Raw genomic sequence first — 55,916 nt, 5'->3', positions numbered from 1 at the left:
GCACGAACACCGGAAAATCTACCGAGCGGTAGCGACCGGAGCGCGGACACGTGGACCGGTGACGACGCCGTGGGTTGCGCGGTCGCCCCAACTCCGGTGGACTACTGCCCACCTTGTGCGCCCGTACGAACGAGCGGGTGCCAGTGATGGATGGAGGAACCGTGAGCTCGACCGCGGGCAGCGATGCCTCGCAGACCCCGGCGGAGCAAGTGGGGCCGCCCGGACCGGCCGCCCGCCTGGGCCTGAGCAAGGGCATGGTGGTCCAGGAGCTCGGCTGGGACGCCGACACCGACGACGAGCTGCGGGTCGCCATCGAGGACGCCATCGACGCCGACATGGTCGACGGCGACTACGGCAACGTGGTCGACGCCGTGGTGCTGTGGTGGCGCGAGGAGGACGGCGACCTGGTCGACGGCCTCGTGGACTCCCTGACCGACCTGGTCGGGGGAGGGGTCATCTGGCTGCTCACCCCGAAGGTCGGCCGACCCAACTCCGTCGACGCCTCCGACATCGCCGAGGCCGCGCCCGTCGCCGGCCTCGCGCACACGACGACGGTCTCCGTCAGCAAGGACTGGTCGGCCACGCGGCTGGTCGCCCCTCGGACGCCGGCGTAACCCGGGATGTCGGTCGCGCGTTCGCGAGACATCATGCAGACACTCAGCAACGTCACCACGAGCCTGCGCGTCCTCGGCCGCTCCGGCATCATCCGCCCGTACGCCCCCAGCAAGCTGCTGGGCCTGGGCCTGACCCTGCGACGGTGGGGGACCGGCCCGGCCGGCGGCTTCGCCAGCCTCGCGATCCGCGAGCCCGACCGGATCGGCCTCGTGGACGAGCTCGGCGAGCTGACCTTCGGTGAGCTGCAGCGGCGGAGCAACGCGCTGGCGCGCGCGCTGGCCGAGCGCGGGGTCCGGGAGGGCGACTCGGTGGCGGTGATGTGTCGCAACCACCGCGGCTTCGTCGACGCCACGATCGGCGTCGCCAAGCTCGGGGCGGACCTGCTCTACCTCAACACGGCCTTCGCCGGGCCGCAGCTCGTCGACGTGCTGGAGCGTGAGAAGCCGTCCGTCGTGATCCACGACGAGGAGTTCACGGGGCTGCTGGAGAAGGCCGACGTGGCGCAGCGGATCCTCGCCTGGACCGACACCGACCCCACGTCGGAGACGCTCGAGCAGCTGATCGCCGCCCACGACGACCACGACGTCGACCCGCCCGAGCGGCACGCGCGGATCGTGATCCTGACCTCCGGCACCACCGGCACCCCCAAGGGCGCCCCGCGCAACGAGGCCGGCATCGACGCCGCCGTCTCGTTGATGTCGCGGCTGCCGCTCCGCCGGGGCTGGCGCACCCACATCGCGGCACCGCTCTTCCACACCTGGGGCTTCGCCCACCTCGCACTGGCGATGCTGCTCGGGTCGACGGTGGTCCTGCGCCGCAAGTTCGACCCCGAGGGAGCGTTGGCGACGACGCAGGACGAGCGCTGCGAGTCGATGGTGGTCATCCCCGTGATGCTGCAGCGGATCCTCGCGCTGCCGGAGGAGACGCTGGCGGCGTACGACCTCGGGCGGGTGCAGGTGGTGGCGGCCTCGGGCTCCGCCCTGCCCGGCAACCTGGCCCTGAGCTGGATGGACCACTTCGGTGACCACCTCTACAACATCTACGGCTCGACGGAGGTGGCCTACGCCAGCATCGCGACGCCCGAGGACCTGCGAGAGGCGCCGTCCTCGGCAGGCCGGCCGCCGCACGCCACCGTGGTGCGGATCCTCGACGAGGACGGGCGCCCGGTGCCCGACGGAGGGACCGGACGGATCTTCGTCGGCAACTCGATGCTGTTCGAGGGCTACACCGGCGGCGGCAGCAAGGACGTGGTCGACGGCCTGATGGCCACCGGCGACGTCGGGCGGATCGGCGAGGACGGCCGACTCTACGTCGACGGGCGGGACGACGAGATGATCGTCTCCGGCGGCGAGAACGTCTTCCCGAAGGAGGTCGAGGACTGCCTCGTCGGTCACGACGCGGTCGCCGAGGCGGCAGCGCTCGGGGTCGACGACGACGACTTCGGCAAGCGGCTGCGGGCCTTCGTGGTGCTGCGTGAGGAGGGGTCGGTCTCCGAGGACGACCTCAAGGAGCACGTGAAGGCCAACCTGGCCCGCTACAAGGTGCCCCGGGAGATCGTGTTCCTCGACGAGCTGCCGCGCAACGCAACCGGGAAGATCCTCAAGCGGGACCTCGCCGAGCACGAGCCGGACGAGGGTCCCACGGAGGAGTCCGCCGGGGCCTGATGCGAGGATGGGTCCACCATGACCGGACTCTCTCTCGGTGGCCCCGCGCCCGACTTCACGCTGCGCGACCAGTTCGGGCAGGACGTCACGCTGTCGTCGTACCGCGGCACCAAGGCGGTGGCGATCCTGTTCTTCCCGTACGCCTTCTCGGGCGTCTGCACGGGCGAGATGTCGGAGATCCGCGACCGGCTCGACGAGTTCATGACCTTCGACACCGAGGTCGTGGCCATCTCGTGCGACCCGGTCTACTCGCTGCGCGCGTTCGCCGACCAGGACGGGCTGAACTTCCCGCTGCTCTCCGACTTCTGGCCCCACGGCGAGGTGGCGCGCGCCTACGACGTCCTCGACGAGTCGAAGGGCTCCCCGCGGCGGTCGTCGTACGTCGTGGACCGCGACGGCATGGTCCGCTGGTCGGTCCACAACGCGATGCCGGAGGGGCGCGACCTCGACGAGCACCTCAAGCAGCTGCGCGCACTGGTGTAGACCAGTTCCGAGAAGATTCAAGGAAATCGTCGGATCCCGCGACAGCCCTTGAGCGGTCTGCCTATGCTTCTCCCTGTCGAGCCGCTGGTGACCCGAGACGCCAGCGGCTCGACCTTTTTCTTGTCCCGGGGCGGCTCCCGTAGTCTGTGCCGCGCCGGCAGGCCCGGCGTCGGTAGCTCAGCGGTAGAGCACTCGGTTTACACCCGAGCGGTCGGCGGTTCGATCCCGTCCCGACGCACCCTCGCCCTCATGAACGGGCACTCATCTCGCACTCACGGTGCGATCACCCCCGCTCGGCACGGTCCTTCCTGACAACTCACCTCAGGAAGGACGTCCATCATGCGCAGGACCATCATCCTCGGAGCGGTCGGCGTCGCCGGCGTCGTGACCGTCGGGCTGCTCGCCCTCCCGATCGCCTCGGCCGTCACCGACGACGCCCCGGCCGGCAAGCGCGACGACCGCGCCGAGATCCTCCCCGTCGAGGAGGACGAGGACCCCGACGACACCACCGACCCCACGGGACCGGGCACGCAGGACCGCACCGGTCCGGGCACGGTCGACCAGTCGTACGACGGTGACGACTCGGTGTCCGGCCTCGGCGACGACCACTCCGCCACCGGCACCGGCGACTGACCGGTGCCCTTCTCCGGTCGCCGCGGGCACCGGATGAGAGGGATCTCATCCGGTGCTCATGGGGGCCTCACCGCGCGGCACGACAGTGGTGCCACCACCCCACGAAAGGGACGACTCCCCATGAAGAAGACCATCACCTTCGGTTCCGTCGGCATCGCCGGCCTCGTCACCGTCGGCCTCCTCGCACTGCCCGTCACCTCCGCCGTCGCCGACGACGACGCGGCCATGAAGCGCGACGAGGACACCCCCGACGTCGTGCTCGTCGCGGACGAGGACGACGACGACACCAACGACCGCCTGGCCGGCACCAACACCGGCGGCGAGACCCGCTCGCGGGAGACCAGCGGCGACAACAGCAACGACGGCACCAACAGCAAGTCCTCGGCGGTCAGCCGCGACCGTGACCGCAGCCGCGGCGACAAGACCCGCGACTTCACCAGGGACGGAGCCGGGGACCGGACGCGCGACTGGTCGGCCAACAAGACCAACGACCGCTCCCGCAACGACACCCGTCGCTGATCCTCCGGCCCCCAGGAGTCACCCCGTGAACAGCCACGACAGCTGGCACCTCCGCGAGGGCGACGCCATCACCCCCGAGCTGACCGCGATGCGGCTGCTCGGGGGTGGTTCGGCGTACGAGGCCTACCTCGCCTTCGACGAGATCACCTACGGTCCCGTGGTCGTCAAGGTGGTCCGGCCCGACCAGGTCAGCGACGAGCACACCCTGCGGGGGCTCGGCCGCGAGGTCGAGACGCTGGCCCTGGTCAACCACCCCGTGGTGGTTCGCGGGCTGCGCCACGAGATCGGCGGTGAGCGGCCGCACGCGGTGCTCGAGCACATCGAGGGCCCTCGGCTCTCGAGCCTGATCCGGCGCCACGGCCGGCTGCAGGAGCAGCAGTACCTCCCGCTGGCGATCGAGGTCGCCGCGGCGCTGCACTACTTCCGTCGCGTGGACGTGGTCCACCTCGACATCAAGCCCAGCAACGTGATCATGGGCTCGCCGGCCCGGCTGATCGACCTCTCGGTCGCACGGTCCTGCGAGAGCGCCGGCCGCTCGCGCCGGATCGGCACCGACTACTACATGTCGCCCGAGCAGGCCGACCCGGACACCCACGGCGGCCCCGGCCACGCCAGCGACGTGTGGGGCCTCGGCGCCACCCTCTTCCACGCGATCGCCGGCTACCGCGCCTTCGACAAGGGCGACCCCGACGGCGACCTCCTGGTCGAGCGCTACCCCCAGCTGGTCGACACTCCGTACGAGCTGCCCCACGGCGTCCCCGGCCGCGTCGCGGAGGTGGTGTACGCCGCCCTCGACCGTGACCCCGCCAAGCGGCCGCTCCCCGCCGAGCTGGCCGACGCCCTCGAGCCGGTCGTCGCCGGGCTCCCGACGCCGAGGCTGACGTTCAAGGTGAGGCGCTGAGCAGGGTCCTCCGTGCTCGGCGCAGGAAGTCTGGGCGGCTACTCCGACGTGCGCCCGAAGACTCTCTTGGCGACGGAGCCGGTGCCGATGGCGGCGAACAGGGCTACGAGGACTCCCGAGGGGATGGTGCTGGAGCTCGAATCGACGCTCTGGAAGGTCGCATCACCTCCGTAGACGCCCACGAACAACACGGCCACCCACATGGCGATGATCGCGAGCGTGGCCCACATCTCGCGAACGAGTACCCGTGAGGCCCAGCCGTCACGACCGGACTGAGCTGAGGACTGATCGTGCATCGCTGTTGCCATCATGGCTGCCTCCCAGTGGTCCACTCCTAGTGTGATCCGGCTGCTGGACCCGGTGGCAGAGCCGAAAGGCAGGCGACGCGCAGGCAGAAGGGCCCACGCGCTGCTCGAAGACGACGAAGCCTTCGCACGACTGCGGTCCTCGCGCCGCGACGCCCGCTCGTTCCGCTGAGGGCCATGCCGCGACGATCTCGCCGTCACAGCCGCAGCCGAACGGGCACAACCAGGATCTACCGGGTGACGCCACGCTCAGGAGTCCGTGCCCGACCGCGTCGCGCCGTCCGACCACGAGTCCTCAGGCGTTGAACCGGTAGCCCATCCCTCGCACCGTGGTGATCGTCTCGGAGCCGAACTTGCGGCGCAGGTAGCCGACGTAGACGTCGACGACGTTGGACCCGGGGTCGAAGTCGAGGCCCCAGACGTGGTCGAGCAGCTGCTCGCGCGAGAGCACCTGGCCGGCGTTGAGCATGAAGATCTCGGCGAGGGTGAACTCGCGGGCCGACAGGTCGATCTCCTTGCCGCCGATGGTCGCGCGGCGGGTCCGGAGGTCGAGCCGGACGCCCCCGGCCTCGAGGGCGTCGCGGCCGGCGAGGCCGTCGCCGTTCTGCGACTGGCGCAGCCGCAGCTTGACCCGCGCGAGCAGCTCGGCGAAGCGGAACGGCTTGGGCATGTAGTCGTCGGCGCCGCCCTCCAGCGCGCTGACCGTGTCGGTCACCGAGTCGCGCGCGGTCAGCACGATGACCGGCATCCGCGACCCTTGCGAGCGCAGCTGGTCGAGCACGTCGAAGCCGTCGAGCCGGGGGAGCCCGATGTCGAGCACCATCAGGTCGAAGTCGCCGCTGAGGGCGTGGTCGAGGCCGTCGACGCCGTTGTCCGCGATGGTCGTCGCGTGGCCGTCGGCCCCGAGCCCCTTGGCCAGGAACGAGGCGATGCGGGTCTCGTCCTCGACGATCAGGATGCGGGCCATGGGACCTCCTGCTGGCTGGGAAGGGTGATGACGAACGTCGCCCCCGGGGGCGGGTCGTCCGCGAGGTCGACGCGACCCCGGTGTGCCCGCGCGATGGCATCGACGATGGCGAGGCCGAGCCCGAAGCCCTCGTCGTCGGCGCCCACGACGCTGCGGCCGAAGCGCTCGAAGATGTGCTGGCGGTCGGTCTCGGGCACGCCGGGGCCGGTGTCACGGACCCACAGCCGTGCGCCCTCCGCGTCCCACGCCGACCCCAGGGCGATCGTGTCGCCCGGGGCGGTGTGCTTGACGGCGTTGTCAGCGAGCTGCAGCACGGCCTGGGTGATCCGCTGCTCGTCCAGCTCGACGATGCCCTCGCCGACCTGGTCGAGGTCCCAGTCGCGGTCGGCCAGGCCGCGGGCCTTCGACAGCAGGGTGTGGGTGAGCCGTTCCAGGCTGACCGGCGCGGGCGAGACGAAGTCGGGGCGGTCGGACTTGGCGAGCAGGATCATGTCGCCGACCAGGCGCGACATCCGGTCGACCTCGTCCAGGAGCAGCAGCCGGGTCTCGGCGACCTCCTGCGGGTCGTCGGCGTCGAGCAGCTCGAGATGGCCCTGCAGCACGGTGAGCGGAGTCTTGAGCTCGTGGCCGGCGTCGTCGAGGAACTGGCGTTGCCCGACGAACGCGAGCTCCAGCCGGGCGAGCATGTCGTTGAGCGTACGGGTGAGGGCGGTCAGGTCGTCGTTGCCCTGTTCGGGGATGCGGAGCGACAGGTCGGTCTCGCCGATCGACTCGGCGGTCGTGCGCAGCGTGGTGAGGGGGGCGAGCAGCCGCCCCGAGCGCCAGAGCGCCAGCAGGGTGATCAGGCCGAGGAAGCAGAGCGTGACGATCCCGTACGTCTGGATGGTGCGGTTGAGCTCGCTGCGCTCGTCGTCGGCGAAGTTGACGATGGCCAGCGCCCCGGACGCGCGGGGGTCCCGTACGTCGTCCACCGGCACCACGGTCACCCAGACCTCGTCGAACCGTGGGCTGTCGATGACCTCGGTCCCACCGGTCTCGAGCAGCCGTGCGATGGCGTCGCGGAAGACGGGCTCGGTTCGGATCGAGTCGCCGAACTGGTTGGGCGTGCCCTGCCGGGCCTCGCCGTCGACGTAGGTCAGCAGCATCTCGTCGTCGTCGGTGACGTTGCGGTCGATGAAGAGCGAGAGCAGGCGACCGACGTCGGCGAAGGGCTCGCCCGTCGCGGGGTCGGTGCCGTCCTCCAGGGCACGGAACTCGGCGATCTCCTGGTCGATCTGCTGGTTGAGGGAGCTGTCGATGCGCGTGGACTCCAGGACGAAGACCAACAGGCCGGCCGCGGCCATGGCCATGGCCGTGACGACCGCGATCGTGGCCGCGATCCGGATCCGGACCGGGATCTGGGTCCGGGTACGACGGGGGCTCGGCCGGTCCGCCGTTGCGCGCTCAGTCGTCGCCCGACTCGTCGTCGGTGTCGTCGCCGCCCGCGTCTCCATCGTCGTCATCATCGTCCCCACCGTCGTCGTCGCCGTCCAGGTCCCGCGGTGCGGGCGTCACCACCGTGAAGGGTTCGGTGGCCGGGGCCTCGGGCGGGTCCTCCGAGCCGTCGTCGCCGGTCGGGCCGTCGTCATCGTCGTCGCGGCGGTCGTCGCGGTCCTCGCGCGCGGTCCGGTCGTCGCGGTCGTCGCGACCACCGTCCGGTCCGGGGGACCGGACGCCGGAGTCGTCGCTCACCCGGCCGATGATGACCGGTCGGCTGCGGTCGTCCTCGACCTCGGCGGGGGAGGCGAGCACGCCGGCGACGAACGCCACCAGCGGCAGCGTCAGCGCCGCCGCCAGGAGCGTCTTGGTCGTCGCGGACATGGGAGGAGTCTCCACAGCCAGCGTGGGGCGGGCATGAGCCGACGATGAGAGGGCTCTCATCTCGGCCAACCCCGAGCCAACGGCTCGCCCCTATCGTGGGCCTGCCGCTCGGAAACGGAGGAACCCATGATCGTGCCCTTCAGCGTGTCCGACTTCCTCGACCGCGCCCGCGTCGTCTACGGCGACCGGGTCGGCGTCGTCGACGAGCCCGACCAGCCGGCAGCCTCGCTGGGCGAGCTGACGTACGCCGAGCTCGATGCGCGCGCCCGTCGGATGGCCGCGCGCCTCGACGAGCTCGGGATCGGCGTCGGCGAGCGGGTCGCGATCGTCTCCCACAACAGCGCCCGGCTGCTGGCTGCGTTCTTCGGCGTCGCCGGCTACGGACGGGTGCTGGTGCCGGTGAACTTCCGGCTCCGTCCCGACGAGGTGCGCTACATCGTCGGGCACTCCGGGGCCCGGGTGCTCTACGTCGACCCGGAGCTGGACGAGGCCCTGGCCTCGGTGGAGGCCGAGCACCGGTTCGTGCTGGGCGACGACGACCGCCTCTTCGCGCCCGAGGGGGCGGAGCCGGTGGCGTGGGAGCCGGACGAGAACGCGACCGCCTGCATCAACTACACCTCCGGCACGACCGCCCGCCCCAAGGGCGTCCAGATCACCCATCGCAACGTGTGGGTCAACGCCGTGACCTTCGGCCTGCACGCCGGGGTGACCGACCGTGACGTCTACCTCCACACCTTGCCCATGTTCCACGCCAACGGTTGGGGGATGCCGTTCGCGATGACCGGCCTCGGCGTGCCCCAGGTGGTGCTGCGCAAGGTCGACGGAGCCGAGATCCTGCGCCGGGTCGAGCGGCACGGCGTCACCGTCATGTGCGCGGCGCCCGCGGTCGCGGCCGCGGTGCTCGAGGCGGCGCAGGACTGGGAGGGCGAGATCCCGGGCCGGGACCGGGTACGGATCATCATGGCGGGAGCACCGCCACCCACGAAGACCGTGGTGAGGGTCGAGGAGGAGCTCGGGTGGGAGTTCGTCCAGATCTACGGCCTCACCGAGACCTCCCCGCTGCTGACGATCAACCGGACCCGCTCCGAGTGGGACGACCTCGACGCCGAGCAGCGCGCCGCCCGGCTGGTGCGCGCCGGCGCGCCGGCCCTCGGCGTACGGCTGGAGGTGGACGGGCAGGGAGAGGTCCTCGCCCGCTCCAACGTGGTGCTGGAGGGCTACTGGGAGCAGCCCGAGGAGAGCGCCCGCGCGCTGGCGGACGGCTGGTTCCACACCGGCGACGGCGGTGTGGTCGGGGACGACGGCTACCTCACGATCTCGGACCGCAAGAAGGACGTCATCATCACCGGCGGCGAGAACGTCTCCTCGATCGAGGTGGAGGACGTGCTCTTCTCCCACCCGGCCGTTGCGGAGGTGGCGGTGATCGGGGTGCCGAGCGAGAAGTGGGGCGAGACGATCAAGGCGCTGGTCGTGCTCGCCGAGGGGGAGCAGGCGACCGAGGCCGACCTGATCGCGTGGTGCAAGGAGCGGGCGGCGGGCTACAAGGCGCCGACCTCGGTGGAGTTCCGGGACCAGCTCGCCCGGACCGCGACTGGCAAGCTGCAGAAGTTCAAGCTGCGCGAGCAGTACTGGGAGGGGTACGACAGGAAGGTCAACTGACCGGTCACCGGTACGGTCGCCCCATGCCGACACTGGCCGAGGTCGTCGACCTGATCCACTCCTGGTACCCACCCGCCACCGCCGACTCCTGGGACGCGGTCGGGCTGGTCGCCGGCGACCCGGCGGCTCCGGTCGCCAAGGTGCTGCTGGCGGTCGACCCCGCCCCCGAGGTCGCGCAGGAGGCGGCGGAGTGGGGTGCCGACCTGCTGCTGGTGCACCACCCCTTGCTGCTCAAGCCTGTCCACAGCGTCGCGGCGACGACCCCCAAGGGCCGGACGCTGACCACCCTGCAGCGCTCCGGGTGCGCCCTGCTCACCGCCCACACCAACGCCGACCAGGCCGTCGGCGGCGTCTCCGAGGCGATGGCCCACGTGCTCGGCCTGCGCGACGTGGAGCCGCTGCTCCCGGCGCCCGCCGCCCCGGTCGACAAGCTGACGGTCCTGGTGCCCGTGGCGGGGGCCGGGGCGGTCCGTGCCGCCCTCGCGGCGGCGGGAGCCGGCCGGCTGGGCGACTACGACCACGCCTCGTTCTCCTCGCCCGGTGAGGGCCGCTTCCGCCCGCTCGACGGCGCCAGCCCGACGATCGGGCAGGTCGGTCGGGTCGAGACCGTGGAGGAGGTCCGGGTCGAGGTGGTCCTCCCGCGGCAGGACCGGGCGGCCGTGGTCCGGTCGATGCTGGCGGTCCACCCCTACGAGGAGCCGGCGTACGACGTCGTCGAGCTGGCCGACCCCGGCCTCGCTCCCACCGGCACCGGCCGGATCGGGTCGATCGAGCCGGTGACGCTGCGGGGGTTCGCCGCGACCGTCGCGAAGGCGTTGCCGCCCACCGCCCACGGCGTACGGGTCGCCGGTGATCCCGAGCAGCTCGTCGGTCGCGTGGCACTGTGCGGCGGCGCCGGGGACTTCCTGCTCGACCACGTCCGCGGGACCGATGCCGACGTCTACGTCACCAGCGACCTGCGCCACCACCCGGCCTCGGAGTTCCGCGAGCACGACGGCCCCGCCCTGGTCGACGTCGCCCACTGGGCGGCCGAGTGGACCTGGCTGCCGGTGGTGGCGGCCGCGCTGACCGGGGCGCTGGGCGATACGGTGGAGACCCGCGTGAGCACCCTCGCGACGGACCCCTGGAAGTTCCGGATCTAGGAGCCACCCTGAAAGCCGACCCGTTCGCCCAGCTGAAGCTCCTCGACGTCCAGGAGCTCGACTCCCGCGCCGACCAGCTGCGGCACCAGCTCAGCCACCTGCCCGAGCACGAGGCGATCGCGACGCTGAAGGCGGCCCGCGCCGACCTCGACGACCGTGCCCGTGACGCCGCGATCGTGGTGGAGGACCTCGCCACCGAGCAGGCCAAGGTCGACGCCGACGTCGAGCAGGTCAAGACGCGCCGAACGCGCGACCGCGACCGGATGGACCAGGGGCTGATCACCAACCCCAAGGACCTGCAGCGGATGCAGCACGAGCTGGAGTCGCTCGAACGTCGGATCACCTCGCTGGAGGACCAGGAGCTCGAGGTGATGGAGAAGGTCGAGGACGCCCAGCGCGAGCTCGACACCCTCACCCGGCAGGTGGCGGAGGCCGACGAGGAGCTCGCGACACTGACCGCGGCCCGCGACGAGAAGTCCTCGGTCATCGACGCCCAGCTCGCCGAGGTCGAGGCCCAGCGCGGGCCGGCGGTGGAGGGCATGCCCGAGCCGCTGCTCACCCTCTACGACCGGTTGCGGGAGCAGAAGGGCGGTGTGGGCGCGGCGGCGCTCCGGGCGCGTGAGTGCGGCGGCTGCCGCCTCTCGCTCGATGCCGCGGAGCTCGCGACGATCCGCGCGGCCACCTCCGACGAGGTGATCCGCTGCGAGGAGTGCCAGCGGATCCTGGTCCGCACGTCCGAGAGCGGCCTGTAGGTGCCCGAGGGCCCCACCACGCTCGTGCTGGTGCGGCACGGCGTCACCGCCCACACGACCGAGCGGCGCTTCTCGGGCGGCCTGACCAGCAGCAACCCCGGTCTCTCCGAGGAGGGGCGGGCCCAGGTCCGGTCGGTCGGGGAGTGGCTGGCCCCGGTGGTCGACCGGATCGACACGATCGTCAGCTCCCCCGTACGGCGCACCCGTGAGTCCGCCGACATCATCGGCGAGCTGCTGGGCCGGGAGGTCGTGGAGGAGCCCGGGTTCGCGGAGATGGAGTTCGGCGCCTGGGACGGGCGGACGTTCGACGAGGTCGCCGAGCTGCACGGCGAGGACCTCGAGCAGTGGCTGGGCTCCCTGGACGTCGCTCCCGGCGGCCACGGCGAGTCGTTCCGGGCCGTGGAGGAACGGGTCCTCGCCGGTCTGGAACGGGTGCTCGAGGAGCACGCCGGACGCACCGTCGTCGTCGTCAGCCACGTCACGCCCATCAAGACGCTGGTGGCCCACGTCGTGGAGGCCCCGCTGCTCGCGATCTATCGGATGGAGCTGCTGCCGGCGTCGGTGACGGTGCTGTCCTTCCACCCCGGCGAGGATCACGGTCCGTTCGCCACGCTGCGGCTCTTCAACGCGGTCCCGCCCGACCGCGCACTGCTCGGCGACCCGCAGCGCTGGTGAGGACCAGCCATCAGCAGATGTGCTGATGGCGCAGCGCGCCGCGGCGCGCGACCCTCGGAGAGAGCCCGGAGGGGGAGATTCCGATGAGGTCCACGACCCGCACCCGCACCGCTGCCTTCGCCGCCGCAACAGCGTGCGCGCTGCCGGCAGTGCTGCTCGCCGCACCCGCGGAGGCCGCACCGCCGCCGAACGACCTGGTCGCAGGCGCAACCGTGATCACGGCTCCCACGACGGTCACCGTCGACACGACCGAAGCGACCGCCGATCCCGGAGACGGGGCCTGCGTGGGCGACAAGAGCGTCTGGTTCAGGTTCAGGGCCCCGGACACGGGACGGCTCCGGATGACGACCGCCGGGTCCTCGTACGACACCCGGCTCGCGGTCTTCGTCGGTGGCGGCGGCCATCGTCAGCTCGTCGACTGCGACGACGACAGAGGCCCCGGTCGCAGTGCCGCCGAAGGCGTGAGGATCCTGGAGGGCCGGCGATACTGGATCGCCGTGAGCTCGTGCTGTGAGCGAGGTCCGGGGGGAACCGCGGTGCTGACGGTCGGAAACCTCGGTCTGGCGGGTACCGAGGTCGTCGTCGACAGGGCGACGTCGGGCAGTGTCTCCGGCCGGTTGGTGGTCCACGGCACCGTGACCTGCGGGACGCCGTCGGAGGTGCGGATGTATGGGGAGGCCAGCCAGCGCGTCGATGACAACGTCGCTCGAGGTCAGTCGTACCGGTCCCGGCCCTGCGGGACCGCGCCGACGAGGTGGCAGATGGGCTTCGACTCGCAAACCGGATGGGCGTTCCGGCCCGGGGCCGTCTCGATCACCATCCGGGGCCGGGCCTGGGACGGCATCGTTCACCGGCGGCTGGGTCTGGGCAGCTCAGTCGTGACCGCGGTCGACGACCCCGACGGCAGGGTGCTGCCATGACCGGGGCGCCGGCACGAGGACAGGCCTGACGAAGACGAGTACCGTCTTCCGGTAGAGCGGCCCCTCGGCCGCGGGCACCCAGGCCCCGGCCGTGACGGCGTCGTGCACGGGCCGCCGGGGGGCGGTGACGCAGGTGCCGACGCAGCACGCGGTCCTCGCCGACTGGGTCGACCACGTCGTGGAGCTCAGCCGGAGCGCCACCGGGACCTTCCCGCGCGTCACGATCGCCGACCACCTCGCCGAGACCTTCGGGTGTCACGTCTCGTGGAACTGGGCCGACACGGACGGACGGTTCGGCTTCGAGCTGCAGAGCGCCATCCCGGGGTACGCCGACACCGCGGACTTCGGCACGTGGGTCGTGGAGGCCATGCGTGCCCACCCCCTGCTGGTGTGGTTCGCCCGCACCCAGGACCCTGCCCCGATGACGGTGGGCCGGGTCCCCGGCGAGCTGGCGCCGCCCCGAGGCGGGAACTACCTGAAGGAACTGCTGGAGCCGCACGGCCACGAGCAACAGCTGTCGATCCCCAGCCACCTCGGATCGCGGTCCTACCGCGCCTTCGTCCTGGCCCAGGGCAGGGACGACTTCTCCGACGAGCAGCTCGACCTCGCCCGACGCCTCCAGCCGCTGCTGGCACTGCTCGACCGGCAGGCAGAGGTCACGTCCCGGGTCCGGCTGGCGACGTGCTCGCCGCCGGCGGACCTGACCGCACGAGAGGTCGCCGTGCTCGGTCTGCTCGCCGAGGGACTCACCGCGGCCGCGATCGGCCGCCGGCTGCAGGTGTCGCCCCGAACGGTGCACTGCCACCTGGGCCACGTCTACCGCAAGCTCGGCGTGGTCGACCGGATGATGGCGGTGACGGTCGCCCGGGAGCTGGGGCTGGTCCCAGCGGCTGCAGCCGACCCACGAGCCGACGGACCGGGGCTGTCCGGCCCGTCCTTCGAGTGGCCAGGGCCGCCCGTGTACGGCCCCGAGGAGGCTCCGGCGGACACCTGACGTCGGAACGCCTCAGCGGCTCAGCAGCGCCGGGGCGTCGATCCGGGTCAGCTTGTGCGGGTTCCAGATCGCGTACATCCGGCTGATCCGGCCGTCCTCGACCACGATGCTGACCGCGCCGGCCACCTCGCCCTCGAGCTCCACCCGCGCGGCGGGTCCGCCGTTGATCCAGACGGTGGTGACGCTCGCGCCGCGCGACTGCTTCGGGAACGTCGCGAGCAGCCGCGACACCTTGTCCGCGCCGACGATCGGGTGCCGGGCCGCGCCGACCACGCCGCCGCCGTCGTTGCGCAGCACCACGTCGGGTGCCAGCACCTCGAGCAGCCCCGCCAGGTCGCCCGTCCGCAGGGACGAGAGGAAGCGCTCGACGACCGCCTGCTGCTCGGCCCGGTCCACCTGCATCCGGGGACGCCGCGCGGCTACGTGCTCGCGGGCCCGGCGGGCGACCTGGCGGGCCGCCGCCGGGGTCTTGCCGACCGCCTCCGCGATCTCGTCGTAGGGCACCTCGAACACCTCGCGCAGCACGAAGACGGCGCGCTCGGCCGGGCCCAGGGTCTCCAGGACGGTGAGCATCGCGATCGAGACGCTCTCCGCGAGCTCGACGTCCTCGGCCACGTCGGCCGAGGTCAGCAGCGGCTCGGGGAGCCACTCGCCGACGTAGTCCTCGCGGCGGCGGGCCAGGGTGCGCAGCCGGTTGAGCGCCTGCCGGGTCACGATCCGGACGAGGTACGCCCGGGGGTCGCGCACCTCGGCCCGGGCGGCGGCGTCGAGGTCCGCCCACCGCAGCCAGGCCTCCTGCACGACGTCCTCGGCGTCGGCGGCCGAGCCGAGCATCTCGTAGGCGACCGTGAAGAGCAGGCTGCGGTGGGTGACGAACGGGTCGTCGGTCATGCCGGGGACGCTACGCCGCTCGGCTGCGCCAGGGGCGCCAGGCCGCAGGAGGCCGCGAACCCCTCGGCCTCGATGCCCAGGGCGACGTTGCCCCGCGCCATCTGGTTCGCCACGGCGATCCAGACCGTGAGCTCGACCAGGCCCGGTGCGCCCAGCGCGTCGAGCAGCCGGGCGGAGAGCTCGTCGGTGACCGTGGGCGGGGTCTGCGACATCGCCTCGGCGTACTCGAGGACGTCGCGCTCCAGGGGCGTGAACACGTCCGACTCGCGCCACCGCGGCACCTCGCGCGCCTTGGCGACGTCGAGCCCCTCGTGGCGGGCCTGGAAGTAGCCGAGGTCGAGGCAGAAGGAGCAGCCGACGAGCGAGGCCACCGCCATGTGCGCATACCCCTTGAGCTCGCGGGGGCACTCGTTCCAGGACGCCGCCTTGCGGCCCATCCCCATCCCGGCCTTGAGCGAGGCGGGGTGGTGCCACATCACGCCGAGCGACTCGGGTGTGCGGCCGAACATCCTCTTGCTGAACCGCTTCAGGACGGCGCCGTAGACGCCGGTGATCTCTGCCGCGGGGACGCGGGTGGTGCCGGTCATGTCTCCTCCTGGACGACGATTGCTGTGTCGCCATGGAGACACCGCTCGCGGCCCGGGTGTGACATCCGGTCCGGTCAGACCTCGTCGACCACGACGTCGAGCTGGGCGCCCCTCGGGGTCGGAGCGCCGTCCTCCACCTTCCAGCCGAGGTCGCGCAGCACGTCGGCCAGCGCGGCCGGGGTGCGCGGGTCACGCCCGTCCTCGAGCAGCGCCCGGACGATCCTGCCCTTGGTGGCCTTGTTGAAGTGGCTCACCACCTTGCGCACCCCCCCCGCCTCGTGCAGCACCCGCACGGTGGCCACCCGGCGAGCCAGCGTCGCCGGTGGGCGCCAGAAGCCGGCGTACGTCCCGGACCGCAGGTCCACCAGCAGCCCGCGGCCCAGGGACTCCTCGATCGCCTCGCCGAGCACCGCGCGCCAGGCGCCCGCGACGGGGCCGAGGCCGGGCAGGGAGGTGTCGCCCGAGAGCCGGTACGCCGGGATCCGGTCGGTGGGACGGACCAGTCCGAAGACCGAGGACGTCACCGCGACCCGGCCGGTCGCGCGTCGCCGTGCGGCGGGGGAGAGCGTCGCGAAGCCGAGCGCGTCGAAGAGCACCCCGGTGTAGACCCGGTCGGCGCGCGCCGTCGGGGCGGTCTCGAGGCGGCGGTTGCGCTCGAGCAGGTCGGTCTGGGTGTGGCCGAGCCCGAGCAGCTCTGCGGCGTCCTCGCGGTGGCTGACCTCGACCAGCGTGTCGAGCACGCGACGGCGTACGTCGGTCAGGCCGGGGTGGGCCAGCGAGGCGAGGTCGAGCGGCTTGCCGCGGGCGGGGGCGGTCTTGCCCTCGCTCGGAGGGAGCAGGATCAGCACGCCCGTCAGACTAGGGTGCGGGTCATGGCGAGCAGTCGAGTGGTCAGGCTCCGGTCCAGGAAGGACGGGGGCGCGGCGCGGACCCTGCGTGACGGGCTGGTGCAGATCCAGGAGGAGCTGCAGGTCAGTCCCGACTTCCCGGCGGTGGTCCAGGAGGCGGCGGCCCGGGCCGCCGACGCGCCGAGGTTGCCCGACCTCGACCGCACCGACCTCGCGCTGGTGACGATCGATCCCGACTCGGCGATGGACCTCGACCAGGCCCTGCACATCGAGCGCGACGGCGACGGCTACGTCGTCCACTACGCGATCGCCGACGTGGCGGCCTTCGTCGCCGCCGGCGACCCGGTCGACACCGAGGCCCACCGCCGCGGCGAGACGCTCTACGGCGCGGACTCGAAGGTCCCGCTGCACCCCAAGGTGCTCTCCGAGGACGCCGCCTCGCTGCTGCCCGACCAGGACCGCCCGGCCCTGCTCTGGACGATCCGGGTCGACGAGGTGGGGGAGGGGACGGACGTGGTCGTCGAGCGCGCCCTGGTCCGCTCCCGCGCCAAGCTCGACTACGAGGGCGTCCAGCGCCAGATCGACGAGGGCACCGCGGCGGAGTCGCTGATGCTGCTCCGCGAGGTCGGAGAGCTGAGGCTCGAGCGCGAGGCCGCCCGTGGCGGGGTCTCCCTCCCGCTGCCCGAGCAGGAGGTCGACCTCGACGGCGACACGGTGCGGCTGGAGTTCCGCGAGATGCTGCCGGTCGAGAAGTGGAACGCGCAGATCTCCCTGCTGACCGGCTTCGCCGCCGCCTCGCTCATGGTCTACGCGCGCGTCGGGCTGCTCCGGACGCTGCCGCCGGCCGACCCGCGCGACGTGAAGCGGCTGCACCGGACCGCCCGCGCCCTCGGGATCGAGTGGCCGGCCGAGGTCCTCTACCCCGACTTCATCCGCGCGCTCGACCCCTCCCGGCCCGCCCACGCCGCGATGGTGGTCGCGTGCACGCGGCTGCTGCGCGGGAGCGGCTACGTCGCCTTCGACGGCGAGGTGCCCGCCGACCCGCAGCACGCTGCGCTCGCCTCCGAGTACGCCCACGTGACCGCCCCGCTGCGCCGCCTCGGCGACCGCTACGCCGGCGAGGTCTGCGTCGCGCTGTGCGCGGGCGAGGACGTGCCCGGGTGGGTGACCGAGAAGCTCCACGACCTGCCGGCGACCCTCCAGGAGTCCGGCCGCCGCGCCAACCGTTACGAGGGCGCGGTGCTCGACCTGGTCGAGGCCGAGCTGCTCCAGCACCGCGTCGGGCAGTCCTTCCCCGGGGTGGTCGTCGAGCGGGACGAGGAGCGGCGTACCCGCGGTGTGGTGACCGTCCAGGACCCCGCCGTCGAGGCACGGGTGTCAGCCGACCGAGAGCTGCCGCTGGGCGAGGACGTGACCGTCACGCTGGTGGTGGCCGACCCCTCGTCCCGCAAGGTCGAGTTCGCGCTCGAGGGATGACGGGCGTACGGGAGCCGCTCAGCCCTGGGTGATGGTGATGTCGGCAGCGGGCAGCGTCGCCGACCTGCCCTGGTCCGCGCTGCCGGCAGTGGCGGCGGGCAGCTCGTAGGTCACGACCGCCGTGAACGTGATGCTCCCGAACGGCTCGTGGAACGTGAACTGGTTGGAGCCTGGTGAGGTCTCGTAGACCGTCGCGCCGTTCGCGACGACCTCGACCGAGTGGGCGAGGCCGGCCGAGAAGCTGCTGGCGAGCGAGGGCTGCTGGTAGGCGATGGTCCCCTCGAGGTTCTTGCCCTCGGCCGTGACGGTGAAGGTCTGCGAGTAGGTGACCTTGTCGCCGGGGACCAGCTTGTCGGTCGCGGCCCAGTCGTCGGCGGCGGCCGTGTTCGCGTCGTCGTACACCCCGGGGGTCGACGCGATGTCGAGCCGGCCGGACTGGACGCCGTGGGTGGCCAGGCCCTCGCTGTCGGTCCACAGCGCGTAGGTGCCGAAGCCGCCCACCAGCAGTGCGACGCCGGAAGCACCGGCGACCGCGCCCTTGACCGTCTTCTGCATGTCAGATCCCGTTCCGTGTCCGAGGCCCCCTCGATGGGGACGGAGCTGCTGGCGACGAACCTAGGAGCCGCGGCGGAACCGGGCAGGCGAATGCCGGGACCGTGGCACGCCGGTGGAGGTCCTGTTACCCGGGTGAGGGGCGGACGGGCTGACCTGTAGGCCGGGTCCTGTCCCGTCGTACGGGAGTCCCGTACGACGGGGGCGACCATCCATCTAGGACGACCGTTGCCGGCCGCCTCCAGCGGTCTACCCGCGTGCTCGGGCGGGCCGCCCTCAGACGCACGCGCGTCCGGGGCCGTGGCCCCGGACTTCTTGACCTTGCTCCAGGTGGGGTTTGCCTAGCCGGCCCGGTCACCCGGACCGCTGGTGGTCTCTTGCACCACCGTTTCACCCTTGCCCCTTCCCCTGACCAGCAGCGGAAGTGGCGGTCTGTTCTCTGTGGCACTGTCCCGCAGGTTGCCCCGGGTGGGAGTTACCCACCACCTTGCCCTGTGGAGCCCGGACCTTCCTCGGCGCGCTCCCGGAGGAGCGCGACGCGGTCGCCCGGTCAGCCCGTCCGCGGGGACAGCCTAGTGCCTGGCGGAGGTGGTCGGCACCGCCAGCCCCGGGTGGTGGGCGGCTCGTGCAGCAGCGCTCATCCCCGACGACCCGCCGGCGTCAGGGGTGCGTGAGCACCTCGGCGCCGGTCGGCGTCACGAGCAGGGTGTGCTCGAACTGCGCGCTACGGCGGCGGTCGCGGGTGACGACGGTCCAGTCGTCCGGCCACATCTCCCACTCGTGGGTGCCGAGGTTGAGCATCGGCTCGATCGTGAAGGTCATCCCGACCTCGATCACGTCGTCGAACCGCGGGTCGTCGTAGTGGGGGACGATCAGGCCGCTGTGGAAGGCGGTCCCGATGCCGTGGCCGGTGAACTCGCGGACCACGCCGTAGCCGAAGCGGCGGGCGTAGCTCTCGATCACGCGACCGATCACGTTCAGCCGGCGACCGGGCCGCACGGCCTTGATGCCCCGCTCGAGGGCGGCGTGGGTGCGCTCGACGAGCAGCCGCGACTCCTCGTCGACGTCGCCGGCGAGGAAGGTCGCGTTGGTGTCGCCGTGGACGCCGTCGAGGAAGGCGGTGATGTCGATGTTGACGATGTCGCCGTCCTCGACGACCCGGCTGTCGGGGATGCCGTGGCAGATCACCTCGTTGACGCTGGAGCAGAGCGACTTGGGGAAGCCCCGGTAGCCGAGCGTCGAGGGGTAGGCGCCGTGGTCGCACAGGAACTCGTGGCCGATCCGGTCGAGCTCGTCGGTCGTGATGCCGGGGGTGACGTGGGAGCCGACCAGCTCGCGGGCCTGGGCGGCCAGGCGGCCGGCGACGCGCATCTTCGCGATCGTCTCGGCGTCCTTGACCTCGCTGCCGGTGAAGCGCTCGGGCGAGGTGCGGTCGACGTACTCGGGGCGGGCGATCCGCTCGGGCACCGCGCGGCGGGGCGACACGGTGCCGGGAGCGACGGGGGCTGCGACAGGCATGCGGCGAGTGTAGTTTCCGTGGCATGAGTGATTCGGCCACGGAGTACTGGTTCTGCCTCACCCACCACCGCGTCGAGGGACCCGAGGGCTGCCGCAACGCCGAGCGGCTCGGCCCCTACGCCACCGAGGCCGAGGCCGCGCGGGCGCTCGACAAGGTCGAGGAGCGCAACGAGCAGTGGGACAACGACCCGAGGTGGAACGACGACCTCGAGGACTGAGGCGTGACCGGGATCCCCGGTCCCCGCGAGCGCCGGCAGGCGTCGCCGTGGCCGTTCGTCGGCATGATCGGGATGGCCTGCGTCGCCTTCCTCATCGGCGCCAGCGTGCTCGTGGTGCCGTGGTACGTCGTCGCGCTGCTGCTGGCCCTCTGGGCGATGGTGCTCTTCGTCGCCACCGCCTGGTGGTCGCTGCACCCGTCGTGGGTGCCGTGGCTGCCGGTCGCTGTCGCCGTCGTGTGGTTCGTGACGGTGGTCGCCGGGACGGTGGCCTTCGGGTGGGGATAGGGCCTAGCCCTGGGGCGTGATGCGCAGGACCCGGTCGCGGCTTCCGTTGCTGGTGGTGACCAGCAGGTTGTTGCGGGGCGTGAGGGTCACCGAGCGGAGCCGGTCACCTCGCAGCGAGCGTGGCGTGCGGGTCCACTGCAGCCGCCCGCGCCGGTCGAACTTCATGAAGACCATCCGCTCGCCGCCGAGCGCCGCCACCGCGAGCGTGCCGTTGAGCCGTCCCCACTTCTTCCCCCGCACCCACGCGGCGCCCGAGGTGGCGATGGTGGGGTTGCCCGAGCGCCACCGCGCCGCGACCTGCCGCCCCGGCAGCGACTGGTCGGTCATGGGGACGCTCTCGTCGTAGCCCGGCACCGGGTGCCAGCCGTAGTCGCCGCCGCCCCGGAGCCTGTTGACCTCGTCGTCGCGGTAGGAGCCGTGCTCGACCGACCAGAGCGACCCGTCGCGACGCTGCGCCAGCCCCTGCACGTTGCGGTGGCCGTAGGTCAGCACGTAGCGCTTGCGGGTGTTGGTGGCCCTGATGAAGGGGTTGGACCGCCACGGTGCGCCGGTGAGCCGGTTGAGGCGGAGCGTCTTGCCTCCCAGCGACCTGAGGTTGCGCGGGTTGGTGCCACGGGCGGCGTCGCCCGTGCCGACGACCAGGGCGCCGTTGCCGGCGATCAGGAGCCGGCAGCCGCCGTGGCGGCCGGTCCGGCTCGGGAGCCCGCGCACCAGGGTCTCGACGAGGGTCGCGGTGTCGCCGTCGTCGCTGAGTCGCCACGCGTTGACACGGACGTCGTGGCCGCCGCCGGGCTTCTGCCAGCCCGAGCAGGTGTAGAAGCGGCGGTTGCTCGCGAAGCGGGGGTCGACCTCGAGCGACATCAGGCCGGTCTCGCCGGAGACCCAGACGCTGCTGCTCGGGAAGGTGACGGTGCTGCGCTGGCCGTCGGCGTACGTCGAGAGCCGCGCGCGGTCGCGCTCGGTGACCAGCAGCGTGCCACCGGGCAGCACCTTCACGTCCCAGGGGTTCTGGAGCGCCCGGACGACGGGGCGCACCCGCAGCCGTGGCACCGCGGCCGCGCGGGCCTCGGCCGCCGGAGCCGCGCCGGCGGCGGTCGGGACCGGGGAGGTGGGGGCGGGGGCCGCGGGGGCGACCAGCGCGAGGGACAGGGCCAGGGGGAGAGCGGTCACGAGAAGGCGCACGGGATCACGGTAACCGCCCGCCGGACGTGGCTGTCAGAACGTGTGCTCCGGACCCGGGAACGTTCCCGCGCGGACGTCGTCGGCGTAGGCACGGGCGGCGTCGAGCATGACGCCGTGCACGTCGGCGTACTGCTTCACGAAGCGGGCCATCCGACCGGTGCGCAGCCCGAACGCGTCCTGCCACACCAGCACCTGGCCGTCGCAGTCGGGGCCGGCGCCGATGCCGATGGTGGGGATCGCGAGCTCCTTGGTGACCTGGCCGGCGAGGTCGCCGGGCACCATCTCCATCACCACGGCGAAGGCCCCGGCCTCCTGGACCGCGTGGGCGTCGTGCAGCAGCTGGTCGGCCGCGTCGCCGCGTCCCTGGACGCGGTACCCACCGAGCGCGTGCTCGCTCTGCGGGGTGAAGCCGATGTGGGCCATGACGGGAATCCCGCCGCGGCTGAGGAGCTCGATCTGAGGCGCCAGGTCCGCTCCGCCCTCGAGCTTCACGCAGTGCGCCTCGCCCTCCTTCATGAACCGGGCGGCGGTGAGGTACGCCTGCTCGGGCGAGGCCTGGTAGGAGCCGAACGGCAGGTCGCCCACGACGAGGCTGCGGCGCACGGAGCGGGCCACGGCCCGGGTCAGCGGCAGCAGCATGTCGACCGTCACCGGGACGGTCGTCTCGTTGCCGAAGACGTTGTTGCTCGCGCTGTCGCCGACCAGCAGCACCTCGATGCCGGCCTCGTCGAAGGTCGACGCGGCGTACTGCTCGTAGGCGGTGAGCATCGTGAACTTCTCGCCGCGCTCCTTGAAGTCGCGCAGGGTGTGGGTGCGGATCCGCTTCGCAGGCGTGGCGGAGGGCGTCTGCTGCTGGCCGCTGCCGTACGGCGCCGGCTGCTCGTCGGTCATGCCGTCAAGGCTAGACCTGTCAGGCGCAGCGGGCGGTGTTGCGTGGCTCACGCAGCAGCTCGTGACGCAGCCCCGCGAGGGCGACCCGGTCACTCTCTGACCCGCTGTGCTCGGCCTCGAACCACGCGGCGTACTGGGCGATCTCGTCGAGCCGCCACTCCAGGTCGAACATCGCCAGCAGGGCCGGGTCGGCCGCCGGGACCAGGTCGCCCCAGCCGTGCTCGACCAGCGTGGCCAGGTCGCGCTCGCGCGGCGCCAGCTTCAGCGACTCCCAGTCGACGAGGTACGTGCCGGCCTGAGTCATCACCTGGTTGCGGGTGTGGGGCTCGCCGTGGGTCGGCACCCACGACGCGGGGTCGGTCGCGGCCGCGAGCCGGTGGTAGTCGGCGGTCCACTGCCGGATCTCGGAGAGCCGCTGCCGCAGCGCGCTCCGCGCCTCCTCCGCGTAGGGGCCGGACCGCCACGGCTGGGCGGTGCGCTCGTCGAGTCGGGACGCGAAGGACGGGTGGACCAGCGGACGCCAGCGGGGGAGGGCGGGCGTGCCGGTCTCGGCGTGCAGCCGCTCGAGCAGGTCGAGGGTGGCGCGGGCGTGCGCCTCGTCGCGGAAGGAACCGTCACCGCTGGTCCCCTCCAGCCACGGGGTGGCGCTGAGCCGGTCGTCGCCGAGGGCGACGGTGCACTGGCCGAGCACGGTACGGCGTTGCGGGAGGACGAACTCCAGGCCCCGGGCGGCCAGCGCGCTGGCGGCGCCGTACGCCCCCTCGAGCGACTTGTGGGTGTGGCGCTCCCCGAGCTGGTCGAGGGTGACGAAGAGGACCGGCCGGCCGCCGGCCCAGGCCTGCCAGTGCCACGCACCGAAGCCCACGGGCAGGTGGGTCACCTGCTCCACGTCCGGGAGCCAGTGGGCCCACAGCAGGCTTCGCACGTCGTCATCGCTGACGTGCGGGGGGTGTTCGCGCACGAGACTGCCTTCCAGGCGGTGGGTGGGTGAGGGGATGCCACCGTCGTATGTCCGGTCTACCAGTCTCCGCCGGCGGCGGGGGCCGATCCACACCCAGCGTTGCCGTGCCGCGACAAACCGTGGTCGGACGCGCCGTCCCCTCCACCCGATCGGGTCATGCCCGATGGCCCGACCGGGGAGACCTCACGCGGCATCGGTCCCGTCGGCCGCCGCCTCGAGGTCGGCCACCACGATCCGCTGCATCGTCATCATCGCCTCGGCCGCCGCCCGAGCGCGGGTCGGGTCGGGGTCCGACAGCAGCTCGTAGAGGCGGACCGGCACCACCTGCCACGAGAGCCCGAAGCGGTCCCGCAGCCAGCCGCACATCGACTCCTCGCCCCCGTCTGCGGTGAGCGCCTCCCAGTAGTGGTCGACCTCGGCCTGGTCGACGCAGTCGATGGCGAAGGAGATGGTCTCGGTGAAGCCGGCGTGGGCAGGCCCGCCGTTGATCCCCTTGAAGGTCGTGCCGTTGATCGAGAACTCCGCCGCCAGGACGGCGCCGGGCTCGCCCGGGGTGCGGGTCACGTGGCCGACCGAGGAGTCGGGGAAGACCGCGGTGTAGAAGTCGACGGCCTTCTCGAGGTCGCTGTCGAACCAGAGGCAAGGAGTGATCGGTGGCATGGCGGGCTCCAGGGGCAGGGTGCGGGACGGCGTACGACGGAGCAGACCGGCCCGTGCCCGGGAACTCATCGCCGCGGAATGACGAGGGGCCCACGACCGGTGCGGTCGTGGGCCCCTCGCGCTCAGTCGGCCAGCCTCAGCACCCCGTCTTCCGGAGGTTGAAGTCAGCACGCTCGGTCGCGCCGCGCGTGAGCCGCACCTGCCTGAACTGCGGCTGGTAGCCGTCCTTCGCGGCGATCAGCTGCAGCGGGTTCGCCTTGCTGTTGAACCACGAGGCGTAGCTGCCGTCGGACTCCGTCTCGAAGGTCAACGAGCCGGCCCACGAGTCCACCTGCACGGTGGCTCCCGGGATCGGCGCCGTCGCCCCGGCGCAGGAGCGCCCGCTGACGGTCCCCTCGAGCTTGCCCCACGCCCTGGGAGGCGTGACCGTCATGGTGACGGAGACGGGCTCGACGGTGCCCGGGGTGTCCTCGAGGATCCCGATGCCCGCCGTGTAGGTCCCGGGCTGGGCCACGGCCGGGTCCATCGTGACGCGGACGGTCATCGACTCGCCGGGAGCCAGCGTCGCCGTGGTGGGCGCCACCGTCAGCCACTCGACGTCGGCTGCGGAGGATCCGCAGTCGTCGAAGCCCGGCAGGACCTCGCTGTCGACCGTGGGCGTGAAGCCACCCGAGGAGCCACCGACCTTGGAGATGCCGCACGCCATGCCGCCGCGGTAGCGGGCGGTGTTGGAGTTCGGCATGTCCACCCAGGCCTCACCGGCCGGGTCGTAGGCGAAGGTGCGGTTGGTGACGACGCCACCCTGCACGCCGCCGTTGACCACCAGCTGGCCGTTGGCCACGGCGTAGCCCGAGGCCCACGAGTCGGCGGGGGCGTCGGGGATCGCGGTCCACGTGTCCGCACCGGTGTCGTAGACGTAGCTGTCGGCCGTGCCGTTGGCCCCGCCGTTGCCACCCGTGCAGTAGACCTTGTCGTCGATCCCACCGCAGGACGCGAACGCCACCGCGGCCGGGTACGGCGCCAGGGTCTCCCAGCTGTCGCTCGCCGGGTCGTACGCCGAGACGGCGGCCGACATCGGCGTGCAGGCGCTGGTCGTGCACCCGCCGACCGTGTAGAGCTTGCCGCCAGCGACGGCCTGCCCGGACGCGGACAGCGCCACCGGTGCGTCTGCCCCGGCCGACCACGCGTCGGACGCGGGGTCGTACACCCAGGTCGACGGCGACGGTGCCGAGGCAGCCCAGCCGCCCGTGACGACGACCTGCCCTTCGACCGCCCCTGCCGCGACCGCGTTGCGCGCTGCCGGCAGGCTCGCCCTCGGCTCCCAGGCCAGGGTGGCCGGGTCGTAGGCGTGCACGGCTGCGGACGAGGCCGAGCCGTTGCCGCCGGCGATGGAGTAGGCCACGCCGTCGACCTGCACGACCCGGTTGTCCATCACCACCGACGGGTAGTCGGCGATGTCGGTCCACGGGTCGGCGTGGGGGCCGGCCGCGGGGACGTCACCGGTGGCCATCTTGTTGCTGCCGGAGCGCGAGAACGACACGTCGGCCTTGATCTCCTGCAACGGAGCACCATCGGCGGCCGCGATCCGCTTGGCGCTGGTCCGCGATCCGTCCGCGCCCAGCATGGTGAAGCCGCCGGCGCGTTCGACGAGCTCCACCTCGGCCGCCCGCGACCCGGTGTTGGTGACCTCGAAGGTCTTGCGGATCGGGTTGCCTCCCAGCTGCCGCGTCCCCGAGAGCTCCGTGGGCTCGACCACGATGTTGCCGGAGCCGAGCTCGAAGTCCTGCGGGTTGGTGAGGTCGGCGATGACGCGGACCGTGGCCGTCTCGGACTCGTACTGGTTGGCCGACGCCTCGAACGGGTGACGACCCGTCAGGTCCGAGAACATCCAGTAGTAGCCGTCGTCGAGGTTCTCGTCGGCCGGGGTGGCGCGCGTCGTGGCCGTCGTCTCCGGTGCGTCGAGGCTGGTCACGGTGGCGCCGTTGATGCCGTCACCGGAAGCGGTGCTGCGCACGTTGCCCAGCACCAGGCCACCCGGGATGGGGTCGCAGGTGCGGTTCCCGAGGAAGACGTCGTCGACCTCCCACCACCAGTCGTAGCTGGCGTCGTAGTGGTGGAACCGGAGCTGGACCTCGGACTGGCCGGCGGCCATCGGCAGCTGGACGACGTCCTCGCGCGGGCCACGGACGTCCGTGGTCTGGCTCAGGACGGTCTCCCAGGTCTCCCCGCCGTCGATGCTCACCTCGACGTCGGCGGTGTCACCGAGGTTGTTGTAGTCCTGCTTGAAGCCGACCACCGGTGCGGTGAGGTCCGACATGTCGACCACGGGCGTCACCAGCGAGGTGTCCTGCTGGCCGCCGGAGCCCCACTCGTCGGAGTCCATGATCGCGAAGCCACCGGCACCGCCGGTGAGGTTGCCGCGACCACCGGGGTCGTCGAACGTCCACACCTGGCCGTTGCCGAGGTTGTCCTCGACGGTCCAGCCCTCGGGGAGGGCGAGCTCGTCGAAGCCCTCGGTCACGCCGGCCACGTTGAACTCGTAGCCGGGCGCGTTGCAGGTGGCCGTGTCCACCGTCAGCGCGGCGTCGTGCGTGGTGTCGCCGTCCCCGATCGCGACAGACTCGGTCGACGCGGTGTAGCCCGGGTAGTCGGCGGTGATCGTCACGTCGTACGTCGCGTTGCTCGGGACCGTCACGGAGTACTCGCCGGTCTCCGGGTCGGTCCACGTGTCGTCGGCGGGCCCGCCGACGTCGACCTTGGCGTAGAGCGGCCACTCGTGCCCGGAACCGTCGGTGACGGTGCCGTTCAGGGTGACCGACGGGGCCGCGACCAGCGCGTGGTCGGACGTCGTCGTCTGGTCGGCGGTCACGGTGACCTCGGTGGTCTCGGTGACGTAGCCGAACATCGACACCGTGGCGGTGTAGTCGCCGGCGGAGAGCCGGACGGAGTACGTGCCGTCGTCCTCGGTCGTGACGGAGCGGCTCAGCGCGCCCTCGAAGTCGATGGTCGCGCCGTCCAGCGGTGCGCCCGTCTCCTCGTCGGTCACGGTGCCGGCGACGGTCCCGGTGTCACCCACGGGTGCCGCGCCCACCAGGGCCAGGGCGTCGAGCCTGCCCTCCCCGAAGACGTTGTTGTCGTCGGCAGTGCCGCCGCAGGTCGCGTTGGCCGAGTCGATGGCGGTGCCGTCGAGCAGGTCCCAGGTGCCCTCGATGTCACCGGCCAGCGCGGGTGCGGCCGACCACAGCAGCGCGACGGCGCCCGCCACGTGGGGCGAGGCCATCGAGGTGCCGTTGTAGGAGGCGTACGAGCTGCCGGGGACCGCGGACCGGACGTTCACGCCCGGCGCCGAGATGTTGGGCTTGGTCTCGCCGTCCTGGCCCGCACCGCGTGCGGAGAAGCTCGCGATCGCGTTGTTCACGTCGTAGGCACCCGCGGAGTAGTTGATGATCCGGCTGCCGGGCGACCCGGAGGTCTGGCAGGCCGGTCCGCTGTTGCCGTTGGACCACTGGCCCCAGATGCCGGACGCGGCCCAGGCGAGCTGCACGTCCTCCATGAAGGGGTCGTTGGTCGGGACGGTGGTGCCCCACGAGTTGTTGACGATGTGGGGCCGCTTGGACACGTCGGGGTTGTCCCCGGCGAGGTCGGTCGGGGCGAGCATCCACTCGCCCGAGGCGATCAGGGCCGCGTCGGAGGGGCAGCAGCCGTTGGCAGCGATCCAGGTGGCGCCGGGGGCGACGCCGATCTGGTTGGCGCCGCCGTCGCCGCCGAGCATCGTGCCCATGGTGTGGGTGCCGTGCCCGTTGGTGTCGCAGGGCGCGGTGGCGCAGCTGCCGGCCGCGTCGAACCAGTTGTAGTCGTGGCTGAAGGTGCCGTCACCGTTGTTGCCCCGGTACTGGTCGACCAGCGCCGGGTGGTCGAACTGGACCCCGGTGTCGATGTTGGCGATCACCATGCCCTCGCCCTGGACGCCGTACTCGTTCCAGACGTCGTCCGCGTTGATGTTGGCGATGCCCCACTCGACGGCGTTGACCTGCTTCTGCTGGTCACCCTTGGTGGGCTCCTCGACCGTGTACTCGCGCGTCGGGTAGAGCGCGACGACCTGGTCCGCGGAGGCAACCGATTCCGCCAGCGAGGCGTCGCCCGCGTCCACGCGGATCGCGTTGGAGGCCCAGTAGGACTGGTACGTCGCGCCCGCGCTGTCGAGCAGCGCCCGGGCCTCCTTCTGGCGGCTCTCGGCGGCGGTCGTCAGGGCGTCGTAGACGGCCTGGCCCCGCTCGGTGCGGTCCTCCAGCTGTGCGGCGGCGGTCAGGTCCGCCTGCTCGAAGCGGACCCAGAAGCTGGCCTCGCCCTTGCTCTCGAGCTGCTGGGCGAGCTTCGGCTGGATCTTGGCGGTGGGGTCGGCGGCCGGGGCCGCGCCCGCCTGCGGACCGGTGAGGGCTAGGGCGGAGCTGACGACCACGAGGGCCAGCAGCCGGACCAGGAGCCTGCGAAGCGGTGGTGCACCTCGAGGCCGTGACGGCATGGATGACATGGGTGATTCCTCCCGAGAGAGCCTCTCGAGCGTGTGTCCCCACGCCCGAGAGGCGGTTGGTCGAACCGGAGTTCTGCCGGATGGTCGATCCGGTGTCGTCACGCTAGGAACGGCCGACCCGTGCGAACAACGACCCCGGAGGGGCAACTGGTGGTCGTCCCGGGCGACTCGGGGGCACTCTGCGGGCAACGCGTCCGGATTCCGACCACCGGGCGGCCCTCCTTGACTTCCGGTGTCACGACCGAGAGGTTGTGGGGTTCAAGGGAAGGATGAGACATGTCTCTCGCTCGGGGAGAGGATCTCGTCCAGGGAGGACCGGTTGGCGCGCCGGGAGTTTCCGACGTTCCGACCGTGGTGATCGCGATCGCCGCCTCCATGGAGGAGCGCCTGCGTGTGGCGTCACTGGTCAGCGAGCACGTGCCCGTGCTCCTCGTCGCCACGAGGGAGGAGGCGCTCGCCCTGCTCGCCGGTGAACCGCCGCCAGCGGCGGCCTCGGTGAGCGTGGTCCCGGACCCGCCGCCGACCGGGGAGGTGGCCGAGACGCTCGTCGTCGACTCGGACTGGCGCCTCGCCCGGTGGGGGGAGGCGAGCATCCCGCTCTCACCGCTGGAGCACGACCTGCTCGTGTGCCTGCTCGACGAGCCGGACCGCACCTGGACGTTCGAGCGGATCCACCGTCGGGTCTGGGGCAACGACCACCTCGGCGGTCGCGACGACGTGCAGTCGGTGGTGAAACGGCTGCGACGCAAGCTGCGCGACCTCGGCAGCCCGTACGCCATCCGCGCCGTCCGCGGCGTGGGCCTGCGGGTGGTCGACCAGCGGGTGGTCGGTCCGCACGCGACGGTCGACGTGAGTGACGCGCCCTAGACTCGCGACGTGGACTTCTTCTCCGCCTACGACCAGGGATTCGCCCGGGTGGCCGCCTGCACGGTGCCGGTGTCGATCGCCGACCCGACGGCCAACGCGCGGACGATCCTCGAGCAGGCGCGGGCCTGCCACGACGACGGCGTGGCGGTCGCGGTCTTCCCCGAGCTGGCGCTCTGCGGGTACGCCGTCGACGACCTGCTGCTGCAGGACACGCTGCTCGACGCCGTGCTGGACGCGGTCTCGGAGCTGGTCGCCGCTTCTCAGGACCTGACCCCGGTGCTGGTCGTGGGTGCTCCGCTGGTCCACGGGACGCGCGTCCTGAACTGCGCGGTCGTCGTCCACGGCGGCCGGGTGCTCGGCGTCGCGCCGAAGTCCTACCTGCCGACGTACCGCGAGTTCTACGAGCGGCGTTGGTTCGCGCCGGGTGACGACCGGCGCGGCTCGACGATCTCGCTGCTCGGCGAGCAGGTCCCCTTCGGGCCCGACCTGGTCTTCCGGGCCAGCGACGTGACCGGGCTGGCGCTGCACGTCGAGGTCTGCGAGGACATGTGGGTCCCTGTCCCGCCCAGCGCCGAGGCGGCGCTCGCGGGTGCCACGGTGCTCGCCAACCTGTCCGGCAGCCCGATCACGGTGGCTCGCGCGGAGGACCGCCGGCTGCTGGTCCGGTCGGCGAGCGCACGCTGCCTGGCGGCGTACGTCTACGCGGCCGCGGGGCAGGGGGAGTCGACGACCGACCTGTCCTGGGACGGGCAGACGATGGTCTACGAGTGCGGTGAGCTGCTGGCGGAGGGTGAGCGGTTCCCGGAGGGGCCGCGCCGCAGCGTGGTCGACGTCGACCTCGACCGGATCCGGCAGGAGCGGCTGCGGCAGGGGACCTTCGACGACAACCGCCGGGGGCTCGAGGCCCGGCTGGCCCGGACCTCGACGCCGGGGGCGGGGTTCCGCACGGTGTCGTTCGAGCTGCGGCCGCCCACGGGTGACATCGGGCTGCGCCGCAAGGTCGACCGCTTCCCGTTCGTGCCCGACGACCCCGAGCGGCTGGCCCTGGACTGCTACGAGGCCTACAACATCCAGGTCTCCGGGCTCGAGCAGCGGCTGCACGCGATCGGTCACCCCAAGGTGGTCATCGGGGTCAGCGGCGGGCTGGACTCCACCCACGCGCTGATCGTCGCGGCCAAGGCGATGGACCGGCTCGGCCGCCCGCGCGAGGACATCCACGCCTTCACGATGCCGGGCTTCGCGACCGGCGACACCACGCGTTCCTACGCCACCCGGCTCGCGAAGAGCCTGGGCGTGACCTTCGAGGAGCTCGACATCACCGCGGCGGCGCGGCAGATGCTGGCCGACATCGACCACCCGAACTCCTGGGGCGAGGAGGTCTACGACGTCACCTTCGAGAACGTCCAGGCCGGGCTGCGCACCGACTACCTCTTCCGGCTCGCCAACCACCGCGGCGGCATCGTGCTCGGGACCGGCGACCTCTCCGAGCTCGCGCTGGGCTGGTGCACCTACGGCGTGGGCGACCAGATGTCCCACTACGGCGTCAACGCCGGCGTCCCGAAGACCCTGATCCAGCACCTGATCCGTTGGGTGATCGACTCCCACCAGTTCGCGTCCGACACCGACGAGGTGCTGCGCGAGATCCTCACCCAGGAGATCACCCCGGAGCTGATCCCGGGTGGGAGCCAGAGCACCGAGGAGTCGGTGGGCCCGTACGCCCTCCAGGACTTCACGCTCCACCACGTGATCCGCCACGGCCACCGTCCGCGCCGGATCGCCTTCCTGGCGATGCACGCCTGGGCCGATGCCGCGGCGGGGGAGTGGCCTCCGGGGTTCCCCGAGAGCGACCGTCCGTCCTACGACCTGGCGACCGTACGCCGGTGGCTGGAGGTCTTCGTCAAGCGGTTCTTCGCCAGCCAGTTCAAGCGCTCGGCCCTGCCCAACGGGCCCAAGGTGAGTCCGGGCGGGACGATGAGCCCGCGGGGCGACTGGCGGATGCCGTCCGACGCGAGCGCCACGGCGTGGCTGGCCGAGATCGAGCGGGACGTGCCCCGTGGCGCGTGACTGGGACCTGCGGGCCGACGAGCTCTCGGCCGAGGCGATCGGTCAGGGTGAGCCGACCGCGTGGTTCGACCGTCTCTACGCCGCCGGCGTCGCCGGTGAGGTCTCGATGCCGTGGGACCGGGACACCCCGCAGCCGCTGCTCGAGGAATGGGCGCGCGCGACCGGGCTCGACGGAACGGGGCGACGCGCGGTCGTGGTCGGCTGCGGGTTGGGTGCCGACGCGGCGTACCTCGCGCGACTCGGCTTCGCGACGACGGGCTTCGACATCTCCTCCACGGCCGTCGACCAGGCGGGCGCGCGTCACGCGGGGTCGGGCGCCGACTTCGTGGTGGCCGACCTGCTGGCCCTGCCGGAGGAGTGGCGCGGGCACTTCGACCTGGTCGTCGAGGTCTTCACGGTGCAGGCGCTGCCCGACCCGCCTCGGACCGAGGCGATGGCCGCGATCAGCACGCTGGTCGCCCCGGGCGGGACGATGCTGGCGATCGCCTTCCGCGACGACGGCAGCGAGCCGCCGGCGGTCGGGCCGCCCTTCCCGCTCGACCGCGGCACCCTGGAGGCGATGGCCGGCGACCGTCTCGAGGTCGTGGCGCTCGAGGAGCTCGCCGGGCCGCTGTGGCGGGCCGAGTACCGACGCGCCTAGGGCCCGATCGGCCCACGACCTCCTCCAGCGCAGTGCGATGCTGGGTGGGTGGGCACCCAGCTCGAGGTCTCGGTCACGTGGGAGGAAGCACTCGCCTGGCGGATGGAGCGCCACCTCCTCGATCCCGTCGGGGACGTCACGGTGGCCGACGTCGTCCGCGGTCTCGGTGCGGTCCTGTCGATGGACGAGTCGCTGGCCGAGCTGGCGGTCCGCACGCGACGGACGACGTCGCAGGCGGGCGAGCTCACGCAGGCCCTGGTCGACGGGGAGGTGATCAACGCCTTCGCGTACCGGGGGGCGATGCACTACCTCTCCCCCGAGGAGGGCGGCGTCACCCTGGCCCTCAAGGCCGCGGGCCGGCAGTGGGAGCTGCCCAGCTGGGTGGAGCACTACCGGCTGCGCCCGGAGGACTGGCCCGAGTTCCGCGCCGCGGTCCGCGACGCGGTCCGCGACGGGCCCCTGACGATCCCCGAGCTGGGTGAGGCGCTGTCGGGACACCGTGCCTACCGGCACCTCGGGCCTGTCTTCGACGAGGGTGCCGGCACGCTGATCAAGCCGCTGACCTGGCAGGGCGACCTGAGCCTGGGGAGGCCCAGGGACGGGCAGCGCACCGTCCAGCGCCTCGACGCCAACCCGCGGTGGGGCGGCATCCCCGACCTCGAGGAGGCCGGACCACGGGCGATCACCGCCTACCTCCGGACCTACGGGCCGGCAACCTGCGACCGCGTCCACCACTGGCTGGGCGACAACCTGGGGGCCGGACGCAGACGGCTCGACCGTTGGCTCTCCGGCCTGGCCGACCGTCTGGTCGCGGTCGACGTCGAGGGCACCACGGCGTACGTCGTCGCGGAGGACGCCGAGTCCCTGGCGGTCGCCCGCCCCTCGACCGTGGTGCGCTTCCTCCCCGGGCACGACCAGTGGGTGATGGGACCCGGCACGAAGGACGGCCACGCCACCCCGCCGGCCTGCCGCGACGCCATGACGCGCAAGGGCAACCCGGTCGTCGTCGGCGGTGTCGTGCGGGGGACGTGGACGGTGAGGAAGGACCGGAAGGGCGAGGTCGCCGTCACCTGGCTGGATGGCACCCCGCGGCCGGGGAAGGCGCTCGAGGAGGAGGTGGAGCGGCTGGCCGCTCTCCGGGGCGAGGAGCTGCGGCTCACTGAGGGCACGTGAGCCCGACCGACCTCACGGCCCGACCTGGGTGTCCGAGCGCGAGCCTGCTCGCTGCAGCACCTGCCTGGCCTCCCGACCGCGACCTGGCTCGGGCCCGGGGTGCCCACCGAGCCCTGGTCCCCGGGCGGACACCTCCGGAGTTCGCCGGCGCACGCCCCGTCGAGGTGCGAGTATGCCGCGGTGAAGGTCGACGGGAGAGTCGCGCAGGCCGGAGCGACCCCGCCGGTGCCGAGGTCGATCTGGGTGGTCGCCTGCGCGTCGCTGGTGGGCCAGGCGGTGCTGCTTGTCGGGCAGGGCGGCCGGCTCGACGACGAGGTCTCGATCCTCGTGTCCGTCGTCCTCGGCTCGCTCGTCGTGGGTTACGTCTCCGCCGGCGTCGTCCGCGCCCGCACGGTCCGGGTCGTGCTGGCTGTCGTCGTGCTGGTGCTGAGTGCACTCGTCGACCTGGTCGGGATCTTCGCGTCCCACGACCCCGACGGCGCGGCCCTCGCCGCGCTGTCCCTCGCGACCACGGCGGTGGCGCTGGCCGGGCTGGAACGGTTCCGCCGCAGCGAGTGGTATGCCTGGCAACGCACGAGGCCACCGTCCCACCACGGCGCCCCGATCGGCTCCCTGGTCATGATCGGCGTGCTCGTCGGTGCCTTGGGCGGGCTCACCGGACCCGTCGAGGGCGGCGTCGACGTACGGATCAGCGTCGCCGAGCCGTCCTCGAGGGCGTGACGGCTGCTGCCGAGCAGGTCACCGCCGGACCGGCGCTCGCTGGTCGACGTCGGCGTCCTGGTCCAGCACCCAGGCGTCTATGATCTCGGCGACGTAGAGCCGGAGGCGGGCCCCGCCCGTGACGCGCTCGCGCGTGAACTCGCCGATCCCCTGTGCCAGCGATCGCCGGTTCACGACGGCCAGGCCGTCGTCGAGCCACTCGTCGGGGCACTGGCGGGCTCGCGCCGTCGCATAGAAGGCCGTCCCCTCGTTCGGCACGGCGTTGGTGTCGAAGACGGTGAGCGCGACCTCGGGCCGGTGCTCGACCAGCCGGGAGTGCCGCGACCCGGGCCAGGAGAGCCAGTAGAGGCGGTCGAGCCCGTCGTGGGCGAACCAGACGGGCGTGGCCCAGGGGCTGCCGCCCGCGTCCGCGGTGGCCAGGACGACGTAGCAGGTGCCGTCGAGGACGGAGCGAGCGTGGGCGTTGTTGTCGGTGACGGGCATCGGATCTCCCCGGGCGGCAGGTGCCAGAAGACGGTGACAGGTCCCGGGAGCGTAGACGCGACGGAAGGGTGGCACCAGACCGGCGGCTCGCTGGGATGATGGGCCCATGGAGAGGGGCGCGCTCATCAGGGCGCTGCTGCGTGAGGACGTGGCATCTCGGGCATGCGCCGAAGCGCTCGACGGCGGTGCCGATTTCGAGGTGTACGAGGGTGAAGTGGCCACTGCCGACCTGATGGCGATCTACCGGCGGCGAGCACGGCACGTCGCAGCCATCGGGCTGGAGCACGGGGGGTTCGAGGAGGCCCTCATCGACCTCGGCCGGTGCGGAGCGGAGGTCCTTCGCCTCGGTGCCGTCACGGACCGGCGCGGACGACGCCACTTCCAGCTCTTCGTCTCGGCTGACGCCGACGACGTCGTCGCCTGCCTCTGGGTGCGCCACGAGGCGGAGGACCACCTTCCTGAGCGGTGACGGTTCGGGCGCCAGCAGCTCGGCGCGAGGCCGGCCATCAGGCAGGATCGGGACCGGGCCCTCAGGACCGGAGGTGAGGATGAGGCAGCCGACGCTGTTCCTGACGGTGGGACTGCCGGGCACCGGGAAGACCACGGCTGCGCGACGCCTCGAGGTCGAGCGGAAGGCTCTTCGCCTCACGAAGGACGAGTGGGTGAAGGCCCTCTACGGATGGCAGAACCCGTCGTCGGCGCAGGACGTGATCGAGGGTCGGCTGATCCAGGTCGGTCTGCGCGCCCTCGAGCTCGGCATCGACGTGGTGATCGACTTCGGCCTGTGGAGTCGCGACGAGCGCTCCGCCCTGCGGCAGGCAGCAGCGGACCTCGGCGCAACGGTGGAGCTGCACTACTTCGAGCTCACCCCGACCGAGCAGCGGGAGCGACTGGACCGGCGCCTGTCCGAGGCGTCCCACACGACGTGGCACATGTCGGAGGAGGAGCTCGACGCCTGGGCAGCCCACTTCGACGTGCCCACGGCAGGTGAGCTCGACGGCAGTGAACCCGTCGACGCCCCGCCGGCGGGGTTCGCGACGTGGGGCGAGTGGCGGGCGCACCGCTGGCCCGCGGCGATCGCCTGAGACCCGCTCCTCCGCTCGTCGACGAACGGGCACCACGCGTTCGGGCGCCACGTTCCCAGCGTGGAGCCAGCGGACGAATGCTCGTTCGCCCGTTCGTCTACCGCCCGCACCGGACCACCGAGGGTGCTGGTCGGTGTGCTGAGCGGGGCCTGGCGGATCGGGGAACCGACCGGCGACGCGGCCTTCGCGATCGAGCGCCACCCAGCGACCCTGACGCGGCGGCCCGACAGGCGGACCGCCGTCGTCTCCCGGTTCGAGGTCAGGCGTCCGGGGCTTCGCGAGCGTCGGTGCGGCGGACGGCTGCAGCGCGTACTGGTGGTACACCGCGTACCGCTCGTCCGGCCGGAGCGCGGAGAGCGTGCGCATGACGCCGTCGACCGCGGAGTCGACGTTGCCCCACATGACCGTTGCCATGTCGTCCCACTGGTCCGGGGTCATCACGATCAGGACGCGACGGTCCGGGTCGACGTCGTCGGGGACCACCACCTCGATCTCCCCGGCGCCGACTTGGTGGGCAGACGCCCACGCGTCGAGCGCCTCGATGAGGCGCTCCCACAGCCGCTCGTCGTCCACGTCTCCAGCAGGCCTGAATCGATCCGCACGGCGTCATGACGCCAGGCGCAAGGACCTGCGGTTGCCACCACCCGGACCAGGCAGACCAGCCCAGGACTGGATCCGACACCGACCACGACTCGAGTAGGCGATTCCCCGAGCCCGGGGGCCCGCTGTGCGAGCCTTGCCCGGTGATGCTCGCGCCGACCACCAGCAGGGTACGGAGGCGTTCGCTTCCGCTCCTCGCCGCCGTCCTGATGACCGCAGCACTGACCAGCTGCGGCAGCGACACCCAGGCATCCTCGGCCGAGGGCAGCGGGGGAGATCGCGTGCCCGTCACCGCACGAGTGCTCGCCCTCGTGGCCGCCGAGCACGCCGGGACTCCGGACTCGGCGGAGCGGGAGCGCGACGCCGCCGAGGAGCTCACCTCGGGAGGAGTAGGGGCCGAGCTGCGCTACGGCTCCGACGGGGAGTACGACGGGGACCTGCTGGTCGTGGCGGTGGGCACGGGCCTCGACGAGGCGATGGTCGACTGCGACGCGGAAGCGACCGAGTTCCTCGCCGGATGCGTGCGGACCGACCAGGGCACGCTGCTGTGGGAGGCCGAGGCGCCCGAGGAGGACCCCGGCGTCGTCTACGTCGCTGTGGACAAGGGCGAGTCCGCCGCGTTGCTCTTCTACGCCGGACCCGCCATCACCGGCGACCCACGCGACCTGGGCATGCCCATCTCGACGGAGACCCTGTTCGCGATCGCCAACGATCCCCGCGTCGACGTGACCACGCCGGGGGAGACGGTGGACGCCGCTGCCGACCTGCCGTTCTGGCGAGCCGGTTGAGCAGTGGGCGACTCCGTCAGGGGATCCGGATCCCCACGCCCGGCCCGACGTCCAGCCCGCCGAAGTAGAACACCGAGAGCACGACCACCCAGGCCAGCCAGAACGGCACCACGAACGGCAGCATCCGCGCGATCACGGTCCCCAGGCCGGCCTCGGGCTCGTAGCGCTTGAGCATCACCAGGAAGATCCAGATGTAGGGGTTCATCGGCGTGATCACCTGGGTGGCCGAGTCGCCGATGCGGAAGGCCGCCTGGACGAAGCCCGGCTCGTAGCCGAGCAGCGCGAACAGCGGCACGAACACCGCTCCCATCAGCGTCCACATCGACGACCCGCTGACGATGAACAGGTTGAGCACGGAGGCCAGCAGGATGAAGCCGAGGATCGCCGGATAGCCGGTCAGCCCGATCGACTCCAGCCCGTTGGCGCCGGAGACGGCGAGGGCCGAGCCGAGGTTGGTCCAGTTGAACAGCGCGATGAACTGGCCGAGCATGAACGCCAGCACGATGAACGCCGCCATGTCCTTGATGCCCAGCGCCATCACCTTCGGCACGTCGGCCGACTCCCTCAGCGACCCGCTGACGTAGCCGTAGACCAGGGCCGGTCCGAGGAACAGCACGAAGACGATGAACACCGTCGAGTCCAGCAGCGGTGACTCCGGCAGGAACGCGCCGTCCTCGTTGCGCCAGGGCGAGCCGGACGGGAGGACCGCGACCAGGATCACCGCGGACAGCACGAGGAAGGCGACGCCGGCCATCCGCAGGCCCCGGCGCTCGGCGGCGTCTAGCTCGGGCGCGAGGTCGCCCGGCCCGGTACGCAGCGCAGGTGCGACGTCCTCGTCGTCGCGCGCCGCGGGAGCGGTGCTGCCGTCGACCGTGTCGTCGCTCTCCACCATCTCGCGAGGGGCGTCCTCCCGCTCCAGCCGCGGCTCGACGATCCTGTCGATGACGAAGCCGGCGACGACTGCGAGCACGACCGATGCGGCGACGTTGAAGTAGTAGTTCGAGACCGGCGTGACGGTCGCACCCGCGTTCGGGAGGTTGGTCGTGACGGCGTTGGTGATGCCGGCGAACAGGGCGTCGAGGCTGGTGACGACCAGCGAGGTGGAGTAGCCGGCGCCGACGGCGGCGAACCCGCCGACCAGCCCGGCGATCGGGTGGCGGCCGGCCGCCTTGAAGACCATCGCCGCCAACGGGGGCACGACGATGAACGCGGCGTCGGCCATCACGGAGGCGGTCACGCCGACCAGCCCGACGGCGTACGGGAGCAGCCAGCGCGGCGCCGACCCGAGGCTCACCCTGATCGCGGCGCCGAGCATGCCGGTCCGCTCCGCGACGGTCACCGCGAGCAGGATCGTCACCACGGTGACCAGCGGCGGGAAGCCGATGAAGTTCGGGCCGAGGTTGACCGTCAGCCAGGTCAGGCCCTCGCCGGTGAACAGCCCGCGGACCGCGGTGGGCTCGTCGGTGCCGGGGATGGTCACGGTCGTGCCGGCGAGCTCGAGCGCCGTGGAGATCACGCCGACGAGCAGGAACAGGCCGAGGAACAGCAGGAACGGGTCGGGCAGCTTGTTGCCGAGCCGTTCGACGCCGGCGAGCAGCCGGTCGGTGCGGGTGGGGGCCATGGCGGTCTGGGTCATCGGGGGGTCACCTGCGCTCGAAGTAGGAGGGGACGTCGACCGCTCCGCCGGCCGCCTCGAAGTCCGCGGCCGCTGCCGCACGGAGGTCGGCGTCGGAGAGGTAGTCGGCCGTCACGGCCGCCAGGGCGTACGCGGCGTCCAGCACCACGCGGTCGGCCTCGGGCGTGACCGCCGCGTCGGCGAAGTCACGGGTGTGCAGCGAGAGGTCCTCGTCGGTGATCTTCACCATCGCGTGGACTCCCGGCACCCGGTAGGACACGTTGCCGAAGTCGGTGGAGCCGGCGAACATCCGCGGCACCACGTCGGGAGCGAGGACGACCCGGCCGCGCTCGGCGTACCGGGTGGTCCAGCTGGCCGCGAGCGGCCGGTTGCCGCGGACGGGGAGGTACGGCGGCGCCTCGTCCCACGACAGCTCGACGCCGCAGCCCGTCATCAGCGCGGCGCCGCGGGCGATGTCGGCCAGCCGCTCGCTCAGGACCGCGAGGCTCTCGGGGTACTCGCTGCGAAGGTAGAACAGCATCTCGGCGTGCTCGGGGATCACGTTGGGCCGCTCGCCGCCCGCGGTCACGACGCCGTGCACCCGGTCCGTGGGCGGCAGCTGCTGGCGGTGCAGGCCGACGCCGGTGTACATCAGGTTGACCGCGTCGAGGGCGTTGCGCCCCATGAACGGCTGGGCCGACGCGTGCGAGGTGATCCCGGTGAACGTCGCGCGCAGCTGACGGCGCCCGAGGAACACCGGCTCGGCGATGTCGAAGGTGAACGGGTGCACCATCAGCGCGGCGTCCACACCGTCGAAGGCGCCCTGCTGTGCCATCAGCTCCTTGCCGCCGCCGCCCTCCTCGGCCGGGGTCCCGAGCCAGACCACCCGGCCCGGCAGCCGGTCGCGCACGGCCGCGAGGGCCAGGAACGCCCCGAGGCCGGCGGTGGCGATGACGTTGTGGCCGCAGCCGTGCCCGATGCCGGGCAGCGCGTCGTACTCCGACAGCACGGCCATCGTCGGTCCGGAGTCACCCACCTCCGCACGCAGCGCGGTGTCGAGGCCGTGGGCGCCGCGGACCACCTCGATGCCGTGGGACTCGACGAGGTCGGCCAGCGCCGCCGCCGAGCGGTGCTCCTCGAAGGAGACCTCCGGGTGGGCCGACAGGTCGTGGCTCGCCTCCAGCAGCGAGTCCCCGAGCTCGGCCACCGCCCCGCTCAGCGCCTCGAGCAGGCCGGGATCGGCCCCGTGGGCAGGGGAGGCGGACGCGGGGGAGGTCCGGGCGCGGGCCCGGGTCTCCTCGGCGAGGTGACGGAGCAGGAAGTCGTCCGGCGGCCGTGGACTCCCCACGTCGTGGGCGTCCTCCCGGATGTTCGAGGCGCGGTCGTGCATGGTCAGCATCCCTCCCGTGTGAGCGGGCCCGAGGTGGGACTGGACAGTCCGGCGAACGTAGCACCGGATCGGCGCCCGACGGCACCACGCGTCCACCGCCGACGCCGTCGTGGCGACCTCCTCGCGTGCCGGAAACATCACGGACACAGGGGTGAGACATAGTGGCCCCATGGGCAAGCAGGAAGACTTCGTGCTCCGGGCTCTCGAGGAGCGGGACGTCCGGTTCGTACGACTGTGGTTCACCGACGTGCTGGGGTTCCTCAAGTCGGTCGCGGTCGCGCCGGCCGAGCTGGAGGGCGCCTTCGAGGAGGGCATCGGCTTCGACGGCTCGGCCATCGAGGGCTTCGCCCGGGTCTACGAGTCCGACATGCTCGCCAAGCCCGACCCGTCGACGTTCCAGATCCTCCCGTGGCGCGGTGAGGGACCGGCCACGGCACGGATGTTCTGCGACATCGTGATGCCCGACGACTCCCCGTCGTACGCCGACCCGCGCTTCGTCCTGAAGCGCAACCTGGCGGCGGCGGCCGACAAGGGCTTCACCTACTACACCCACCCCGAGATCGAGTTCTACCTCTTCAAGAACACCCCCGAGCCGGGCGGCGAGCCGGTGCCGGTCGACCGCAGCGGCTTCTTCGACCACACCGCGCAGTCGATGGGCTCGGACTTCCGCCGCGAGGCGATCACGATGCTGGAGTCGATGGGGATCTCGGTGGAGTTCAGCCACCACGAGGGCGGCCCCGGCCAGCAGGAGATTGACCTCCGCTACGCCGACGCGCTCTCGACCGCCGACAACATCATGACCTTCCGGACCGTGGTCCGGGAGGTGGCGCTCAGCCAGGGCATCTGGGCCAGCTTCATGCCCAAGCCCTTCACCACCCACCCCGGCAGCGGCATGCACACCCACGTCAGCCTCTTCGAGGGCGACCAGAACGCGTTCTTCGAGGCCGGGGCGGAGTACCAGCTCTCCAAGACCGCTCGGATGTTCATCGCCGGTGTGCTGCGCCACGCGAGCGAGATCAGCGTGGTCACCAACCAGTGGGTCAACAGCTACAAGCGACTGCTCGCCGGCGACGAGGCGCCGCCCTACGTCTGCTGGGGCCACAACAACCGTTCGGCCATGGTGCGGATCCCGATGTACAAGCCCAACAAGGGCCAGTCGACCAGGATCGAGATCCGGACCCTCGACGCCGCCGCCAATCCCTACCTCGCCTACGCCGTCGTGCTCGCCGCGGGCATGAAGGGCATCGAGGAGGGCTACGAGCTCCCGCGCGAGGCCGAGGACGACATGTGGTCGCTCACCGAGCGCGAGCGGCAGAGCCTGGGCATCGACCCGCTCCCGAAGACCCTCCACGAGGCGATCAGCATCGCCGAGGACTCCGAGCTCCTCGCCGAGGCCCTCGGGGAGCACGTCTTCGACTTCTTCCTCCGCAACAAGCGCAAGGAGTGGGAGGAGTACCGCGTCCAGGTCTCGCCGTTCGAGCGCGACCGGATGCTGCCGGTCATCTAGCGAGCACGGGCCCGGATAGGTTGGGTGCGTGACGCGCATCCTGGTGGTGGAGCACGAGGCCGAGTGCCCGCCGGCCCTGTTCGGCACCTGGCTCGAGGACGCCGGTGCCGGGCTCGAGGTCTGCCGGCCGTGGGCGGGCGAGGAGCTGCCCGGTCCGGCCGGGCTCCCGGCGTACGACGCCGTCGTGGTGCTGGGCGGCTCGATGGGGGCCGACGACGACGAGCTCCACCACTGGATCGGCCCGGTCAAGGAGCTGGTGCGCTCCAGCGTGGCCTCCGGGCAGGCTCTGCTGGGGATCTGCCTCGGTCACCAGCTGGTCGCCTCGGCGCTGGGCGGGACCGTCGAGCGCAACCCCCGCGGCCAGCAGGTCGGGCTGTACGACGTGGGCTGGCTGCCCGAGGCCGCCGACGACGACCTCGTGGCCGGCCTGGGGCCGGTCCGGGGCGTGCAGTGGAACAGCGACGTGGTGACCGGCCTCCCCGAGGGCGCCGTCGCGCTCGCCCGGACCGACGCGGGCGAGCTGCAGGTGGCCCGCTTCGCACCACGCGCGTGGGGCGTGCAGCTGCACCCCGAGGTCGACGGGCCGGTCGTCGCCTCGTGGGCGGCCGGCGATCGCGACGACCACCTCGAGCGCGGCATCGACCAGGCGGCCGTGATCGCGGACATCGACGGTGCCCGGGCCGAGCTCGACGCGGCGTGGCGCCCGCTCGCGACCCGCTTCGCCGAGCTCGCGCGATGAGCAGGCCCGACCGCAGCCGGGGCGTGCTGGTCCGGGCCGGGTTCACCGACACCGACCGGGCCACCGCCCTGCTCGACCAGCTGGGGGAACGCGCCGACCCGCTGGTGCCGCTGCTCGGCCGCACCGCCGATCCCGACCTCGCGCTGTCCGGACTGCTGCGGGTGGCCGAGGCCCTTCCCGACCCGGTCGCGATGCTCACCGAGGTGGCCGACGACGAGGGGACGGCGATGCGGCTGCTGTCGGTGCTGGGGATGAGCACGGCGCTGACCGACCACCTGGTCCGGCACCCCGAGCAGTGGCAGGAGCTGACCGACCCGACCCTCGGCTCGACCCGGGCGCCGCTGTTCGCCGTTCGCGAGGGACTGCTGGCCGCGGTGGGGGCCGACCCGTGTGATCCGATGCCGCTCGCCACGCTGCCCCGCGCCGAGGCGCTCGACGCCCTGCGGGTGGAGTACCGGCGCGTGCTGCTCCGCCTGGCCGCGCGCGACCTGGCGCACGACCAGGGCGTCGACGACACCGCCGCCGAGCTGTCCGACCTGGCGGCTGCCGCGCTCGACGCGGCCCTCGCGATCGCCCGCGGCATCGTGGGGGAGGACAGCAGGCAGGCCCGGCTCGCCGTGGTGGCGATGGGGAAGTGCGGCGGCCACGAGCTCAACTACGTCTCCGACGTCGACGTCATCTACGTCTTCGAGCCGGTCGAGGGCGCCCAGGAGGACGTCGCCGCCCGGGTCGCGTCGCAGCTCGCGGGCCACCTGATGCGCGCCTGCTCCGAGCACACGCCGGAGGGCACGCTGTGGGAGGTCGACGCCAACCTCCGGCCGGAGGGGAAGTCGGGGCCTCTGGTGCGCACCCTGGCCAGCCATCGGGGCTACTACGAGCGCTGGGCCAAGACCTGGGAGTTCCAGGCGCTGCTCAAGGCGCGGCCCGTCGCGGGCGACCTCGAGCTCGGCCGCGACTACGCCGCCATGGTCGCGCCCATGGTCTGGCAGGCGTCGCAGCGGGAGGGCTTCGTCGAGGACGTCCAGGCGATGCGCCGCCGGGTGCTCGACCACATCCCGGCCCACCAGGCCGAGCGGCAGCTCAAGCTCGGGTCCGGCGGCCTGCGCGACGTGGAGTTCGCCGTCCAGCTGATGCAGCTCGTCCACGGGCGGACCGACGAGCGCCTGCGGGTCCCGACCACGCTGAGCGCGCTCGCCGAGCTGACCCACGGCGGCTACGTCGGCCGCCCCGACGGCGAGGCGCTGCACGAGGCGTACGCCTTCCTCCGCACGCTCGAGCACCGGATCCAGCTCCACCAGCTGCGGCGCACGCACGTGGTCCCGGAGGACGACGTGGCGCTGCGCCGGCTCGGGCGCAGCATGGGCCACTTCACCGACGCGGTCGCGGGGCTCGACCGGGAGTGGCAGCACCACCGCCGCGAGGTGCGTCGGCTGCACGAGAAGCTCTTCTACCGGCCGCTGCTCGCCGCCGTCGCGCGGATCCCCGGCGAGGGGGCGCGGCTCTCGCCGGAGGAGGCGAGCGCCCGGATGGCCGCGCTGGGGTACGCCGACCCCCGGGCCGCGCTGCGCCACCTCGAAGCGCTCACCGCGGGGGTCTCGCGGGCCGCGGCGATCCAGCGCACGCTGCTGCCCGCGATGCTCGAGTGGTTCGCCGACTGTCCCGACCCCGACGCGGGCCTGTTCGGCTTCCGGCGGCTCAGCGACCACCTCGGCGGCACGCCGTGGTTCCTCGCGACCCTGCGCGACGAGGGGCAGGTGGCCCAGCGGCTGGCCACGATCCTCGCCACCTCCCGCTACGCCACCGACCTGCTCGAGCGCGAGCCACAGGGCGTCCGGATGCTGGGCCAGGACCTCGCGCCGCTCTCGGCCGAGGCGCTCACGGCCGAGATGACCGCGACGGGCAGCCGGCACACCGTGCCCGAGGACGCCGTCCGCGGCATCCGTGCGATCCGGCGCCGAGAGCTGCTCCGGATCGCCTCGGGAGACCTGCTCGGCGAGACGGACGTGGCGGCAGTGGGGATGGGGCTGTCGCGGCTCACCGACGCCACCCTCGAGGCGACGCTGCAGGTCGCCGAACGGGCGGTGCGCAGCCAGCGGGGGACCGACGAGGCACCGACGGCCATGGCGATCGTCGCGATGGGGAGGTACGGCGGGTTCGAGCTGGCCTACGGCTCGGACGCCGACGTGCTGTTCGTCCACGACCCGCGACCGGGTGCGGACCCCCAGGAGGCCAGCGGCTACGCCATCGCGGTCGCCAACGAGCTGCGGCGGCTGCTGGCCGCCCCCGGGCCCGACCCGGTGCTCACCGTCGACGCGGACCTCCGGCCCGAGGGCAAGCAGGGGCCGCTGGTCCGCAGCCTCGACTCCTACGCCGCCTACTACGCGAAGTGGTCGCGGGTCTGGGAGGCCCAGGCGCTGCTCCGGGCCGACGCGGTCGTCGGCGACGAGGACCTCCGGCGTCGGTTCACCGACCTCATCGACCCGCTGCGCTTCCCCGCCGGGGGCCTCGAGCAGGAGGACGTCGTCGAGATCAGGCGGATCAAGGCGCGTGTGGACACCGAGCGACTGCCGCGAGGCGCCGACCGCAACACCCACCTCAAGCTGGGGCGGGGCGGCCTGGCGGACATCGAGTGGACGGTGCAGCTCCTCCAGCTGCGCCACGGCGCGGAGGTGGCCGGACTGCGCACGACCCGCACCCTGGAGGCGCTGGAGGCGGCCCGCGAGGCCGGGCTCCTGGCCGACGCCGACGCCCGGGTGCTGGCCGGCGGCTGGCGCAGCGTGAGCCGGATCCGCAACGCGATCACCCTGGTGCGCGGCAAGGCGGCCGACCAGCTGCCGCGCGACACCCGCGAGAAGGCCGCCGTCTCGATCACGGTCGGCTACCCACCGGGCGGCTCGGACGAGATGGTCAACGACTACCTCCGCCGCACCCGGCGTACGCACGCCGTGGTCGACCGGGTCTTCTGGGGATGAGTGCGGCTCACACCTCGAGCACGCCGGTGACCAGCAGCACCACGGCCAGCACGGCTGCGACCCACAGGGCGGCGCAGGCGACGGCCTCGGCCGGTCGGAACACGCGCTCGGCGCCGTGCTCGCGCCGGGCGCGGACGAAGAGCAGGGTCCCGGGCGCGTAGACGAGACACCCCAGCAGGAGGTACTCCGGGCCTGCGGCGTAGAGCAGGTAGACGGAGTAGACGACCGCGGCGCCGCCGATGAGCAGCTGGCGACGTCGGGGGCGGTCCTGGCCGGGGCCGTAGGTGGCGCCCGTGACGGCGAGCTTCACTGCGTACGCCGCCGCGAAGAGGTACGGCACGAGCGTGAGCGCGGTGTCGAGCTTCAGCATGAAGTCGAGGGCGTCGTCGACCACCAGCACCAGCAGCAGGAAGGCCTGCACGGAGACGGTCGTGAGGGCGAGCGCCGCGATGGGCGTGCCGTTGCCGCTCTCCCTGGCCAGGAACCGCGGCATGACCTCCATCCGCGCGGGCGTGAACATGACCTCCGCGTTGAGCAGGGTCCACGCGAGGTACGCGCCGAGCACGGACACGATCACCCCGACGTCGATCAGGGTGGCGCCCCAGCTCCCCACCACCGACTCGAGCACGGTTCCCATCGCCGGCTGCTCGGCGGCGGCGAGGTCGTGCTGCGGCAGGACGCCGTAGGACACCAGGGTGACCGACGCGAAGAGGGCGAGCGTGCTCAGGAAGCCGAGGACCGTCGCGCGGCCCACGTCCTCCCGGCGCCGGGCGAGCCGCGAGTAGACGCTGGCCCCCTCGATCCCGAGGAAGACGAAGGTCGTGACCAGCATCGTGTCGGTGACCTGGTCGAAGATCGAGCCGAGGTCGGCGGACTCGCCGCCCCAGAAGTTGTCGGCGAAGGTCCCGGCGTCGAAGGCGACCAGGGTCAGCACGACGAACACCAGGATGGGCAGCAGCTTGGCGACCGTCACGATGCGGTTGACGACCGCGGCCTGGCGTACGCCCCGGGCGATGAGGGCGTGGAAGGTCCAGACCCCGACGGAGGCCAGGACCACGGCGAGCAGGGTGTTGCCCTGACCGAGTCCCGGCAGGAACTGCCCGAGGCTCGCCATCGCGAACACCATGAAGAAGACGTTGCCGGCGACGTTGCTCGCCCAGTAGCCCCAGGCCGAGCTGAAACCTGCGTAGCTCCCGAAGCCCGCCTGGGCGTAGGCGTAGATGCCGTTGTCCAGCTCCGGTCGTCGCACGGCCAGGGACTGGAAGACGAGGGCGAGCATGAGCATGCCGAGGCCCGCGACCGTCCAGGCGACCAGGGCGCCGAGCACCCCGGTGGCTGCCCCGAAGCTGCCGGGGAGGGTGAAGACGCCACCGCCCACCATCGGCCCGACGACCATGGCCGCGAGGGTGGGGACCGAGACGGACGGACGAGCACTCCCGCGGACCGTGGTCTCGGTCATGGGTCGGTGACCGGCTTCACGAGCGGGAAGAGGATGGTGTCGCGGATGCTGAGGCCGGTGAGGTTCATGACGAGCCGGTCCACGCCCAGGCCCATGCCGCCGGTGGGGGGCATGCCGTGCTCGAGGGCCTCGAGGAAGTCCTCGTCGACCTGCATCGCCTCCGCGTCCCCGGCCGCGGCGAGCAGCGACTGGGAGACCAGGCGTTCCCGCTGGTCGACCGGGTCGACGAGCTCGGAGTACGCCGTTCTCACCAGGCCGACCGACGCCAGCACGACGTCCTCGCCCTCGACGATCGCGAGCACGCGACCGATCTCCGGGACCACCAGCCACCAGCCGAGCAGGATCCACCAGGCGGCGCGCAGGCGGCGGCGCAGCGCGACGCCCATCACGAGCAGCAGCGCGGCGTAGACCAGGCTCGGAACGATGGGGATGAGCAGCAGCGACACCGGGTCGGCGGGCTCGAGGAAGTAGCGGTGCCACGGAGGCACGACGGCGATGACGGCCACGAAGGTCGCGGCGAGGAACATGCCGGTGGCGAACCGGTCCGGTCCACGGTCGTCGGTGGGGAGGGGGCGGCTCAGGCCGCGCTGCTCGGCTGTGTCGGTCATGCTGCTGAGTCCTGTCTCCGGTTCGCGGACGCTAGCGTCGGAGGATCGGGCGGGGATGGCCCGTTTCCGGTGAACCGGCGACGCACGGCGTGCTCGCGGGCGCTGGGGCTGGACAGCGCGAGCAGGACCAGGATGCTCCCGCCCAGGCTCGGCAGGCTGCCGAGCCCGATCGGGCGCCCGTCGCTCCCGACGGTGGCGAGGAAGGCGGTGACGGCGGTCGCCGAGCACACCGCCATCAGCGAGAGCCTCGCCCAGTTGCGACCCGCCAGGACGGCGAGCCCGAGGCCACCGTCGATGACGGCCGCCAGTCCGATCCCGATCGCCAGCACGGGTGCCAGGTCACGCACCTCGGCAGCCGAGAGGCCCAGCTCCCCGAGGTAGCGCGTCTGCTGCGGATCCACCAGCAGGGCGACCACCACCGAGGCGTAGACGACGGCCCGCAGGAGTGCGATCGCGGCGCCCGTCACCGTCGAGGCGGGCAGCCGGTCGCGACGGACCGCGGCCGCCTCGACCGTCGGTTGCTCGCTCGCGCCCACCTTCTTGAGGTCCAGCACCGGGAGGCTCCCGTCCGTACGGATCCGGTCACCGCCGCCGTTGCGCGCGTGGTAGCCGGAGGAGAAGTGCTCGAGGACCTCGACCTCGACCTCCTGCACCGACCCGGTGACGGTGCTGACGACGAAGTCCCGCTCGACGTCGGTGTTCTCGTCGATCTTGTGGGTGATCTGGAGGGTGAACAGGGACACGCCCACCTTGCGGTCGTACGTCGCCGCGGCGAGCCAGCCCGCCGCGAAGCCTCCGGGGAGCAGCCAGCCGTCGGGGCAGCGCCAGAACCGCACGTGGTGACGGCGCGAGGGGCTGCCCTCGACCTCCTGCTCGTAGGCGAAGTCCTGGCGCCGCTCGAACAGGTGCAGCGGGCTCACCGGAGCCGCGGGATAGCTGCGGCGACGCAGCGTCCGCACCACGATCTCGCGCCCGGACCGGAGACCGAGGTCGTCGGCACGGGTCCAGCCGGCGGCTGACATCGCGGCGTGCACCTGGTCCTCGCGTCCGTGCAGGGCGAGGTTGACAGGGTCTCCGAGCAGCCCGTCGCTCGTGCGCGTCCGGCCGATGAAGTACCCGGGGAGGTAGATCCTCGTGAGGATCCGGTGCAGGCGGGGGAGCACCAGGTAGGTGAAGAAGACCCAGAAGACGACCAGCAGGAGGGAGGGCCAGCCGGGCCTGACACCCTCCCGCAGCAGCACGTACGCGAACCAGGCGGCTGCCGCACCGGAGAAGGCGAAGAAGCAGGCGTCGACGGCGTCGGTCATCGAGGGCCGGCGCGTGGGCGCGGGGCCGCTCGCCACGAGGTCAGTATGGGGCATCCCGGGGATCGCCGTCGGTCCGCTAGCGTCGGCCCGTGCTGCTCGCCCTGCTGACGGCGTTCGCGGCGGCCCTCTGCTACGGCGCCGGGTCGGTGCTCCAGGCCGTCGCTGCCCGCGGCACCGAGTCGGTGGCGGGGCTCGACCCACGCCTGTTGGGGCGGCTGGTCCGCTCCTGGCGCTACCTGCTGGGCGTGGGCCTCGACGGGCTGGGCTTCGTGCTCACCCTGGTCGCCGTCCGCGTGCTCCCGCTCTTCGTCGTGCAGGCCGTGGTCGCGAGCTTCCTGGCCGTCACCGCGGTCCTCGGTGCGCTCTTCCTCGGCATGCCGTTGACCAGGCGCGACCGGGGCGCTCTCGCCGTCGTGCTGGTCGGTCTGGTCCTGGTCGCCGCCTCCGCGGCCGAGGACCGCACCGTCGCGGTCAGCGACCTGGAGCAGTGGGGTGTCCTGGCGGCGACCCTGCTGCTCGTCGTCCTCGCCGTCCCCCTCGGCCGGTGGCCCGGGGCGCGGGGAGCCGTCGCGCTGGGCGCGGTGGCCGGCCTGGCCTTCGGAGCGACCTCCGTGGCGACCCGGATGCTTCCGCAGGACCTCTCCCTCGAGCGTCTCCGGGACTCGGTCGACATCCTGCTGCGGAGCCCGGCGGCGTACGCGATCGTCGTCGCCGGCGTGCTGGCGATGCTGGCGTACTCGGTCGCGCTGCAGCGGGGCTCGGTCACCCAGGCCACGGCCCCGCTGGTCGTGGGGGAGACCGTCCTCCCCGCCCTGGTGGGTCTGTTGCTGCTCGGGGACCAGTCGCGCCCCGGCTGGGGCCCGGTCGCGGCGCTCGGCTTCCTGCTGGCCGTGGGCGGCGCCGTCGGGCTGGCGCGCCTCGGCGAGCTGCCGGCGCGTGATCCGGCAGCTCCCGGGGGCTGACGGGACGCGGGCTCGCGTGCTTGGATCGCGACATGACGGCTTCGGACTTCCTGCAGCTCCATCGCGACCCGACCCTGCTGACCGTGGTCAACGTGTGGGACGCGATCAGTGCCAAGGTCGTGGCCGACGTGCCCGGCACCACCGCCCTGGCGACCGCGAGCCACTCGATCGCCGCGACGCTGGGCTACGAGGACGGCGAGAACATCCCCGTCGCCGAGATGCTCGACATGTGCCGCCGCATCGTGGAGGCCGTGGACCTGCCGGTCAGCGCCGACCTCGAGGCGGGCTACGGCGACGCACCCGACACGATCCGGCGCGCCGTCGGCCTCGGCATCGTGGGCGCCAACATCGAGGACCAGATGAAGCCGCTGGCCGAGGCCGCCGCGCAGGTCGAGGCGATGATGGCCGCCGCCTCGGCCGAGGGGGTGCCCGACTTCGTCCTGAACGCCCGGACCGACGCCTTCGTTAAGGCGGGGGACCGCGACCCGGGCGAGGTGCTCGCCGATGCCGTCGAGCGCGGGCGGGCGTACCTCGACGCGGGTGCGCCGGTGGTCTTCGTCCCGGGCAGGCTCGACGAGGAGCAGGTGACGACCCTGGTCGACGCCCTCGGTCCGCAACGCCTGACGCTCATCGGGGTCCCGGGCTCGTTGCCGCTCGCGCGGCTGGAGGAGCTCGGGGTCGCGCGGGTGTCGTACGGCCCGAACGCCCAGCGAGTGGCGCTCACCGCGCTGCAGGAGCTGGTCGAGGACGTGCACGCCGGAGGTGGGCTCCCGGCCACCATGCGGATTCTCAACTGAGAAGCGGGAGCCTTCATCTCGTGGAATAGTTAGGTATTTGCTACACTTCTCGCGAGGTGAAGCCCATGCCTGTATCCACGCTGATCGGTGACGTGGTCCGCTCCCGGCGGGCCGACGACCGGGGAGTGCTCCACGGTCGTCTCTCCCGAGCCCTCGACGAGGTCAACGAGGCGTACGCGCCGGTGACGCCGCTGCGCATCACGGTCGGTGACGAGTACCAGGGCGCCTTCGCCGCTCTTGGCGACGCCGTCCGGGCCACGCTGCGGCTGCGGCTGGCGCTCGCCCCGGAGGCCGACGTCCGGCACGGCCTCGGGTGGGGCGAGGTCACCGTGCTGGAGGAGCGGCCCCGGGTCGAGGACGGCCCCGGGTGGTGGGCGGCCCGCGACGCGCTGCATGCCGTGCAGCGGGCCGAGGGCCGGGCTGCGACGCGCCACCGGCGCACGGCCTTCCGTCGGGCCGAGGGGACGGCCGGACCCGATCCCGCCCTGCTCGACGCGCTGCTGCTGCTGCGCGACGAGATGGTGGGCGGCCTGTCGGACCGCTCGCTGTCGGTGCTGCGTGGTCTGCTGGCGGGCAGCACCCAGCGGGCGATCGCGGCCGCCCTCGAGATCAGCGCGTCTGCGGTGTCGCAGCGGGTGCGTGCCGACGGGCTGGCCGCGCTGGTCGAGGCCGACGCGAGGATGCAGGAGGTGGTGTCGTGAGCTGGATCGGGCTGCTGCTGGTCGGCGTGGGCGTCACCGACCTCGTCTTCTCGGTGCGTCCGAGCCGCGTCCTGCCCGAGGTCCTCGGCTCGGCGGCGGCAGTGCTGCTCGCCCTCGCGGCCGACCTCACCGGCCCCGGCGACCTGCTCGCCCTGGCGTTCGTCGTGGCCGTGGTGCTGGCCTGGGGGCAGACCGTGACCTGGGGGCTGGGCCAGGGGCCGCCATGGGTGCCCCTGGTCGTCCTCGGTTCCGGACTCACCGTGCTGCTCCTCGTCTCGGGCGCGGCCGGTCCGGCGGGAGGGCTCGTGGCGACGTGGCTCGACGGCACCTCGCTGACGGTGCTCGACGACTACGACGCCGACCGAGCGATGCTGCTCCTCGGCGTGCTGCTGGTGCAGCTGAGCACCGGCAACGTGCTCGTCAGGCTGGTCCTGGCCGCCACCCACACCGTCAACCCCGCCCGCCACGGCACCCCGAGCGACCCGGGCACCCGTCTCAAGGGAGGGCGGCTGCTCGGCCCGATGGAGCGGCTCTTCATCGTCTGCCTGGGCCTCGCAGGCCAGGTGACCGCGGCGAGCATCGTGGTGGCGGCCAAGGGCCTGCTGCGGTTCCCCGAGCTGCAGTCGCGGCGCGACCAGGAGCGCATCCACCGCCTGACCGAGTACTTCCTCGTGGGCAGCTTCGCCAGCTGGCTGGTCGCCCTCGCCGGTCTGGTCCTGCTCGGCTGAGCGGGCCGGCGCGGGGGGTCCGCCGATCTGCCACCATCGGGCCATGGGACGGACGAGCGTGCTGGCGATCATCCAGGCCGGCGGTGCAGGCAACCGGATGGACGTCCTGACCCGGGAGCGGCCCAAGCCCGCGCTGCCCGTCGCCGGGGTCTACCAGCTGGTCGACTTCGCCCTGTCCAGCCTGTCGAACAGCGGGATCGACCACGTGTGGCTCTCGGTCCAGTACCACGGCACCTCCCTCGAGGAGCAGGTCGCCAACGGCCGGCCGTGGGACCTCGACCGCACGCGTGGCGGGCTGCGGCTGCTGATGCCGGAGGAGGGGACCGGCGGGGCGGACGAGGACGGCTTCGCCCGTGGCAATGCCGACGAGCTCTACCGGGTCCGCGACCAGATCGCGCAGTCCGGTCCCGAGGTGCTGCTGGTGATGAGCGCCGACCACGTCTACCGCTACGACTTCGCGGACCTGGTCGACGCGCACCTCGCGAGCGAGGCCGAGTGCACCGTGGTCACGACCGAGGTCCCAGTGGCCGACGCTCCCGACCACGCCGTCGTCTCCCTCGACGGGGACCGCGTCGTCGGCGTCGACTACAAGCCCGAGGACCCCGACAGCGGCTTGGTCGCGGCCGAGATCTTCGCCTACCGGCCCGACGTCCTCGTCGAGGTGCTCGAGCAGCTGCACCGCGAGCTGGGGCCCGACGCCGAGCAGGGCGACTCGGGGCTGGGTGACTTCGGGGAGCACCTGCTCCCGCGCCTCGTCGAGCGCGGGCACACCCACGCCCTTCCGCTGGCGGGCTACTGGCGCGACCTGGGTCAGCCCCACTACTACCTCCGGGCGCACCAGGAGCTGATCGCCGACGACGCCGGCGTGCTCAACGACCCCGCGTGGCCGATCCTGACGCGCCACACCCAGCGCGGACCTGCTCGCCTGCTCGACACCGCCCAGGTCACCGGGAGCCTGGTCAGCTCCGGCTGCGTCGTCGGTGGACGGGTGGAGCGCAGCGTGCTCGGCCCCGGGGTGGTGGTCCACCGGGGTGCCCACGTCAGTGACTCGGTGATCTTCGCCGACGTGGTGGTCGCGGAGGACGCGCGGGTGGCCGGCGCGATCGTCGACAAGCACTCCCGGATCGGTGAGGGTGCCCGGGTCGGATCGGCGGACGCCGACCTCGACGACAGCGCCGACATCGTGCTCGTCGGTCGAGACAGCGCGGTCGCCGCGGGGGAGCGGGTCCCGCGGGGCGCACGGCTGGAGCCCGGGAGCACCGCCGGGCACCTACGCTGAGGCCATGGCCAGCTACGACGCAGATCTCCAGGCCGCCGTCGACGCCACCTCCGTGGCCCACGACGCCGGCACCGAGGACGACCTGGTCCAGTACCTCCGCGACCAGCTCGCCGAGCGTGACATCCAGACCGACGACGAGGGCTGGCTGCGAAGCACGGTCGAGGGCGTCGAGGCCGATCGCAACTACATGATCGAGCGCGAGCCCGACGACTTCGTCCCGCGGCACGAGCGCGGGAGTGACGCGCCGGGCGGCTAGCATCGACCAGCATCCGGCGCGTCCGTCGCGCGACTGCGACCTGGGAGTGACATGGGGGAGGCCCGTCCGACCAGCCCCGCCGGTGGCCTCCGCGCGGCCCGGATCACGCTGACGGCGCTGCTGCTCGCGGTCGTGCTCTTCACGGTCTCGACGTTGCCCGGTGTCCGGCAGGAGCCGGGGTTCGACGTCCTGCTCGACGGCTGGTTGCAGGGCACCGCCTACGTCCTCGCCGCGGTGGCCGCGGTGCTGCGACCTGCCACCCGGCAGCACCGACGACTGCTCTGGTCGGTCCTGGCCGCCGCCGTCGTGCTCCGCTCGGCGGGCTTCGTCGTCTACCTCGCCGTGGTGCGACGCATGGATCCCGTGCCCTACCCGTCGGTGGCCGACCTGTGCTGGCTGGCGAGCAGTGCCGCGCTGCTGGTGGCCGTCACGTTGCTGCTGCGCGTCGACACACCGCGGCTGTCGGTCATCCGCGCCCTGGACGGCCTGGTGGGGGCGCTGACCGTCGCCACCGTCGTCTTCGCGCTGTTCTACGACACGCTCGTCGCACTCACGGTCAGCGGCACCCCGACGGACGTCGTCGTCACCAACCTCGCCTACCCGCTGGTGGACGTCGCCCTCCTGATGATGGTGGCCGCCCTCCTGGCGGCATCGGGATGGTGGCCCTCGCCCCGCCTGCTGGTCCTCGGGCTCGGGGTGGTCGCCCTCGCGGTCGTGGACGTGGTGTTCCTCTACCGGGTGGCGGCGGGGACCTACCGACCGGGCACCCCGCTGGCGGCGCTCTCGTTGGCGGCGACCGCCCTGATCGCGCTCACGCCCTGGATCACCGGTCGCGGCGGCCGACGTGCCTCCGACCGGGAGGTCACCCTCCTCGTGCCCTCCGGGCTGGCCCTGGTGTGCGTGATCACCCTGGTGGTCGAGCCCGATCCGGCCGTCCCGGTCCTGACCCCGATGCTCGCGGTGGCCGGGGTGGTGGTCGCGATCGTCCGGGCGTTCGTGACCTTGAACACCGACCGGAGGTCCGCCAGCCTCGAGATCGCCGACCAGCAGCTCCAGCTCGAGCGCTTCCGTGCCCTCGTCGACGCATCCAGCGACTTCATCGCGATCGCCGGGACCGACGGCGGCGTGGTCTACGTCAACCCGGCGGGGCGCCGGATCGTCGGTCTGGAGCCGGACGCGGACGTGACGACGACGACCATCGCCGACTACCTCACCGAGGAGGGCCTGCGGGCCTCGCTCGAGATCGAGCAGCCGGCCGTCATGACCCGCGGCCACTGGGAGGGGGAGTCGACGCTGCGCGACCTGCGGGGCGGGCCGCCGACCCCCGTGGCGATCGCGAGCTTCGTGATGCTGCACCCCCGCACCGGGGAACCGTGGCTGCTCGCGACCGTGCAGCGCGACATCTCCGAGAGCCTGGAGGCGGAGCGGTCGCTGCAGGAGCTCGCCGACCAGCGGCAGGCGCTGCTCGAGCGGCTGGTCCAGGCCGAGGAGGAGGAGCGATCGCGGATCGCGGCCGACGTCCACGACGACTCCGTGCAGGCGCTCGCGGCAGTCGAGCTGAGGATGCTGCTGCTCCGCCGGGAGGTCGAGCGGAGCGCCCCGGAGCTGCTGCCCACCCTCGAGGGGGTCCGAGAGTCCGTCAGCCACGCTACCGACCGGTTGCGCCACCTGCTCTTCGACCTCGAGTCACCGGCGCAGCGGACCGACCTCGCCAACGCGCTGGCCGACGCGGCGGCGTACGTCCTCGAGGACGCGGTGCGCTGGTCGGTGGAGGGGGACACAGAGGTCGACGTGCCCGAGGGCATCCGGGTGACGGCCTACCGGATCGCCCGGGAGGCGATGGTCAACGTGCGCAAGCACGCCGGCGCGGACCGGGTCCGGATCGGCCTGGAGCGGACGGCGCGGGGCGTCGAGGTCACTGTGTCCGACGACGGCGTCGGCATCGACCCGGCGGGCCTGCGTCACCGGCCGGGACACCTCGGCATCGCCGGGATGCGCGAACGAGCGGCGATCGCCGGAGGCGGCCTCGAGATCGAGTCCCGGGACGAGGGGGGCACGACGGTCCGGCTGTGGCTGCCGGAGCCGGCTCCCGGCGCCAGGACCGAGGACCCGGTCGTCACCGAGGACGCGCCCGGCAGGGTCAGGCGCTGACCAGGCGCACGGTCAGCGTGGAGCCGCCGTTGTCGGTCGCCGCGTGCGCGAGCGAACCGCCGTGGGCGGCGGCGATCGAGCGTGCGACCGAGAGACCGAGCCCGGCCGGAGGCGTCCCGGGCCCGGAGGCGGTCACGACCATCACGCAGTCGGTGCCGTCGTGACCGAGGTCGACGGTGATCCGTCCACCGTCCGGGGTCGACGCCAGCGCGTGCGAGACCAGGTGGTGGGCCAGGCGGTCGAGCTGTGGCCGGTCCCCGCGTACGACGGGACCGGGATCGGCGCAGTGCACCTGGGCGTCCACGCCCCGCCCGCTCATCGCCGGGTCGATGGCGG

At 72.6% G+C, this 55,916-nt stretch carries 55 protein-coding genes, 1 tRNA gene, 1 other RNA gene and 1 pseudogene (1 of these 58 running past the window's edge); 35 read left to right on the top strand and 23 right to left on the bottom strand.

Translation table 11 applies throughout. The features are described 5' to 3' along the window. Window positions 1-161 precede the first annotated feature (161 nt). The 7 genes from EXE57_RS04315 to EXE57_RS04285 all read left to right on the top strand — a co-directional run bounded on the left by EXE57_RS04315 (window position 162) and on the right by EXE57_RS04285 (window position 4,815). Window positions 162-614 carry a DUF3052 domain-containing protein gene (locus EXE57_RS04315; RefSeq protein WP_244246990.1) on the top strand — a complete coding sequence of 151 codons (453 nt, stop codon included), beginning with the start codon at window positions 162-164 and terminating at the stop codon, window positions 612-614. 33 nt (window positions 615-647) lie between these two features. Continuing rightward, window positions 648-2,279, top strand: coding sequence for an AMP-binding protein (locus tag EXE57_RS04310; protein ID WP_208542963.1), 1,632 nt, complete (start codon window positions 648-650; stop codon window positions 2,277-2,279). 18 nt (window positions 2,280-2,297) lie between these two features. After that, window positions 2,298-2,762: a peroxiredoxin gene (locus EXE57_RS04305; RefSeq protein WP_135074329.1), complete on the top strand. Its 465-nt coding sequence runs from the start codon at window positions 2,298-2,300 to the stop codon at window positions 2,760-2,762. A gap of 166 nt (window positions 2,763-2,928) precedes the next feature. Further along, a tRNA-Val gene (locus EXE57_RS04300) sits at window positions 2,929-3,000 on the top strand. A gap of 101 nt (window positions 3,001-3,101) precedes the next feature. Further along, the gene (locus EXE57_RS04295) at window positions 3,102-3,395 is read left to right on the top strand and encodes a hypothetical protein (protein ID WP_135074327.1); all 294 of its coding nucleotides are present in this window, start codon (window positions 3,102-3,104) and stop codon (window positions 3,393-3,395) included. A gap of 120 nt (window positions 3,396-3,515) precedes the next feature. Next, window positions 3,516-3,914, top strand: coding sequence for a hypothetical protein (locus EXE57_RS19610; RefSeq protein WP_167305815.1), 399 nt, complete (start codon window positions 3,516-3,518; stop codon window positions 3,912-3,914). Window positions 3,915-3,939: 25 nt separating this feature from the next. Next, on the top strand, window positions 3,940-4,815 hold the full coding sequence (locus EXE57_RS04285; RefSeq protein ID WP_244246989.1) for a serine/threonine-protein kinase: 876 nt from the start codon (window positions 3,940-3,942) through the stop codon (window positions 4,813-4,815). A 38-nt stretch (window positions 4,816-4,853) separates the two neighbouring features. On the opposite strand, the gene EXE57_RS04280 is transcribed toward EXE57_RS04285, so the two are convergent. The 4 genes from EXE57_RS04280 to EXE57_RS04265 all read right to left on the bottom strand — a co-directional run bounded on the left by EXE57_RS04280 (window position 4,854) and on the right by EXE57_RS04265 (window position 7,947). After that, window positions 4,854-5,126, bottom strand: a complete 273-nt coding sequence (locus tag EXE57_RS04280; protein WP_135074325.1) for a hypothetical protein — start codon at window positions 5,124-5,126, stop codon at window positions 4,854-4,856. 289 nt (window positions 5,127-5,415) lie between these two features. Next, window positions 5,416-6,087, bottom strand: a complete 672-nt coding sequence (locus EXE57_RS04275; protein WP_135074323.1) for a response regulator transcription factor — start codon at window positions 6,085-6,087, stop codon at window positions 5,416-5,418. Continuing rightward, window positions 6,072-7,580, bottom strand: a complete 1,509-nt coding sequence (locus tag EXE57_RS04270; protein WP_244246988.1) for a sensor histidine kinase — start codon at window positions 7,578-7,580, stop codon at window positions 6,072-6,074. Before EXE57_RS04270 ends, EXE57_RS04275 begins: the two co-directional genes overlap by 16 nt. Next, window positions 7,531-7,947, bottom strand: a complete 417-nt coding sequence (locus tag EXE57_RS04265) for a hypothetical protein (protein ID WP_135074319.1) — start codon at window positions 7,945-7,947, stop codon at window positions 7,531-7,533. Before EXE57_RS04265 ends, EXE57_RS04270 begins: the two co-directional genes overlap by 50 nt. 126 nt (window positions 7,948-8,073) lie before the next feature. Here EXE57_RS04265 and EXE57_RS04260 point away from each other — a divergent pair, with 126 nt between their 5' ends. The 6 genes from EXE57_RS04260 to EXE57_RS04235 all read left to right on the top strand — a co-directional run bounded on the left by EXE57_RS04260 (window position 8,074) and on the right by EXE57_RS04235 (window position 14,089). After that, window positions 8,074-9,606, top strand: coding sequence for an AMP-binding protein (locus tag EXE57_RS04260; protein WP_135074317.1), 1,533 nt, complete (start codon window positions 8,074-8,076; stop codon window positions 9,604-9,606). A gap of 23 nt (window positions 9,607-9,629) precedes the next feature. Next, a complete protein-coding gene (locus tag EXE57_RS04255; RefSeq protein WP_135074315.1) occupies window positions 9,630-10,748 on the top strand; it encodes a Nif3-like dinuclear metal center hexameric protein in 1,119 nt (372 codons plus the stop codon). Then, window positions 10,640-11,500 carry a zinc ribbon domain-containing protein gene (locus EXE57_RS04250; RefSeq protein WP_244246987.1) on the top strand — a complete coding sequence of 287 codons (861 nt, stop codon included), beginning with the start codon at window positions 10,640-10,642 and terminating at the stop codon, window positions 11,498-11,500. The genes EXE57_RS04255 and EXE57_RS04250 overlap by 109 nt, the downstream gene beginning before the upstream one ends. Beyond that, the gene (locus EXE57_RS04245) at window positions 11,501-12,175 is read left to right on the top strand and encodes a histidine phosphatase family protein (protein ID WP_135074313.1); all 675 of its coding nucleotides are present in this window, start codon (window positions 11,501-11,503) and stop codon (window positions 12,173-12,175) included. 83 nt (window positions 12,176-12,258) lie between these two features. Further along, window positions 12,259-13,095, top strand: coding sequence for a hypothetical protein (locus EXE57_RS04240; RefSeq protein ID WP_135074311.1), 837 nt, complete (start codon window positions 12,259-12,261; stop codon window positions 13,093-13,095). A gap of 133 nt (window positions 13,096-13,228) precedes the next feature. Beyond that, window positions 13,229-14,089 carry a response regulator transcription factor gene (locus EXE57_RS04235; protein ID WP_244246986.1) on the top strand — a complete coding sequence of 287 codons (861 nt, stop codon included), beginning with the start codon at window positions 13,229-13,231 and terminating at the stop codon, window positions 14,087-14,089. A 12-nt stretch (window positions 14,090-14,101) separates the two neighbouring features. On the opposite strand, the gene EXE57_RS04230 is transcribed toward EXE57_RS04235, so the two are convergent. From EXE57_RS04230 to yaaA, 3 genes are all read right to left on the bottom strand, one after another. After that, window positions 14,102-14,980 (bottom strand): RNA polymerase sigma-70 factor, encoded by an 879-nt coding sequence (locus EXE57_RS04230; protein ID WP_135074308.1) that lies wholly within the window; start codon window positions 14,978-14,980, stop codon window positions 14,102-14,104. Beyond that, on the bottom strand, window positions 14,977-15,567 hold the full coding sequence (locus EXE57_RS04225) for a carboxymuconolactone decarboxylase family protein (protein WP_135074306.1): 591 nt from the start codon (window positions 15,565-15,567) through the stop codon (window positions 14,977-14,979). Before EXE57_RS04225 ends, EXE57_RS04230 begins: the two co-directional genes overlap by 4 nt. A 74-nt stretch (window positions 15,568-15,641) precedes the next feature. Further along, window positions 15,642-16,415 (bottom strand): peroxide stress protein YaaA, encoded by a 774-nt coding sequence (gene yaaA, locus EXE57_RS04220; protein ID WP_135074304.1) that lies wholly within the window; start codon window positions 16,413-16,415, stop codon window positions 15,642-15,644. 24 nt (window positions 16,416-16,439) lie between these two features. Between yaaA and EXE57_RS04215 the strand changes: the two genes are divergently transcribed. After that, window positions 16,440-17,891, top strand: coding sequence for an RNB domain-containing ribonuclease (locus tag EXE57_RS04215; RefSeq protein ID WP_135074302.1), 1,452 nt, complete (start codon window positions 16,440-16,442; stop codon window positions 17,889-17,891). An 18-nt stretch (window positions 17,892-17,909) separates the two neighbouring features. Here EXE57_RS04215 and EXE57_RS04210 read toward each other — a convergent pair whose 3' ends face one another. The 3 genes from EXE57_RS04210 to map all read right to left on the bottom strand — a co-directional run bounded on the left by EXE57_RS04210 (window position 17,910) and on the right by map (window position 19,961). Then, entirely contained in the window at window positions 17,910-18,446 is a 537-nt protein-coding gene (locus tag EXE57_RS04210) for an alternate-type signal peptide domain-containing protein (protein ID WP_135074300.1), read from the bottom strand. A gap of 140 nt (window positions 18,447-18,586) precedes the next feature. Next, an RNA gene (gene rnpB, locus EXE57_RS04205) (RNase P RNA component class A) lies at window positions 18,587-19,001 on the bottom strand. A gap of 102 nt (window positions 19,002-19,103) precedes the next feature. Next, window positions 19,104-19,961, bottom strand: a complete 858-nt coding sequence (gene map / locus EXE57_RS04200) for a type I methionyl aminopeptidase (RefSeq protein ID WP_135074298.1) — start codon at window positions 19,959-19,961, stop codon at window positions 19,104-19,106. A gap of 23 nt (window positions 19,962-19,984) precedes the next feature. On the opposite strand from map, the gene EXE57_RS04195 reads away from it, so the two are divergent. Together EXE57_RS04195 and EXE57_RS04190 are read left to right on the top strand one after the other, a co-directional pair. Beyond that, on the top strand, window positions 19,985-20,179 hold the full coding sequence (locus EXE57_RS04195) for a hypothetical protein (protein ID WP_135074296.1): 195 nt from the start codon (window positions 19,985-19,987) through the stop codon (window positions 20,177-20,179). 3 nt (window positions 20,180-20,182) lie between these two features. Next, complete coding sequence (locus EXE57_RS04190) at window positions 20,183-20,464, top strand: hypothetical protein (protein WP_135074294.1); 282 nt, start codon at window positions 20,183-20,185, stop codon at window positions 20,462-20,464. A 3-nt stretch (window positions 20,465-20,467) separates the two neighbouring features. Here EXE57_RS04190 and EXE57_RS04185 read toward each other — a convergent pair whose 3' ends face one another. The 5 genes from EXE57_RS04185 to EXE57_RS04165 form a co-directional block, all read right to left on the bottom strand. Further along, window positions 20,468-21,646, bottom strand: a complete 1,179-nt coding sequence (locus tag EXE57_RS04185) for a PQQ-dependent sugar dehydrogenase (RefSeq protein ID WP_135074293.1) — start codon at window positions 21,644-21,646, stop codon at window positions 20,468-20,470. 33 nt (window positions 21,647-21,679) lie between these two features. Then, window positions 21,680-22,537, bottom strand: a complete 858-nt coding sequence (gene panB, locus EXE57_RS04180) for a 3-methyl-2-oxobutanoate hydroxymethyltransferase (protein WP_135074291.1) — start codon at window positions 22,535-22,537, stop codon at window positions 21,680-21,682. Between the two features lie 19 nt (window positions 22,538-22,556). Continuing rightward, window positions 22,557-23,462, bottom strand: a complete 906-nt coding sequence (locus tag EXE57_RS04175) for a phosphotransferase family protein (RefSeq protein ID WP_208542962.1) — start codon at window positions 23,460-23,462, stop codon at window positions 22,557-22,559. 219 nt (window positions 23,463-23,681) lie between these two features. Further along, window positions 23,682-24,227 (bottom strand): VOC family protein, encoded by a 546-nt coding sequence (locus EXE57_RS04170; protein ID WP_244246985.1) that lies wholly within the window; start codon window positions 24,225-24,227, stop codon window positions 23,682-23,684. Between the two features lie 67 nt (window positions 24,228-24,294). After that, window positions 24,295-28,689, bottom strand: a complete 4,395-nt coding sequence (locus EXE57_RS04165) for a S8 family serine peptidase (RefSeq protein WP_244246984.1) — start codon at window positions 28,687-28,689, stop codon at window positions 24,295-24,297. Between the two features lie 351 nt (window positions 28,690-29,040). Between EXE57_RS04165 and EXE57_RS04160 the strand changes: the two genes are divergently transcribed. The 5 genes from EXE57_RS04160 to EXE57_RS04140 all read left to right on the top strand — a co-directional run bounded on the left by EXE57_RS04160 (window position 29,041) and on the right by EXE57_RS04140 (window position 34,153). After that, entirely contained in the window at window positions 29,041-29,556 is a 516-nt protein-coding gene (locus tag EXE57_RS04160) for a winged helix-turn-helix domain-containing protein (RefSeq protein ID WP_135074287.1), read from the top strand. Between the two features lie 9 nt (window positions 29,557-29,565). Further along, window positions 29,566-31,620 (top strand): NAD(+) synthase, encoded by a 2,055-nt coding sequence (locus EXE57_RS04155; RefSeq protein WP_135074285.1) that lies wholly within the window; start codon window positions 29,566-29,568, stop codon window positions 31,618-31,620. Further along, window positions 31,610-32,260, top strand: a complete 651-nt coding sequence (locus tag EXE57_RS04150; RefSeq protein ID WP_208542961.1) for a class I SAM-dependent methyltransferase — start codon at window positions 31,610-31,612, stop codon at window positions 32,258-32,260. The genes EXE57_RS04155 and EXE57_RS04150 overlap by 11 nt, the downstream gene beginning before the upstream one ends. Before the next feature lie 48 nt (window positions 32,261-32,308). Further along, a complete protein-coding gene (locus EXE57_RS04145; RefSeq protein WP_135074283.1) occupies window positions 32,309-33,433 on the top strand; it encodes a DNA glycosylase AlkZ-like family protein in 1,125 nt (374 codons plus the stop codon). Between the two features lie 180 nt (window positions 33,434-33,613). Then, complete coding sequence (locus EXE57_RS04140; protein WP_135074281.1) at window positions 33,614-34,153, top strand: hypothetical protein; 540 nt, start codon at window positions 33,614-33,616, stop codon at window positions 34,151-34,153. Between the two features lie 18 nt (window positions 34,154-34,171). Here the strand turns inward: EXE57_RS04140 and EXE57_RS04135 are convergent, their stop codons facing one another. Then, a complete protein-coding gene (locus EXE57_RS04135; protein WP_167305814.1) occupies window positions 34,172-34,636 on the bottom strand; it encodes a pyridoxamine 5'-phosphate oxidase family protein in 465 nt (154 codons plus the stop codon). 106 nt (window positions 34,637-34,742) lie between these two features. Here EXE57_RS04135 and EXE57_RS04130 point away from each other — a divergent pair, with 106 nt between their 5' ends. From EXE57_RS04130 to EXE57_RS04115, 4 genes are all read left to right on the top strand, one after another. After that, complete coding sequence (locus EXE57_RS04130; RefSeq protein ID WP_135074277.1) at window positions 34,743-35,105, top strand: hypothetical protein; 363 nt, start codon at window positions 34,743-34,745, stop codon at window positions 35,103-35,105. 79 nt (window positions 35,106-35,184) lie between these two features. Then, window positions 35,185-35,721 (top strand): P-loop nucleotide/nucleoside kinase family protein, encoded by a 537-nt coding sequence (locus tag EXE57_RS04125; protein ID WP_135074275.1) that lies wholly within the window; start codon window positions 35,185-35,187, stop codon window positions 35,719-35,721. Window positions 35,722-35,781: 60 nt separating this feature from the next. Further along, entirely contained in the window at window positions 35,782-36,333 is a 552-nt protein-coding gene (locus EXE57_RS04120; protein ID WP_135074273.1) for a hypothetical protein, read from the top strand. A 197-nt stretch (window positions 36,334-36,530) separates the two neighbouring features. After that, on the top strand, window positions 36,531-37,109 hold the full coding sequence (locus tag EXE57_RS04115; protein ID WP_135074271.1) for a hypothetical protein: 579 nt from the start codon (window positions 36,531-36,533) through the stop codon (window positions 37,107-37,109). A 16-nt stretch (window positions 37,110-37,125) separates the two neighbouring features. Here the strand turns inward: EXE57_RS04115 and EXE57_RS04110 are convergent, their stop codons facing one another. Both EXE57_RS04110 and EXE57_RS04105 read right to left on the bottom strand, forming a co-directional pair. Next, on the bottom strand, window positions 37,126-38,745 hold the full coding sequence (locus EXE57_RS04110; protein ID WP_135074269.1) for an AbgT family transporter: 1,620 nt from the start codon (window positions 38,743-38,745) through the stop codon (window positions 37,126-37,128). A 7-nt stretch (window positions 38,746-38,752) separates the two neighbouring features. Beyond that, window positions 38,753-40,114, bottom strand: a complete 1,362-nt coding sequence (locus EXE57_RS04105) for a M20 family metallopeptidase (protein WP_135074267.1) — start codon at window positions 40,112-40,114, stop codon at window positions 38,753-38,755. A 169-nt stretch (window positions 40,115-40,283) separates the two neighbouring features. Between EXE57_RS04105 and EXE57_RS04100 the strand changes: the two genes are divergently transcribed. The 3 genes from EXE57_RS04100 to EXE57_RS04090 are packed head-to-tail and all read left to right on the top strand — an operon-like array spanning window position 40,284 to window position 45,332. After that, window positions 40,284-41,621, top strand: coding sequence for a glutamine synthetase family protein (locus EXE57_RS04100; RefSeq protein ID WP_135074265.1), 1,338 nt, complete (start codon window positions 40,284-40,286; stop codon window positions 41,619-41,621). Between the two features lie 28 nt (window positions 41,622-41,649). After that, window positions 41,650-42,360 (top strand): type 1 glutamine amidotransferase, encoded by a 711-nt coding sequence (locus EXE57_RS04095; RefSeq protein ID WP_135074263.1) that lies wholly within the window; start codon window positions 41,650-41,652, stop codon window positions 42,358-42,360. Next, entirely contained in the window at window positions 42,357-45,332 is a 2,976-nt protein-coding gene (locus EXE57_RS04090; protein WP_135074261.1) for a bifunctional [glutamine synthetase] adenylyltransferase/[glutamine synthetase]-adenylyl-L-tyrosine phosphorylase, read from the top strand. Before EXE57_RS04095 ends, EXE57_RS04090 begins: the two co-directional genes overlap by 4 nt. A 7-nt stretch (window positions 45,333-45,339) precedes the next feature. Here the strand turns inward: EXE57_RS04090 and EXE57_RS04085 are convergent, their stop codons facing one another. The 4 genes and pseudogenes from EXE57_RS04085 to EXE57_RS04075 form a co-directional block, all read right to left on the bottom strand. Further along, on the bottom strand, window positions 45,340-46,728 hold the full coding sequence (locus EXE57_RS04085; RefSeq protein ID WP_244246983.1) for a basic amino acid/polyamine antiporter: 1,389 nt from the start codon (window positions 46,726-46,728) through the stop codon (window positions 45,340-45,342). Window positions 46,729-46,787: 59 nt separating this feature from the next. Further along, entirely contained in the window at window positions 46,788-47,063 is a 276-nt protein-coding gene (locus EXE57_RS20120) for an amino acid--tRNA ligase-related protein (protein ID WP_341869449.1), read from the bottom strand. Between the two features lie 60 nt (window positions 47,064-47,123). Then, window positions 47,124-47,399, bottom strand: a pseudogene (locus EXE57_RS20310) (hypothetical protein); the annotation flags it as partial. Then, the gene (locus EXE57_RS04075; RefSeq protein WP_244246982.1) at window positions 47,396-48,742 is read right to left on the bottom strand and encodes an LssY C-terminal domain-containing protein; all 1,347 of its coding nucleotides are present in this window, start codon (window positions 48,740-48,742) and stop codon (window positions 47,396-47,398) included. The gene EXE57_RS04075 and the pseudogene EXE57_RS20310, both read right to left, overlap by 4 nt. 53 nt (window positions 48,743-48,795) lie before the next feature. On the opposite strand from EXE57_RS04075, the gene EXE57_RS04070 reads away from it, so the two are divergent. From EXE57_RS04070 to EXE57_RS04040, 7 genes are all read left to right on the top strand, one after another. Further along, window positions 48,796-49,668, top strand: a complete 873-nt coding sequence (locus tag EXE57_RS04070; RefSeq protein ID WP_135074255.1) for a hypothetical protein — start codon at window positions 48,796-48,798, stop codon at window positions 49,666-49,668. A gap of 32 nt (window positions 49,669-49,700) precedes the next feature. Further along, window positions 49,701-50,465, top strand: a complete 765-nt coding sequence (locus EXE57_RS04065) for an isocitrate lyase/PEP mutase family protein (protein WP_135074253.1) — start codon at window positions 49,701-49,703, stop codon at window positions 50,463-50,465. A 65-nt stretch (window positions 50,466-50,530) separates the two neighbouring features. Continuing rightward, window positions 50,531-51,166, top strand: coding sequence for a SatD family protein (locus tag EXE57_RS04060; RefSeq protein WP_135074251.1), 636 nt, complete (start codon window positions 50,531-50,533; stop codon window positions 51,164-51,166). Then, on the top strand, window positions 51,163-51,894 hold the full coding sequence (locus EXE57_RS04055; protein WP_135074249.1) for a type 1 glutamine amidotransferase family protein: 732 nt from the start codon (window positions 51,163-51,165) through the stop codon (window positions 51,892-51,894). The genes EXE57_RS04060 and EXE57_RS04055 overlap by 4 nt, the downstream gene beginning before the upstream one ends. Before the next feature lie 43 nt (window positions 51,895-51,937). Then, window positions 51,938-53,173 (top strand): glucose-1-phosphate adenylyltransferase family protein, encoded by a 1,236-nt coding sequence (locus EXE57_RS04050; protein WP_135074248.1) that lies wholly within the window; start codon window positions 51,938-51,940, stop codon window positions 53,171-53,173. A gap of 4 nt (window positions 53,174-53,177) precedes the next feature. Continuing rightward, window positions 53,178-53,429 (top strand): hypothetical protein, encoded by a 252-nt coding sequence (locus tag EXE57_RS04045; RefSeq protein ID WP_135074246.1) that lies wholly within the window; start codon window positions 53,178-53,180, stop codon window positions 53,427-53,429. 51 nt (window positions 53,430-53,480) lie between these two features. Beyond that, window positions 53,481-55,580, top strand: a complete 2,100-nt coding sequence (locus EXE57_RS04040; protein ID WP_135074244.1) for a PAS domain-containing sensor histidine kinase — start codon at window positions 53,481-53,483, stop codon at window positions 55,578-55,580. Here EXE57_RS04040 and EXE57_RS04035 read toward each other — a convergent pair. Beyond that, window positions 55,570-55,916: the 3' portion of a sensor histidine kinase gene (locus tag EXE57_RS04035; protein WP_135074242.1), read on the bottom strand. Its footprint extends 676 nt past the window's final position; the window shows 347 of its 1,023 coding nt (coding positions 677-1,023); the start codon falls outside the window, past its right edge — the gene reads right to left on this strand; its stop codon occupies window positions 55,570-55,572. The two genes, EXE57_RS04040 and EXE57_RS04035, sit on opposite strands and share 11 nt — an antisense overlap.

It is taken from the genome of Nocardioides euryhalodurans, assembly GCF_004564375.1.
GTDB classification, from domain to species: Bacteria; Actinomycetota; Actinomycetes; order Propionibacteriales; family Nocardioidaceae; genus Nocardioides; species Nocardioides euryhalodurans.
The sequence above is the reverse complement of the archived record's forward strand: the minus strand, read 5'-3'. Positions and strand labels throughout refer to the sequence as shown.

Bases quoted from the DNA above. Each gene is read 5' to 3' on its own strand.
- EXE57_RS04115 (WP_135074271.1), top strand. From the start codon at position 36,531: ATGACCGCAGCACTGACCAGCTGCGGCAGCGACACCCAGGCATCCTCG.
- EXE57_RS04110 (WP_135074269.1), bottom strand. From the start codon at position 38,745: ATGACCCAGACCGCCATGGCCCCCACCCGCACCGACCGGCTGCTCGCC.
- EXE57_RS04280 (WP_135074325.1), bottom strand. From the start codon at position 5,126: ATGATGGCAACAGCGATGCACGATCAGTCCTCAGCTCAGTCCGGTCGT.
- EXE57_RS04260 (WP_135074317.1), top strand. From the start codon at position 8,074: ATGATCGTGCCCTTCAGCGTGTCCGACTTCCTCGACCGCGCCCGCGTC.
- EXE57_RS04240 (WP_135074311.1), top strand. From the start codon at position 12,259: ATGAGGTCCACGACCCGCACCCGCACCGCTGCCTTCGCCGCCGCAACA.
- EXE57_RS04045 (WP_135074246.1), top strand. From the start codon at position 53,178: ATGGCCAGCTACGACGCAGATCTCCAGGCCGCCGTCGACGCCACCTCC.
- EXE57_RS04135 (WP_167305814.1), bottom strand. From the start codon at position 34,636: ATGCCCGTCACCGACAACAACGCCCACGCTCGCTCCGTCCTCGACGGC.
- EXE57_RS04060 (WP_135074251.1), top strand. From the start codon at position 50,531: ATGCCTGTATCCACGCTGATCGGTGACGTGGTCCGCTCCCGGCGGGCC.
- EXE57_RS04310 (WP_208542963.1), top strand. From the start codon at position 648: ATGCAGACACTCAGCAACGTCACCACGAGCCTGCGCGTCCTCGGCCGC.
- EXE57_RS04215 (WP_135074302.1), top strand. From the start codon at position 16,440: ATGGCGAGCAGTCGAGTGGTCAGGCTCCGGTCCAGGAAGGACGGGGGC.
- EXE57_RS04270 (WP_244246988.1), bottom strand. From the start codon at position 7,580: ATGGAGACGCGGGCGGCGACGACACCGACGACGAGTCGGGCGACGACT.
- EXE57_RS04255 (WP_135074315.1), top strand. From the start codon at position 9,630: ATGCCGACACTGGCCGAGGTCGTCGACCTGATCCACTCCTGGTACCCA.
- EXE57_RS04040 (WP_135074244.1), top strand. From the start codon at position 53,481: ATGGGGGAGGCCCGTCCGACCAGCCCCGCCGGTGGCCTCCGCGCGGCC.
- EXE57_RS04130 (WP_135074277.1), top strand. From the start codon at position 34,743: ATGGAGAGGGGCGCGCTCATCAGGGCGCTGCTGCGTGAGGACGTGGCA.
- EXE57_RS04085 (WP_244246983.1), bottom strand. From the start codon at position 46,728: ATGGTCGTCGGGCCGATGGTGGGCGGTGGCGTCTTCACCCTCCCCGGC.
- EXE57_RS04265 (WP_135074319.1), bottom strand. From the start codon at position 7,947: ATGTCCGCGACGACCAAGACGCTCCTGGCGGCGGCGCTGACGCTGCCG.
- EXE57_RS04125 (WP_135074275.1), top strand. From the start codon at position 35,185: ATGAGGCAGCCGACGCTGTTCCTGACGGTGGGACTGCCGGGCACCGGG.
- map (WP_135074298.1), bottom strand. From the start codon at position 19,961: ATGCCTGTCGCAGCCCCCGTCGCTCCCGGCACCGTGTCGCCCCGCCGC.
- EXE57_RS04100 (WP_135074265.1), top strand. From the start codon at position 40,284: ATGGGCAAGCAGGAAGACTTCGTGCTCCGGGCTCTCGAGGAGCGGGAC.
- EXE57_RS04305 (WP_135074329.1), top strand. From the start codon at position 2,298: ATGACCGGACTCTCTCTCGGTGGCCCCGCGCCCGACTTCACGCTGCGC.
- panB (WP_135074291.1), bottom strand. From the start codon at position 22,537: ATGACCGACGAGCAGCCGGCGCCGTACGGCAGCGGCCAGCAGCAGACG.
- EXE57_RS04050 (WP_135074248.1), top strand. From the start codon at position 51,938: ATGGGACGGACGAGCGTGCTGGCGATCATCCAGGCCGGCGGTGCAGGC.
- EXE57_RS04195 (WP_135074296.1), top strand. From the start codon at position 19,985: ATGAGTGATTCGGCCACGGAGTACTGGTTCTGCCTCACCCACCACCGC.
- EXE57_RS04105 (WP_135074267.1), bottom strand. From the start codon at position 40,114: ATGCACGACCGCGCCTCGAACATCCGGGAGGACGCCCACGACGTGGGG.
- EXE57_RS04165 (WP_244246984.1), bottom strand. From the start codon at position 28,689: ATGTCATCCATGCCGTCACGGCCTCGAGGTGCACCACCGCTTCGCAGG.
- EXE57_RS04295 (WP_135074327.1), top strand. From the start codon at position 3,102: ATGCGCAGGACCATCATCCTCGGAGCGGTCGGCGTCGCCGGCGTCGTG.
- EXE57_RS04225 (WP_135074306.1), bottom strand. From the start codon at position 15,567: ATGACCGGCACCACCCGCGTCCCCGCGGCAGAGATCACCGGCGTCTAC.
- EXE57_RS04210 (WP_135074300.1), bottom strand. From the start codon at position 18,446: ATGCAGAAGACGGTCAAGGGCGCGGTCGCCGGTGCTTCCGGCGTCGCA.
- EXE57_RS19610 (WP_167305815.1), top strand. From the start codon at position 3,516: ATGAAGAAGACCATCACCTTCGGTTCCGTCGGCATCGCCGGCCTCGTC.
- EXE57_RS04090 (WP_135074261.1), top strand. From the start codon at position 42,357: ATGAGCAGGCCCGACCGCAGCCGGGGCGTGCTGGTCCGGGCCGGGTTC.
- EXE57_RS04275 (WP_135074323.1), bottom strand. From the start codon at position 6,087: ATGGCCCGCATCCTGATCGTCGAGGACGAGACCCGCATCGCCTCGTTC.
- EXE57_RS04065 (WP_135074253.1), top strand. From the start codon at position 49,701: ATGACGGCTTCGGACTTCCTGCAGCTCCATCGCGACCCGACCCTGCTG.
- EXE57_RS04170 (WP_244246985.1), bottom strand. From the start codon at position 24,227: ATGAGTTCCCGGGCACGGGCCGGTCTGCTCCGTCGTACGCCGTCCCGC.
- EXE57_RS04230 (WP_135074308.1), bottom strand. From the start codon at position 14,980: ATGACCGACGACCCGTTCGTCACCCACCGCAGCCTGCTCTTCACGGTC.